The sequence below is a fragment of the Winogradskya consettensis genome (genome assembly GCF_018332715.1).
GTDB lineage: Bacteria > Actinomycetota > Actinomycetes > Mycobacteriales > Micromonosporaceae > Actinoplanes > Actinoplanes consettensis.
This window is the reverse complement of sequence record NZ_BOQP01000002.1, coordinates 1-56,416: the sequence shown is the minus strand read 5'-3', so window position 1 is coordinate 56,416 and position 56,416 is coordinate 1. Positions and strand designations below refer to the sequence as shown.

The window sequence follows — 56,416 nt, the reverse complement described above, 5'->3', positions numbered from 1 at the left end:
TTTCATCGCGGCTTCCACATGGGGGTTCTCCCCGAGCGCCCGGGGATCGATGGCGAGGTCGCTGTCCTTGGTCGCCTCCGCAAGCGCGACCTGGGCACGACCGGTTCGCAGATAAACAGCCTGCGCACCGATTACGACGACCGCGTTCCGATGATCAGCCAGGGCTTCGAGCGCATCGAGCATCGCCGCTCGGGATCGGACCAGGAGATCGCTGGGCGGCGGCTGGGGGTCAGGAACGCCAGGCCTGCTCATTGGCCACCATCCAGTGGAGGAGCTCTTCTGCCTCCTGCGGGCTTCGCCCCGGACCGGTCATGAGGTCCACGAACACCTGGGTGGGGGCCGCGATCCTGACGCCATCGGCATTCGTGGAGGTGCGCACGAACGGGACATCGATCGCGGGCTCGGCCAGCATGACGTTCGCACCGGCGTCCGCTGGACGCAGATCCCATTGTGCGGCGGCTGTCCCGGCGTCGGCCGTGTAGATCATTGCCGAGCGGGCCGGCGCGTGCGGAGCCCATTGTGCTGCCGCAAGGGTCCCGGTCAGCGCGTATTCCAGGGCTTCGGTGCGGGGAAGGCGTTTCACCAGGTCTTCGAGGCCTCGCGGCGCTATCCACCGAGTTACCCGGCCGTTTTCGACGAAGCTGTAGTCGTCGCTCCAGCGCAGAAGCACTTTGTCCCAACGTGGCACCGTTACCGCGCCACGAGCCCCTCGCTCGGCGAGCCCTTCCCGCTCAAGGAAATCGATCACCCGGTAGGCCGCCCCCGTGGATGCCCCGGAGGTTGTGACCAGTTCGCGAATGGTCCAGTCACGAGCGAAGTCGGCGATCGCGCGCACGATTCTCGCTGCTGGGACGCCCTTGAGGGTGCCGCGTGGCCGGCCGGGACCACGCCAGGGGTCTCCGTCAGCGCCCCGGTCCGCGATGAACAGCCCGGGAGATGTGACCTCGAGACGAATGTTGCCCGTCGTATCCACGAAGGAAAGACCGCGCTCGGCCAGCTGTTCACGCACCTGGGGGGACAGGTAGCGAGCAGCTAGGATGCCTTGACCATTGACCACTTGCTCAGCGTAAGCCATCAGCTGGTCGCCCACGGCCCCGACATCGCGCCCGTCGAGCATCGTTTTAGCCTCAACCACAAGAGAGGCCGATCGACCGTCGGGCGCGGTCAGCTGGTACAGGGCATCGATCCGGCCATCGGTCAGCGCGGCAACTTCCACAGGCTGGATCGACCACCCCCGGGGCAGGCGTGATGCCAGGTTGGCAGCGGCGCGGCGCACCACTTCAACCTCGCTCACAGGAGGCTCGGTAGCAATCTCCATCAGCAGCCCGTTCGGGTAATTGGCATGTTCCGCTGTCAGCGGAACACAAGCATAACCCGAACAAGGATGGCCGCCACCTGCGTTTTTACACTACAACGATGCACGCGCATCTTGATGTTCGGGAAATTGCCGTGTTCCGCTGTCAGCGGAACACGGCAATTTCCCGAACGGAGACCGGGCTGGTTACTTGTACGTGCGGCGGCGGCTTACCTCGGCCAGGGTGACCGCGGCGGCGACGCTGGCGTTGAGGGACTCCACTTCGGAGGCCATGGGGATGCTGACCAGCATGTCGCAGGTTTCGCCGACGAGGCGGGAGATGCCCCGGCCTTCCGAGCCCACCACCACGAGGAGGGGCCCGGAGGCTGCCTCGAGCTGGTAGAGGTCGACTTCGCCGTCGGCGTCGAGGCCGATGGCGGTGAAGCCGGCCTGCTGGGCTGCCTTGATGGCGCGGGTCAGGTTGACGACCTGGGAGACCGGGACGCGGGCTGCCGCGCCCGCGCTGGTGCGCCAGGCGGTGGGGGTGATGCCTGCGGCGCGGCGTTCGGTGATGAAGACGCCGTGGGCTCCGAAGGCGGCGACGGAGCGGATGACCGCGCCGAGGTTGCGGGGGTCCGTGACGCCGTCGAGGGCGACCAGGAGCGGGGCCGTCTGTTCGAGGGCGGCTGCTACCAGGTCGTTGAAGTCCTCGTAGGCGAACGGGGGCACCTGCAGGCCGACGCCCTGGTGCATGACGCCACCGGTCATCCGGTCGAGCTCGAGCCGGCTGATCTCGAGGATCGGGATGCCGCGGTCGCCCGCCGTGCGGACGATCTCGGTGATGCGGTCGTCGATGTCGATGCCCTGCGCCATGTAGAGCGCGGTGGACGGGATGTTGGCGCGCAGCGCCTCGACCACCGGGTTGCGGCCGAGCAGGAGCTCGGGGCCTTCCTTGGTGGGGTTGGAGCGGCGTCCGGGGGCGATGCGCGGGCCGCCCCGGGTCTGGGCCCGGTTGCCGCGCTGCTGGGTGGGGCGTCCGGAGGTTCCGCGGCCGCCGCCACGACCCCAGGTGGTGTCCTTCGAGCCGGGCAGGCCGATCTTGGGGACGCGCCCCTCGGCGGCTGCCGCTTTGCGCTCTTTGTCCTGCTTACGGGCGGTCTTGTTGGGGAGCTTCTCCGTGCCGGAGTAGCCCTTGTGCCACGGCCGTTCGTCGGCGGGCAGCGTCTTGCCACGGGGCTTGAGGCTGCCCGTGCGGTTCTTACCGCCGGAGCCGGCCGCCGCGCCCTTCTTGTTGGTCGCCCGCTTGCTCGCGTTGCTTGAATTGCCCGGCATCAGTGCTGTTCTCCTACCGTCCATCGCGGCCCGGCCGGAGTGTCCTCCACCTGAATACCCGCGTTCTTGAGCTGGTCGCGGACCGAGTCGGCCGCGCCCCAGTCCTTGCGTGCCCGGGCCTGCGTGCGCTGTTCCAGCGCGAGCGCCACCAGCGAATCGACCACCGGTTTGAGGTCACTACCGGTGTCGCCGCCGCCCCAGGCCTCGTCGAGAGGGTCGAGGCCGAGCACTCCGAGCATGGCACGCACCTCGGTGAGCGCTGCCCGGACCCCGGTCTCGTCCGATTCCGCGAGGGCCGTGTTGCCCACGCGGATCGTGTCGTGCACGACGGCGAGCGCCGCCGAGGTGTTGAGATCGTCGTTCATCGCGGCGGCGAACGCCGGCGGCACTGCCTTGGGCCGGCCGGGGCCGACCACCTCGACGGCGCGCTGCACGAAGCCTTCGATCCGCCTGTAGGCCGTGGCGCCCTCACGCAGGGCGTCGTCGGAGTAGTCGATGCGCGATCGGTAGTGCGGCGCGCCCAGGTAGTAGCGCAGCTCCACCGGGCGGATGCCCATCTCGCGGACCGCTTCGACATCGATGACGTTGCCCAGGGACTTGCTCATCTTGGCGTCGCCGAGGTTGAGCAGCGCGTTGTGCACCCAGTAGCGGGCGAACGGCAGCCCGGCCGCGTGGGACTGGGCGATCTCGTTCTCGTGGTGCGGGAACGTGAGGTCGAGGCCGCCGCCGTGGATGTCGAACTCGGCGCCGAGGTAGCGCCGGGCCATCGCGGAGCACTCGATGTGCCAGCCGGGGCGGCCACGGCCCCACGGCGAGGGCCACGAGGCGTCGGTCGGCTCGTCGGCCTTCACGCCTTTCCAGAGAGCGAAGTCCTCGGCGTTGCGTTTGCCGCGCTCGGGGGCCTCGCCGGCGGAGAGCATGTCCTCCGGCTTCTGTCCGGAGAGCGAGCCGTATTCCGGATAGGTGTGCACGTCGAAGTAGACGTCGCCGGTGCCTTCGGCGGAGACATACGCGTGGCCGCCCGCGATCAGCTCGCCGATCAGCTCGTGGATCTCGGGGATGTGCCCGGTCGCGAGCGGCTCGTAGGTCGGCGGCTGCACGTTGAGCGCGCGGTAGTCGGCGTCGAGGACGAGCTTGTTCGCGTAGGCGATCGCCCAGAACGGCTGACCGCCCTGCAGCGACTTGACCAGGAGCTTGTCGTCGATGTCGGTGACGTTGCGGATGAACGTGACCTCGTTGCCGGTGTGGGTCAGCCAGCGCCGCAGCATGTCGTAGTTGACACCGCTGCGCAGATGGCCGATGTGCGGGACCGACTGGACGGTGAGCCCACACACGTAGATGCCGATCTGCCCCGGCGTCTTCGGAACGAAGTCGCGGACGGATCGGGTCGCGGTGTCATGCAGCCTCATCGTCACCGCATAAGGGTACCGACCGCACCAACGCGATGCCGCCCCGCCCGAAGGACGGGCGAGGCGGTCATCCACAGAGTTATCCACAGGGCCCGCAGGCGAAGATCAACGACCTCCGACGGCGGCGTACGCGTCAGCGATGCCGTGCCCGTAGAAGCTGTTGAAGGACTTCGGCCCGGCGCAGTACGCGTCGTACTCGACCGGGTAGCCCTCGTTGGCGTAGCTCCGCAGCCGGGGCTCCGGGCACGCCGTCTCCGCCGCGGTCCTGACGAGCCGCGCCTGAACCAGGTCGGGGTTCATCGTCAGCCCGCCGCGCCAGAAGTCGCGGTGGCCGTACTTGCTGATGATCAGCGCCGCGACGCCGGCCACGTGCGGCGAGGCCATCGAGGTGCCGGCTAGGTACACGTAGTAGCCGCACTTCCCGGCCTTCGTGCAGTCCTTGAACACGTTGGCGGCGATGACGTTCCCGTCGGCGTCCACCCGGCCGGTCGCCTGGAGGACGTTCAGCGGGTACGACGACAGGATGTTGTTCGCCGTCTGGTTGTACTGCGGGGTGCCGAAGAAGTCCCGGGTGAAGCCACCCGGCCCGGCGACCGTGATCTGCTCGGTGCCGTAGTTGGAGTAGTGCGACTTCGACTTCGACGGGCCGACCGCGGAGACGGCGATGACGTTCGGGCCCTCCGCGGGCAGCGTGAAGCAGGTGGAGTTGTCGAGCGGCCGGTAGTACGGGTCGGTCCCGTAGTCGGGGCTGGTCGTGTCCTCCTGCGGGTCGTTCAGGTTGTCGTACTGGTTGCCGGCGGCGCCGACCAGCGTGACGCCCCGCTTGTGGGCGTAGTTCAGCGCCCGGTTGACGCCCGCGATGATGGCCCGCTGCTCGGCCTGCGCCTCGGGGGCGTCGGCCGGGTTGGCCTTGCAGTTGTAGAGCCACGGGTCGACGTAGAACGACATGTTGACCACGTCGATGCCGACGTCACCGGCGTATGTGAGCGCGTTGACCACCGGGTCGAGGAAGAAGTAGCCCGAGTCCTGGCCGCCCTTGAGCTCGACCAGCGTCACGTTGGGCGCGACACCGGTGACGCCGGAGCCGTTGGCCGCCGCGGCGATGGTGCCGGCCACGTGCGTGCCGTGCCCGCCGTCGTCGGTGCCGGCCGGGTCGACACAGCTCGCGACCTCGCACGCGCCGTCGATCTCCGGGATGTCGGGCGCGAAGTTGCGGGACAGTTTGCTGCTGTAGTTGGGCGCGAGGTCGGGGTTGCTCGCGTCCAGGCCGGTGTCGAGGACGCCGACGGTGACACCGCGCTCGCCCTTCTCGATGGCGTGGGCCTTGTCGGCCTTGACCATCTTGAGGCCCCAGAGCTTGTCGTCGAGCGGGTCGGCCTTGGGGACCCCGGACGACGACGCGCCGCCCCGGCCCTCGGTGATCGGCTTCTCGACCGGCGACGGGTTGGGGGCGTACCCGATGGGCTTGCGGGCGGCGGCACCGATCAGCGCGCCCGACTTCGCGGCCTTGGCCTTGAAGTCGGCGGCGGCCGACGAGACCCGGTAGGTCCCGACGGCCGCGTTGCTGCTCACGACCGTGCCACCGGCGGCGGTGATCGCGGCGATGGCATCGGCGGCGGAAACCCCGTCACCGGCGACCACCGTGTATTCGCTGGTGCCCGTGGAAGCGGTGGAGGGTGCGGCGGTCGCCGACGAGATCGGCAGACCGGCGAGGAGGGCAAGACCCGTCGCGGTGGCGACGACTCCTGCCGTCAGGCGTCTTCTCATCACCGCATTCCATCGAAGAACACGATGATCCACAAGGGTCGTCACCCCCCGCCCGCGCGCCGTTGATCAGGGACGGGTCATTCGCAGTACATCAAGCGCCGAATCCAGCTGATCCTCGGTCAAAGTGCCGTTGGCGACATGTCCACGTTCGAGGACTACCGCCCGGATGGTCTTGTCTTCCTTCAGGGCTTGTTTCGCGATCGCGGCGGCCTCGTCATAGCCGAGGACGCGGTTCAGCGGGGTGACGATGGACGGCGATCCCTCCGCGTAGCCACGGGTGATCTCCTCGTTGACCTCCAGCCCGGCGACGCAGCGGTCGGCGAGCATCCGGGCGGCCGCGGCGATCAGCTTGATCGACTCGAGCAGGTTGCGGGCCATCACCGGGAGCATCACGTTGAGCTCGAAGTCGCCCTGGCTGCCGGCGAACGCGACGGCCGCGTCGTTGCCGATGACCTGGGCGGCGACCTGGCGCACCGACTCGGGCACCACCGGGTTCACCTTGCCCGGCATGATCGACGAACCGGGCTGCAGGTCGGGCAGGCGCAGCTCGCGCAGCCCCGCGCGCGGGCCGGAACCCATCCAGCGGATGTCGTTGACGATCTTGTAGAGGCCGACGGCGATGACACGCAGCTGCCCCGACGCCTCGACCAGCGCGTCCCGGGCGCCCTGTGCCTCGAAGTGGTTGCGGGCCTCGCTCAACGGCAGCCCGGTCAGCTCACGCAGCCGCTCGATCACGGCCGGGGCGAACCCGGGCGGCGTGTTCACCCCGGTGCCGACGGCGGTGCCACCGAGCGGGAGCTCACCGAGCCTCGGCAGGGTGGCGCCGAGCCTTTCGACGCCGTAGCGCACCTGAGCTGCGTACCCGGAGAATTCCTGACCCAGGGTGACCGGAGTCGCGTCCATGAGGTGTGTGCGGCCTGATTTCACGACCTCCGCCCAGGCCGCGGCCTTGTCGCTCAGCGCGCGCTCGAGATGCTCCAGGGCCGGGATCAGGTCGCTGGTCACCGCCTCCGTCGCGGCCAGGTGGATCGAGGAGGGGAAGACGTCGTTGCTGGACTGCGACGCGTTGACGTGGTCGTTGGGGTGCACCGGGCGGCCCAGCTCGCGGGAGGCGAGCGTCGCGATGACCTCGTTGGTGTTCATGTTGGACGACGTGCCGGAGCCGGTCTGGAAGACGTCGATCGGGAACTGGTCGTCATAACCGCCCTCGGCGACCCGCGTCGCGGCGGTCACGATCGCCTTGGCCAGGTCGTCCTCCAGCACGCCGAGGCCCGCGTTCACCTGCGCGGCCGCGCCCTTGATCCGGGCCAGCGCCCGGATGTGCGAGGACTCCAGCCCCCGCCCGGAGATGGGGAAATTCTCCACCGCCCGCTGCGTCTGCGCGCGCCAGAGGGCATCGGCTGGGACCCGGACCTCGCCCATCGTGTCGCGCTCGATCCGGAATCCGCTCTCGTCAGTCGTCGTCACGCCTCCATCCTCCCTCCGCGAAGGGCGGGACGCAGTTGATCCGTGCCACTCTTCAGGCGTCCAGCTCCCCGAGCCGGCGGTCGGCCTCGTCCCGCCGCGGGGAGCCGATCCGATCGAAGATCCCCCGCGCGTGCCACCAGTGGCGACGCGCCGCGCCCGGGTCGCCCCGGGCGGCCGCGCAGGCGCCGAGACCCTCGAACGCACGCCCTTCCTGCAGCTGCGCGCCCGTGTGCTGGGCACTGCTCAGGGCGTGTTCGTGCTGCTCCCCGGCCCGCTCGTAGTCACCCGTCACGAGCAGGGCCACCCCGAGGTCGTTGGCGACGAGCGGCACCGCGACCCGCCAGCCGAGCTCTCGGGCAAGGTCGAGTGCCGCACCGTACGCCACAGCGCCGCGCACAGCCCGCCCCCGCCGGACTTCGAGCAGGCCACGCAGTCGCAGCACCTCGATCCGTTCCACCAGAAAGCCGGACCTGCGCAGCACCCCGTCGGCAGCGTCCAGCAGCCGCCCGGCGGGTTCCAGGTCACCGAGCTCGATCCGGGCGCGGGCGACATCCGACAGGCAGACACCGACCGGCCCGGTGAGCTTGCGTTCCACGGCGTCCTGCAGCCCGGCCCGGGCGTACCCGAGGGCCTCCCTGTGACGGCCGAGCTCGTTCAGCACGCGGGCCAGGCCGGATGTCCGAGCTGCCGCGCCGGGGCTCGCCCCCTGCTGCCGGAGGTCCTGGAAAACGCGATCGGCCTCGGCGTGAGCCTCCTGCTGCCGACCGAGTTCCAGCAGGATCGCGGCCCGGCCGGTGTCCAGCCGGTCGAGGGCCTCGGCGAGCCGACCGGCCCCGGCCAGCGCGGCGGCCAGGCAGTCACCGATCAGCGTCACCGCTCGCCGGTCACCGGTGCGCTGCGCAGCGGCCAGGCCCTCGGTCTGCACGGTGATGAGTTCCTCCGGATGACCGAGGTGGTAGAGGTAGCTCCCACTGACCTGGGCCAGCTGCCAGGCGGCGCGGGGTTCACCGGCGCGGATCAGGGGCGCCAGGCTCGTTCGCTGCTCCGCCAGCCAATCGGGCTCGGCGACGGCCCGCGCGACCAGATCGGGACGAGCGGCGGGCGGCAGGTCGATCCCGGCCCGGGTCAGCTCCGCGGTCGCGTGCAGGTGCAGGTCGAGGAGCTGCGACAGGGCCTGGCCGTCGGACTCCGCCAGGCTCGCCGCGTACTGCCGGACAAGCTCGTGCAGCCGGTAGCGGTGCGGGTCCGGTTCCTCGATCAGATGTACGTCCACCAGGTCATCGATCAGGTCCTGCGCCTCGGGCAACGGCAGCCCACCGAGCGCCGCGACCGACACCACACCGAAGCGCTCGGCAGGATGCAGGCCCAGCAGCCGGAACAAGCGCTGCGCCGGCTCCGGCAGCCGGCGGTACGACAACGCGATCGCACCGGCCACCGTCCGGTCCTCGGCCGCGAGCTCGGCGAGCGCCGACGCGCTCAACCGGGCGGCGAGGTCACCGACCGCCCATCGGGGACGGTGCGCGAGCCGGGCACCCGCGAGCCGGATGGCCAGGGGCAGGAGACCGCAGCGCCGGACGACCTCCAGGGCAGCCTCGGGCTCGGCGGCCACCCGTACGCCGGCGATCCTGCCGAGCAGGGCGACGGCCTCCGGCTCGTCGAGCATCGGCAACGACTCGGGGTGGCCGCCGTCGAGACCCAGCAACCGGTGCCGGCTGGTCACCACGACGAGGCCCGCCGACGAGGACGGCAGCAGGCGGGCAACGTGGGCGCTGGACTCCGCGTTGTCGAGGATCACCAGGGCCCGGCGCCCCGCCAGCTCCGATCGCCACAGCTCGGCCCGGCCGTCGAGGTCCGGCGGGATCCGGTCGGCGGCGACGCCCAGTTGCCGCAACAGATCCAGCAGGGCCGCGGCCGGGGCGAGCGGTTCACCCTCGCTGAATCCCCGCAGGTCGATGAAGAGCTGAGCATCCGGGTACGCGCCCCTGAGCAGCTCCGCCGCCTGCAACGCCACGGCTGTCTTGCCGCTGCCCGCCATGCCGTCCACGGTCAGCACCGTCGTCACGGCGGCGGCCCGCACCAGCCGCTCCACCGTCGCATCGCGCCCGGTGAAGTCGCCGACGGTACGGGGCAGGTTCCGGACCGGCGCGAACCGGGGTCGGACGGCCGGCGCGGGCGCCACCTCCCCGGCCACGATGCGATCGTGCAGATCCCGCAGCGCGGGGCCCGGCTCGATGCCCAGCTCCTCGCGGAGCAGCTCGACGGTTCTGGCGTACTCCGCGAGAGCGTCGGCCCGTCGCCCGAGCCGGTGCAGGACGAGCATCAGCTGGGCGCGCAGCCGCTCGCGCAACGGGAAACTGTCGACCAGCCCGGTGAGCTCGGCGACAAGGTCCCGCTCGTGGCCGGCCGCCAGCTGCACGTCGATCCAGTCCTCAACCGCCGCCGCGCGCTGTTCGTCGAGCACCGCGGCGAGTCGGCGGACACCTCGCGCGTCGAGACCGACCAGGGCGGGCCCGCGCCACAGCGCCAGCGCTTCGCGGAACAGCTTCGCCGCCTCGTCCGGGGTGTTCCCCTCGGCGCGGGCCCGCTCGGTCAGCCGGGTGAACCGCGCCGCGTCCAGGTCCTCCGGAGCCGTCACGACGGCGTACCCCGCCGGGTCGGTACGGATGATCCCGGCGGGCAGCACCCGGCGCAGCCGCGACACACAGGTCTGCAGTTGCGCCCGGGCAGTGGCGGGCGGGCCGTCCTCCCACACCGCGCTGATCAGCTCCTCGACGCCGACGATCCGCCCCGCGCGCAGGATCAGCATGGCGAGAACGGTGCGGTCCCGCCCCGCGGTGATCGCCAGCTCGAGACCGCCGTAGGTCACCACGAGCGGTCCCAGGATGCCCAGGCGTACCTCGGTCACCGGTCGAGCCCGGCCAGCACGCGTTCGACCTCGCCCCTTCCCGGCACGCCCATCCGATCGAAGATCGCGAGCGCGCGCCACAGGTAACGGCGCGCGGCCTCCGGGTCGCTCGCCGCCGTGCAGGCGCCCAGCCACTGCAGGGCCCGGCCCTCCTCGAGCTCGGCACGGATCCGGCGGCTCGTCGTCAGCGCCTGCCCGAGCCGCTGCACGGCGACCTCGGTGTCACCCTGTGCCCAGGCCGCCCGGCCGAGCCCGATCTCCGCGTGGGCCACGGTCAGCCAGTCGCCGGATCCCCGCGCGTCGTCCAGCGCGGCGAGGAACCATTCGGTGGCTGCCTGCGGACGGTCCCGCTGCAGCTCGACGAGGCCGAGCAGATGCAACGCCTCGGGCCGGGCGGAGGCGAACCCGATCGTCCGGGAGAACCACAGCACGGACATCAGCACGCGTTCGACCTGCGCCGTCTGGCCGAGCCCCAACCGGGCCTCGGAGATCGCGACCAGCGAGGACGCGGCCAGCGCCCGGTCCCCGGTCTCGACAGCGGCCTGCAGCGTGTGGCGGGCGGAGCGCAGGGCTTCCGGCCACCGGCCGAGCAGGAGCCGGGTCGCCGCCAGCCCGGAATTGCAGCGGGCGAGGCCGAACAGATCCTGGCGGGCGCGCATCAGGTCGTACGCGCGCTGGATCTCCGCCAGCGCCTCGTGCGGCCGGCCCATCCGCTGCAGCACCCCGCCGAGGTTGTAACGCGCCCTCGCCTCACCGGTCGCGTTACCCAGCCGGACCTCGTGGGTGAGCGTCTCCGTCAACCGCTCCACGGCCTGGGCGTACTGACCGGCGCGGTAGTAGCCCGAGGCCAGGGAGTTGTTCAGGGTCGCGATCCCGCGCTCGTCCCCGTCCTCGCGCGCCATCGCCAGGCCCAGCTCCTGCACCGCGATCATGTCGTCGTGGTAGTTGCGCTCGTACAGGAAGCGCCACGTGACCCGGGCCAGCATCCACCCGTCGGTGATCGCCCCGATCTGCGCCGCCGCCCGGATCAACGCCAGCAGGGCAGGGCGCTGATCCTCCATCCAGCCGGGATCGTCGACGGCTCGCGCCACCAGCTCGGGGCGGTCCCTCGGCTGCGGGCCGCCGGTGAAGCCGACGCCCAGCTCGATGCGCCGGTTGAGCTCGGTGCTGGCCTCCAGGTGCAGGCCGATCAGCTGGGCCAGCGCTGCCGTACGCCGCTCGGGCGCGATCGTCTCGGCGAGCTGGACGGCGTACTGGCGGACCAGGTCGTGCAGCCGGTAGACGTTCGGGGCCGGCTCCTCGATCAGGTTCACGTCGACCAGGTCGTCCAGGACCTCCTGCGCCCGGGTCAGGGACAGGCCGGCGAGCGCGGCCACCGACACGGCACCGAACCGGTCGGCGGGATGCAGGCCGAGCAGCCGGAACAACTGCTGATCGGGCTCCGGCAGCTGACCGTACGACAGGGCGAACGCGTTCACGACGCTGCGGTCCTCGGCCGCCAGCTCCGGAAGCGCCGACTCCCACAGCCGCCCGACGAGATCGTGCACCGCCCATCGTGGCCGGTGGGCGAGCCGGGACCCGGCGAGCCGGATCGCGAGCGGCAGGCAACCGCAGCGCCGGACGAGGTCCAGGGCGGCCTCCGGCTCGGCGGCGACCCGCTCACCGACGATCCGGCCGAGCAACGCGACGGCTTCCGCCTCCTCGAGGACCGGCAGTGACTCGGGGTGCCCGCCGTCGAGGCCGAGCAGTCTGCGCCGGCTGGTCACCACGACGAGGTTCGACGGCGAGGCCGGCAGCAGCGGGAGCACCTGGGCGCTGGACGCGGCGTTGTCCAGGATCACCAGCGCCCGGCGGCGGGCCAGCTCGGAGCGCCACAGACCGGCCTGCGCGTCCAGCCCGGGCGGCACCCTGTCCATCTCGACGCCCAGCTGGCGCAGCAGGGCGAGCACCGCCGCGGCCGGGTCGAGCGGCCGGCCCTCGCTGTGCCCCTGCAGATCGAGAAAGAGCTGGGCATCCGGGTACGCGTCCGCGAGCAGCTCCGCGACCCGCAACGCCAGCGTCGTCTTGCCGCTCCCGGCCATCCCGTCGACCGTCAGCAGCGTGGTCTGCGCCGCGGCACCCACTAGCCGGTCCACTGTCTCGTCCCGGCCGGTGAAGTCGCCGACGGTCCGGGGCAGGCTACGGACCGTCTTGCCACCGGCCTGGCCCGGGGCCGGTTCGTCGGCCCCGGTCAGCACGCGGCGATGCAGATCCTGCAGCTCCGGGCCCGGCTGGATGCCCAGCCGCTCCTGGAGGATCTGACGAGCCCGGCGGTATTCCGCGAGCGCCTCGGCGCGCCGGCCAAGTCGATGCAGGGCGAGCATCAACTGCGCGCGCAGCCGCTCCCGCAGCGGATATGCCTCGACCAGGCCGGTCAGCTCGGCGACGAGCTCCCGCTCCCGCCCCGCTGTCAGCTCGAGATCGATCCACTCCTCGACCGCGTTACCGCGCTGCTCGTCGAGGACGGCGGCGAGCCGGCGCACGGCACGGGCCTCGATCCCGGCGAGCGCAGGGCCGCGCCACAGAGCCAGGGCCTGCCGATATCGCTCCGGATCGGTGCCGGCCCGCGTGGTGAGCCGGGTGAACAGGCCGGCGTCCAGGTCGTCCGGCGACACCGCGATGCCGTATCCCGCCGGGTCGGTGCGGATCACGTCCCACGGCAGCGCCCGTCGCAGCCGCGACACACAGGTCTGCAACTGACCGCGGGCGGTCACGGGCGGGTCGTCGCCCCACACCGCGTCGATCAGCTCCTCGACACCGACGATCCGGCCGGGCTGCAGCAGCAGCAACGCCAGAACCGTGCGGTCCCGCCCCGCGGTGATCGCGACCTCGCGGGCGTCGTCGGTCACCACGAGCGGCCCCAGAATGCCGAACCGCACCGCGCCACCTCCGAGCCTCATCGATTTCCGACCTTAGCCGGTGAGAGCGCAACGACAGTGGAACGAGAGAGCCACAAGACACTCTGTGGGAGCAACGGCCGCTCCGCTCCTGCACCCGACACCCCCTACGGGGCGGGGCGGTCGTAACGGGGGTGTTCAGCTCGTCCACCGGATGGTGGGCGAGCTGTTCATCGTGGGGCCGTCGCTGTGCGAAGTTGGACGGCGACTAGCTGCGGAAGTATCGTCGGCGGGGTTTTTGGACTTCCCCGACGAACAGGATCTTTATGCGACGCGCCCTCATCGCCGTGACGTTCGGTGGACTGCTTCTCAGCGGAGCGGCCTGCAGCAGCGACGGCGACACGGACTCCGCGACCGAGGCCCCGACGATCGTCACACCCTCGTCGGCGCCGGCGTCGACGACCCCGCCGCCGGACTACTCGGCGAACACCAGGGCGGTCTGCGCCAAGGTCACGAAGATCTACAACACCGAGCTCGAGGACTTCGGTACGGAGATCGGCAAGATGATCGCGTACAAGGAGAAGAAGCAGACCAAGGAAGCCGACGCCGCCGAGAAGGCAGCGGGCAAGCAGCTCAAGGATGCCGGCGCCCAGCTGAAGAAGGAGACCGCCGCGGCCCAGGATCCGAAGATCCAGGACGCCGGTGCCGCCTCGGCTGCCAAGCTCACCGCCAGCGCCACGGACACCAAGTTCTTCGACAAGATCAAGACCGAGAAGGACTTCGAGAAGACCATCGAGGCCCAGATCACGGAGTGGATGACCCCGGTGACCGGCTTCTGCGCGACCTGATCGGCCTCAGCGGCTCAGCGGCTCAGCGGCGGCCGATGCTCAGGACCGGCTTGGTGACCTCGGAGAAGAAGTCGTTGCCCTTGTCGTCCATCACGATGAAGGCCGGGAAGTCCTCCACCTCGATGCGCCACACGGCCTCCATGCCGAGCTCGGGGTATTCCAGCACCTCGACGTGGCGGATGCAGTCCTGGGCCAGCCGGGCCGCCGGGCCGCCGATCGAGCCCAGGTAGAAGCCGCCGTACGACTGACAGGCCCGGGTCACCTGGCCCGACCGGTTGCCCTTCGCCAGCATGACCAGGGAACCACCCGCTGCCTGGAACTTCTCGACGTACGCGTCCATGCGGCCGGCAGTGGTCGGTCCGAAGGAGCCGGAGGCGTACCCCTCGGGGGTCTTGGCCGGTCCTGCGTAGTAGACCGCGTGATCGCGTAGGTACTGCGGCATCGGCTCGCCCGCGTCCAGCCGCTCGGCGATCTTGGCGTGGGCGATGTCGCGGGCCACGACCAGCGGGCCGGTCAGCGACAGCCGGGTCTTCACGGGGTATTTCGACAGCTCCGCGCGGATCTCGTCCATCGGGCGGCGCAGGTCGACCCGGACCACCTCGTCGGTCTCGAGTCCGTCGTCGGTGACGTCGGGCATGAACCGGGCCGGGTCGGGCTCGAGCCGCTCCAGCCAGACACCCGAAGGGGTGATCTTGGCGAGCGCCTGGCGGTCGGCGGAGCAGGAGACGGCGATGGCCACCGGGCAGGACGCGCCGTGCCGGGGCAACCGGATCACCCGCACGTCGTGGCAGAAGTAGCGACCGCCGAACTGGGCGCCGATGCCGAAGTCGCGGGTCAGCTCGAGGACCGCCGCCTCCAGCTCCACGTCGCGAAAGCCGTGACCGGTCATCGAGCCCGAGCGGGGCAGGTTGTCGAGGTACTTCGCGCTCGCGAGCTTCGCCGTCTTGAGGGCGTGCTCGCCGCTGGTGCCACCGATGACGACGGCGAGATGGTACGGCGGGCAGGCGGACGTGCCGATCAGCCGCAGCTTCTCGTCGAGGAACTCCATCATCCGCGCCGGGTTCAGCAGCGCCTTGGTCTCCTGATAGAGGTACGACTTGTTCGCCGAGCCGCCGCCCTTGGCCATGAACAGGAATTTGTACGCGTCGGGCTGGCCGCCGGGATCCTCCGCGTACAGCTCGATCTGCGCCGGAAGGTTGCTCCCGGTGTTCTTCTCGTCCCACATGGTCAGCGGAGCGAGCTGCGAATACCGCAGGTTGAGCCGGGTGTACGCCTCGTAGACCCCGCGCGCGATGGCTTCCTCGTCGGAGCCGTCGGTCAGCACGTGCCGGCCGCGCTTGCCCATGACGATCGCCGTGCCGGTGTCCTGGCACATCGGCAGCACGCCACCGGCCGCGATGTTCGCGTTGCGCAGCAGGTCGAGCGCGACGAACCGGTCGTTCGGCGAGGCCTTCGGGTCGTCGATGATGGACCGCAGCTGGGCGAGGTGCGCGGGGCGCAGGAAATGCGCGATGTCGTGCATGGCCTCGGCGGTGAGCAGCGTCAGCAGCTCGGGCTCCACGGTGAGGAACCGCCGGCCACCGGGGCCCTCGACGACGTCGACGCCCTCGTCCGCGAGCAGGCGGTATTCGGTCGTGTCGTCACCGATGGGGAGCAACGGCGAGTACGAGAAAGCGGCGGCTCTGCTCATGACCGGAAAGCCTAGGCCAGCGCCCGCCGAGGGTGCCAACCAGCTGGGTCACTTCGCGGGTGTTGCCCGGTATGGGAGGTATGCCATGTCCCGGCCGGAGACCAGGATCAGGCCTGCCGGACCGGCCGCGAAGACCTTGGCATCGGTACGCGCCTCGATCAGCACGTCCCCGTTACGCGGACTCACCGCCACCAGCCGCCCGGCCTTGGGATCGGAGATGATCGCGGCATACGTGGTGATCCCCGCCGACGATTCCGCGGTGACGGGTCGCCGCCACGCCACCGAACCCCGGCCGAACGACCGCGCGGTCAGGGTCTTGCTGTCGGCGCTGCGGATGAGCGCGTACGAGTTGTTGACGGCGAGCACGTTCTGCCCGTCCTCACCGCGCCACAGGTTGCGCCCGTCGTGCGCGGCGATCAGCTCCTGCCGCCCGTACGGGTCGACGCCGAGCACCACATCGGAGCCGCCGGCCGGGTCCCGTTCCTGCTTGCAGTCCGAGCCGTTGTCCGCCGTACGCAGATTGAGCCCGTCGCGCTGCCACACCGTCCGCCCGTTCGGTGGGTCATGGGCGGTCACGTCGTAGTAGCAAGTGCCGTCACGCGCCTCCCCCGTGACCGTGAGCACCCGGCTGCCGACGACCGCGACGCGCTGGTCGCGGGCGGGCGTGCGGGTCTGCGACACCCGTCCCCGCGCGGTGTCGATGACCTGGATCCTGCCGTCGCCGGGGAGCCCGATCAGGTCGGGCAGCGCCTGCGGGCCGGCGGCGTGGGAGTCGATCTGCGCGGCGCTGATCGGCTGGGTGTCGGGCAGATCCGGGTTCGACGCGTTGAGCACGAAGCCGATACCGGGCGTCGACACCGTCCACTCCGGTTTGCTGCCGTGCGGCTCCCACGCGCTCAGCTCGCACGCCCCGGCCTTCAGGCAGCGCATGTCGAGGATCATGTCCGAATACGTCCAGACCGCCGTCGCGTCGGTGTCGCGGCGCCGGACCGCTCCCGTGGCGGGGTCGAGCACCTCGTAACCCTTGGTGAGCAGGCGGCCGACCACGACCACGGCGTCACCGCCGCTTCCGGCGACCCCGGCCCAGTCGGCGTCGGACTTCCAGAGCTTCACGCCGGCGGTCAGGCCGTACGCCTCGACGGAAGTGCGGTATTCGACGATCACCGAGCCGCCGGTGATCGTGATGCTGTGCGGGGAGCCACCGATCGGGGCCTGCCAGCTCGCGACCCCCTCGGCGATCGGGTCGCTCTGGGTCACCCACGACCAGACGTTCGGCCAGGGGTTCCACACTCCGGTGGTGGCCAGCACGACGACAGCCACGACGCCGATGAGAGCCGCGCCCTTCGCGCCGGTAGATGCCACGTCCGACACGGTACTGAGATCCACAGCGCGGGGGAATCAGCCCGATAAGCCCGTGTCGGAGCCTTATGCCCCGCTGGCGGCTCTGACCAGGGGCATCGTCCGGTACGGAATCTGCTCGGCGAGCGCGACGATCGTGGAGGCGCGGACGATGCCCGCGTACCCGACGATCTGATCGATCACCCGTTGGAGGTCGGCGTTGGACCGGGCCACGATCCGGCACATCAGGTCGCCGCTGCCCGTGATCGTGTGCGCCTCCAGCACCTCCGGGATCTCCGCCAGGTGGGCGGTGACCGCGGCGTGCCCGTAGCGCTGGGAGATCTCCAGGGTCACGAAGCTCATCACCCCGAACCCGATGGCGGCCGGTGACACCTCCGGGCCGAAGCCGCGTATCGCTCCGCGGGCGAGCAACTTGTCCAGCCTGGCCTGTGCCGTGCCGCGGGCGACGCCGAGGCGTCGCGAGATCTCGAGCACGCCGATGCGCGGCTCCTCGGTGAGCAGTCCCAGGAGTTGACCATCGAGCGCGTCGAGGTGGACATCTTGTACAGCCATAGTGACTTCAGACCCTACCGAATGTGCAGACTGACCAACGGAAATTCCCACTGTTGCCCAGCGCTGTGACCTGCGTCAACGTCACCTCATGACGCAGACGCTGGAGAACGCCACATCGACCGAGGACGTCTTTCCCGTCAAGGGCGTCGACCACCTCCAGTTCCTCGTGGGCAACGCGAAGCAGGCGGCCCACTACTACTCGACCGCGTTCGGGATGACCTGCGTGGCGTACCGCGGGCCCGAGCAGGGTTACCGCGACCACGCCGAGTACGTCCTGGTCAGCGGAAACGCCCGGTTCCTGATCACGGGCGCCGTCCACGCCGGAGCCCCGGGCAGCGATCACGTCGCCAAGCACAGCGATGGCATCCGGGACATCGCCCTGGCCGTCCCGGACGTCGACAAGGCGTACGCCCACGCCGTCGCGGCCGGCGCCCGCGGGGTCACCGAGCCGCACGACGTCAAGGATGAGCACGGCACGATCCGGGTCGCGGCGATCTCGACGTACGGCGACACCCTGCACACCCTGATCGACCGGTCCGGTTACGAGGGCCCGTTCCTGCCCGGCTTCGTGGCCCGCGGCCCGATCGTCGACCGGCAGCCCGCCATCGACGCCGGCCTGCAGCCCAAGCGCTTCTTCCAGGCGGTCGACCACGTCGTCGGCAACGTCGAGCTCGGCAAGATGGACGAGTGGGTGGAGTTCTACCGCCGCGTGATGGGCTTCACCAACATGGCCGAGTTCATCGGCGACGACATCGCCACGGACTACTCGGCCCTGATGAGCAAGGTCGTCGCGGACGGCACCCGCAAGGTGAAGTTCCCGCTCAACGAGCCCGCCGTCTCCCAGCGCAAGTCGCAGATCGACGAGTACCTCGAGTTCTACGGCGGCCCGGGCGCCCAGCACGTCGCCGTCGCGACCAACGACATCATCGCCAGCGTCGACGCGATGCGGGCCGCCGGATGTGAGTTCCTGGACACCCCCGACTCGTACTACGACGACCCGGAACTGCGGGCGCGCATCGGCGAGGTGCGGGCCCCGATCGAGGAGCTGAAGAAGCGCTCGATCCTGGTCGACCGGGACGAGGACGGTTACCTGCTGCAGATCTTCACGCGGCCGGTCCAGGACCGGCCGACGGTCTTCTTCGAGCTGATCGAGCGACATGGGTCACTCGGCTTCGGCAAGGGCAACTTCAAGGCGCTCTTCGAGGCCATCGAGCGGGAACAAGAGCTTCGCGGAAACCTGTAACACTGTCAGCGTGACCGCAGCACAAGACGACGCCCCGGACGCGGGCCGGCCCGGCACCGGGCCGGTCGGCGCCCCGGCGCCGCCCGGCGCCCTCCCCCCACCCCAGCCGGGCTACGGCCCGCCCCAGCCGACCGGCCACGTGCCACCCCAGCCCGGCGGTTATGGCCCGCCCCAGCCCGGATACGGGCCGCCAGCCGGGTACGGCCCGCCGCCGTCCGGGTACGGCCCGCCCCCGCCCGGCGGTTACTGGCCGCCGCCTCCCGGATCGGGGCCGCACGGCTATCGGCCGATGCCGGTGCCGCTGAGCCCCGACGGACGGCCGCTGGCCGACTTCGGGACGCGCCTGCTGGCGTACATGATCGACAGCGCTCTCCTGTCGGCCGTGGCGACCGTGCTGTTCCTGCCGATCTACATCTGGCTGATCACCAGCACGTTCGACAACATGGCGACGACCTACAGCGACCCGTACGCAACGCCGGACCCGAGCGCCTTCATCGACGATCTCTTCGTCCCGTTCCTGCTGCTGGAGCTGGGTCTCGTCCTGTTCGTCCTCATCGCGTACTACGTCTACTACGTCGAGATGATGTACCGCGGCGGCCAGACGTTCGGCAAGAAGTGGCTCAAGCTCCAGGTGGTCCCGCTCGAACCCGGCGCCAAGCTCACCCGGGGCCGCGCCGCCAAGCGCTACCTGGTGGAATTCGTCGGTGGCCTCGTCCCGTTCTTCAGCTTCGTGGACGGCCTCTGGCAACTGTCGGACAAGCCCTACCAGCAGACCCTGCACGACAAGGCCGCAGGGACAGTCGTGATAAAGGTTGCGCCATGAGTTCGCTTTCCGCCGGTTGGTACAAGGACCCGGCCGACCCCGAGACCCAGCGCTGGTGGGACGGCGAGGGCTGGCTCGGCAAGGCGATCCCGGCGGACCAGACCCCGCCCGACGGCCCCCCGCCCGCCGAGGAGCCCCCGACCCCCGACCCCGATCCTGCGCCCGCCTCCCAGGCCGTACAAATCGGGCAGCCCACACCTGCGCCCAGCCCGCAGTATCCGGCCGCAGGCAGCACGCCGCCGCAGGGCTGGGCACCCCCGCAGGGCTGGACCCCACCCCCCGGCTGGACCCCGCCCCCGGGCTGGGCACCCCCCGGCTGGCAGCCCCCACCGACCCACCCCGGCGCGACCAACCCTGACTCAACCCAGCCAGGCACGACCAACCCAGGCGCTGGTCATCCAGGCGCGACCAACCCAGGCGCTGGTCAGCCAGGCGCGGCCCAGCCAGGCGCGGGCTACCCCGGTGCCCCTTATCCCGGCCCGGGAAACCCAGGAGCGGTTCAGCCAGGGCAGGCCCCGCCCGGATGGCAGCCCCAGCCCGGATGGCAGCCCCAGCCCGGGTGGCAGCCCCAACCGGGATGGCAGCCGCCGCCCGGATGGACGCCCCCGGCAGGCTGGACGCCGCCGCCCGGCTTCCCGATGCAGGCGTACCCGTTCCCCTACCAGGTCCAGGCCCGCCCGCACGGCCTCCCGCTGGCCGGGCTCGGTCGTCGCCTCGTAGCGCGCCTGATCGACATCGTCGCGGTGCTCGTGCTGAACGTGCTGGTGAACGGCTGGCTGGCGTACCAGTGGTGGCAGGAAGTGGAACCGATCTTCCGCGCGACGATGGAGGACCCCCTGGCGACGCCCGAAGCCGCCTCGGCCCGGTCGAGCTACATCATGCTGACCATCCTGGTGGTGACCACGGCGCTCTGGTTCGCCTACGAAGTCCCCGCGCTGGCCAACAGCGGGCAGACGCTGGGCAAACGGCTGCTCGGGGTCAAGGTGGTCAAGGTGGAGGACACCTCCGCGCTCGGCTTCGGGCGGGCGTTCCGGCGCTGGGGCCGGCTCGGGATGTGGACGCCGCTGTGGAGTTGCTACGGCGTCGGGTTCCTGGCCCAGTTGATCGACTCCGGGTCGGTGCTCTTCGACCAGAAGCTGCACCAGGCCCTGCATGACAAGTCGGCCGGCACCGTGGTGGTCATGGCCCCGCCCGGGCACGCCCAGCCGCCGGCGCAGCTCAAGCCCGAGAACGAGAACGACCCGACCGGAGGACGACGATGACCAGGTTGACGCGCGCGGACCTGGACGCGCTGCCCGCGTACGTGGCCGGCCGGAACGTCGCGGATGTGGCCCGCGAGCTCGGCCTCGCCGAGGCGATCAAGCTGGCCAGCAACGAGGTGCCGTTCGGGCCGCTGCCCGGCGTGGCCGAGGCGATCGCGGAGGCGGTCACCCAGTCGCACCGCTACCCGGACGCCGGTTCGGTGGCGCTGCGCGACAAGCTCGCCGGCTGGCTGGACGTCGACGCTGACCGCATCGTCACCGGTGGCGGCTCGGTGGCGCTCGCCGAGCACCTGGTCAAGGCGACGTGCCTGCCGGGTGACGAGGTCGTGTACTCGTGGCGCTCGTTCGAGGCGTACCCGATCATCGCCGCCGGGGTGGGTGCCACCAGCGTCCGCGTGCCGAACACCGCGGCGCACGGGCACGACCTCCCCGCGATGGCCGGCGCGATCACCGACCGGACCAGGCTCGTGATCGTCTGCAACCCCAACAACCCGACCGGCACCAGCTCCCGCAAGGACGAGCTCGACCGGTTCCTCGACGCCGTCCCCGACGACACGCTCGTGGTGCTCGACGAGGCATACCGCGAATTCGTCACCGATGCGGACGTGCCTGACGGGCTCCGCGCGTACGGTGATCGACCGAATGTTGTTGTTCTCCGGACCTTGAGCAAGGCCTGGGGTCTGGCGGGCCTGCGGGTCGGTTATCTGGTGGCGCAGCCCGAGGTGGCCGGTGCCATCCGCAAGGTGCTCACGCCGTTCTCGACCAGCATGGTCGCCCAGGCCGCCGCACTCGCGGCCCTCGACCAGGAGGCCGAGGTCAGGCGGCGCTGCGCCATCGTCGTCGACGAGCGGGCCCGGGTCACCGAGGCGATCCGCAAGATCTTCCCCGACGTCCCGTCGAGCCAGTCCAACTTCGTCTGGCTCCCGCTGGGCGACCGGGCCGCTGCTTTCGGTGCGGCCTGCGAGCAGCGCGGAGTGATCGTCCGGCCCTTCCAAGGCGACGGCGTCCGCGTCACGATCGGCACCCCCGAAGAAAACGACACGTTCCTCGCAGTGGCCGAGAAAGCCGCGATCTAAAAAGATCAAGATGTCGTAGCTCGGTGGGTAGTGCTGACCGCAACTCCCGTCGAGGCCGGGCCCGAGGATCCAGGAGCTGGCGCTCCGAGAACGGATCCCCGGGCCCTTCGTTCTGCGTGCGTGGCCCCTCTTTTCAAGATCAAATTCAGCCTCTTCAGCGAGGCCATGGAGGCAGCTTCACCGGTGAGCCGCGGACTAAAGGCTTCAGGATCACAATCAGGCGTGCACCAGAACGTGGTCGTCGGCTTCGTCGTGGTGCGGGGCGTGTGACGGGAACGTCTGGCGGGCGAGCAGCACGACCACTCCGGCGCTCAGGGCGAGCAGAGCAGCCAGCACGGGGAGCCACGCCAGCAGGCCGTTGCTGACCATCCGCTCGCCGAGGAACGCGCCGCCGCCGATGCCGACCTGGAACGCGACCACGTACACCGCCGACGCCGACTCCCGTGCCTTCGGCGCCACCCGCATGATCGTCGTCTGGAGCACCACCGGAAGCGCCGTGAACGCCCCGCCCCAGACCAGGATCGCCGCGATCGTCGGCACCGGCCCGAGCACCGGCACCAGCAGCGCCAGCGAGACCACGATCGCCGAGATCAGCGTGGTGAGCAGCGGGCGCGGGCGCCGGTCCACCCAGCGGCCGACGAGCCAGTTGCCGAGCAGGCCCGCGGCGCCGTACCCGAGCAGCACGAGGCTCAGCCCACCGCCCTCGAGCCCGGCATCGCGGCGCACGAGCGGCGCGACGTACGTGTAAGCAGCGAAGTGCCCGACCACGATCGCCAGGGTGAGCAGGCAGACCACCGCGACCGACCCGGAGCGGGCGATCCGCACCGAGTTACGCAGCTGCGCGCCGGCGCGGGTGGCGAGGTCGTGCGGCAGCGGCGGAAGCTTGGGCAGCACCAGCAGCAACGCCGCCACACAGGCGACCCCGATCCCCGCCAGCACGAGCAGCGCGACCCGCCAGCCCAGCCACTGCCCGAGCGCCGTCCCGAGCGGCACACCGAGCACCAGGGCCAGCGAATTGCCGAGGAAGACCATGGCGGTCGCCTTGCCCGCCTGCCCGGCCGGGGCCAGCCTGGCGGCCACCGGCGCGACTGTCGACCAGAACACGCCGTGCGCCACCGCACAGATCAGCCGGGACAGGGCGAGGATGAGGAAGGTGGGGGCGAAAGCTGCCACCAACTGCGCTGTCGCGAAGATTCCCAGGGTGACGGCGAGCAGCACGTGCCGCGGGACCCGCATGGTCAACGCGGTCAGCGGGATGGTGGTCAGACCGGCGACGAGTGCGTAGCTCGTCAGCAGCAGGCCGACGTCCGCCTCGCTGACCCGCAGACCGGACGCGATCTCCGGTAGCAGCCCCACAGGGATGGTTTCCGCCGTGACATAGGCAAAGCAGGCAGCGCCGAGGGCGACGATTGCACCGCGGTGGTTCATCTTCACCGTACGAGAATATGCTCTACATCCGAGCTTAAGAAGGGGGAACGGTGTGACGACACGCGCAACAGAGCTGCTGCGAGTGATCCATGCCCGTCCCGGCGTCACCCGGGCAGACGCGGCCCGGCTGATCGGCGTCGGCACCGGCGCGACCACGGAACTCGTCGGCCGGCTGGGCCACGCCGAGCTCCTGGCCGAGACGCCGGCGGCACCGAGCGGTTCCCGGGGCCGCCCGACCACGGCACTCATCCCGCACCCACGCGGCCCCCTCATCGCCGCCACCTCCATCACCCACGAACAGTGGCGGGTCGACGTGGTCGAACTCGGCGGCGCCGCCCTGGCCACCGTCCGCGAAGACCTCGGCGACCGCACCGGCGACGAAGTGGTCGCGGCAGTCGGCGCCGCGGTGTCCCGCCTCCGCACGGAATACGGCGACCGCATCCGCGGCATCGGCATCGCGGTCCCCGGCACCGTCTCCCGCGACCTCATGCTCGACGCCAGCAACCTGAACTGGCGAAACGTCGACCTGGCCGCGATCTGGCCCAAAGCCGGGATCTTCGTGGCAGGCAACGACGCCACCCTGGCCGCCAGCGCGGAATCCCACCGGGGCGCAGCGGTGGGCGCCTCGGTAGCCCTCCACCTGCGAGTCGAGGCCGGCCTGGGCGGCGCCGTAGTCGACGGCGGCCGCGTCCTGGTCGGAGCCCTCGGCGCGGCCGGCGAATTCGGCCACATGCCCTTCGGCGACCCCACGGTCGAATGCCCCTGCGGCGCCTACGGCTGCTGGGGCACCGCCGTCGACGGCTCAGCCCTCGCCCGCCTCCTCGGCCACCACCAGCCCCGGGACCCCATCTCCTACGCCCGCCGCATCATCGCCTCCACCGACCCGGCCCCGGCAGCAGCAACCGCAACCGCCGCCACCGCCCTCGGCCGAGGCATCGCAGGCCTGGTCAACGGTCTCGACCCGGACCTGGTCACCCTCGGAGGCCTGGGCACGGACCTCCTCGCCGCCGCCCCGGCCCACATCGACCAGGCATACCGAGCAGGCCTGATGGGCTTCCGCCGGGAAAACCCACCCCCCATCCTCCCCTCCACCCTCGGCGACGACGGCCCCCTCGCCGGCGCCGCCGAAGAAGCCTGGACCGCCCTGCTCACCACCCTGGTCTGAGCTCAGAGGTCGACGGCGACGAGCCGGCCTGAGGGGGAATCGCTGGGGTAGTGGGCGATGACCGCGTAGAGGGTGTTGCCTGCGAGGGCGCAGTCGAAGGCGCCACGGTCGAAGGGGATGCGGCGGATGACTTCGCCGCCCTCGCGGACCAGGGCGCATTCCTTGTTGGGGACGTCGGCGTACCAGATGGCGCCGGACGGGTCCGGGAAGATGCCGTCGGGAGCGGAGTCCTCGACGGTGGCCCAGATGCGACGGCGACTCAGGGTGCCGTCCACGGCGATCTCGAAGGCCGAAAGACGCGAAGCGTGGGACTCGGCGACAATCAGCGTGTCGCCGAGAACCGCCATCCCGTTGGGAAACTCCAGGCCTGCCGCGACCTCCCGGCTCGCGCCGTCCGGGGTGACAACGGTGATCGTGCCGGGCGCCGGCTCACCCAACCCGAAGGCGTACCCGATGTTGTTCACGAAGGCGTTGCCGTGCCGGTCCACCGCGATGTCGTTCCACGGATAAGGCGACTCCAGCGCGGCAAACGGCGTTCCGTCGCGCAGCAGCACACCCCGGCCGGTGATGGTCAGCATCCGTCCGTCCGGCAGCCAGTCGACGCAGAACGGAAAATCATCCACCCGGGCAACCACCTCGGATTTGCCGTCGACGACCCGGACAACCTGCCCGGCACCCCAGTCGCAGAACCACACCCGCCCCGCATGCCACCGCACCGACTCGCCGAACACCAACCCGTCCAGCACCACCCGAGCATCGCCCATCAAGCCAGGCTAAGCGTCACCAGCGCCGCCGCCGCTCGTTTGGGGTTGCGGCTCACCCCGATCCCCGGGTGGGCCGGACCGAAGGGAGCGCCTGTGGCAACCGGCGACGAGCTGGACAAGTTGGTGGACGAGGAAAAGCACCTCGTGCTGCGAGCAAAGGTGACCCTGATGAAGCGGATCCTCGCCGGGGCGGAGGCGAACCTGAGCGCCACCCAGCTGCTCAACCTCGCAGAAACCTATGCCGTCATCCACCAGAAGAAGGCCTCCGGCCGCATCAACGCACCGGTCACCGACTGACCGACCGCGAAAGCGGAGCGACGACACCACGTCGTTGCTCCGCGACGCGCGTTCCGCCTCGCGGGCGCCGCCGACGGCGAACTCTTTCTGATCCTAAATAGACCCTGTGACAGTTTTCAGAGCGCGGCGATGATGACCGGGTCGATCGTGTAGAAGTGGTTCGGCTCCGACGGGTCGGTTCCCGCACCCGGGCGCAGGCGTTCGAGGGCCAGCCAGGTGCCGGTCAGTTGCCAGCGGTACGGCTTCCACGGCTCGACGCGCTCGTCGGAGACGTAGAGCGGGAAGCGCGACAGTTGAGCGCCGGTTCGGGCGTCCAGCACGACGAGGTCGACGCCGGCGAGCAGGATGACGTGCTCCCCGCGTACCCCCAGGATCGTGGCTCGGGAAGGCCAGCGCCAGACGGCCGTGCCCGATGCGGTGACCGCGCCCCCGTCCGTGGTGAGGTGCAGTCCGCCGGTGGTGGGCTCGGCCGTGGTGACGTCCCATTCCTGGCCGGCCGCGTCGCGCAGGCCGGGGCAGGCGGAGCTGGCCACCTCGCAGCCCACCGGGGTTGACGGGCCGACCGGCCAGGAGCGCAGCGGTTTTCCGGTGGCGATGTCCCAGGCGCCCTCGCCGCACGCGAAGCTGCCGCCGACGGTGGTGAAGCCGGCGCTGCAGCCCGCCGGGAGAGGGGTGCTCCAGCGCTGGGTGCCGTCCGAAACGGACCATGCCGTCAGTTGTTTGCGGTCGAGGGTCAGGACGCTGCTGTCCGAGGTGAACAGGCCGGGGGGTGCGTAGACCGCGTCGGAACCCGTGCGGCCGGTGAAGGCTGCCGCCGCCGGGCCGTTCGCTTTCCAGAGCACCTTCCCCGTACGCCCATCGAGCGCGACCAGCAACCCGTCGTCCCACCGGCTCACGACCGTGGCGCCGATCGCGACCAGCCCGCTGAGCTTCGCGGGCCAGCGCCGGTAGGACCAGCGCGGGGTGATCATCAGCCGCGCTCCGACGGGGGCGTCCGCCTTGATCGAGCGCTCGCCCGCATACACCCGGAGGCGTCCGTCAACGATCAGCGGGGCCAGCGTGGTCTTGCCGGTCACGCCCGCGGGCAGGATCTGGGCCACCGGGTAGGGGTCCTTCGCCGCCTCCACGACCTCCGCCGGGCGCAGCACCCGCCAGCCGATCAGGACGGCGACGGCGAGCAAGACGATCGCAGTCAGCACGCCGAGCGGTTTCCGGGTCACCCCCGGACCCTATTTCAGGCGGCCGCGGCCAGGTCGTCCAGGTCACGGCGGAGGGCACCCTCGACCGTACGCGCGGCAAGCCCCCCGAACACCAACGCCAGCAACCGTCCGGCGGGAGCGGTGGGGCTGCCGTCCTGGACCACGGTGACCATCGTGCCGCCGCGGTGCCGGCCCTCGATCACCGGCGTGAACGAGTACGTCATGCGATAGTCGGCGCCGAGGCCCGGGGAGGCGACCACGAAGCGTTCCGGGATGGCGCATTCGCGTACCCGGAATTCCTCGGTGACCTCGCCGCCGTCGGCCATGGTCCGCGTTTCGCGCCAGACCGTGCCGCGCCCGAAGGGTCCCTGGGTGAGCATGTCGACCCTGGTGACCGTGGACAGCCATTCGCGGCGGCGGGGCAGGTCGGTGAAGACACGCCAGACCGTGACGACGGGTGCCTCGATCAGGCGGGTCACCGCGACCGTGGACATGGGGTAACCGTACGGGGAGTCGCCGACTAGGGACAGACAGTTCCGGTTACCTCACCGAGGCCGATTCTTGCACCACCCGCACCGGCTGCCGTGGCGCTGATCGTGACGGTGTCGCCGTCCAGCAGGAAGGAACGCTCGGCGCCGTCGGCGAGCTTGACCGGCTGCTCACCGTTGCTGGTCAGCTCCAGGAACGAGCCCGCCTGCTCCCGGGCCGGGCCGGAAACCGTGCCCGAGGCGTAGAGGTCGCCGGTGCGCACCGAGGCGCCGTTGACGGTGAGGTGGGCGAGTTGTTGCGCGGCCGTCCAGTACATCTGGGCGTACGGCGGGTTGCTGACCTCGGTGTCGTTCCATTCCACCCGCAGGTCAACATCAAGTGCGGGACCGGGCGGCAGCAGGTACGGCTGGGGCCGCGGATCCTGCGCCGGGGCGGCCAGCGACGCGAACGCGTCCAGCGGCACCACCCACGGGGACACCGACGTGGCGAACGACTTGGACAGGAACGGACCGAGCGGCTGGTTCTCGAACGCCTGGATGTCCCGGGCCGACCAGTCGTTGACCAGCACCACGCCGAAGACGTGCTCGGCGAAGTCCCCCGTGGCGATGCGCCGGCCCGGTGTGCCCACGACAAAGCCCACCTCGGCCTCGATGTCGAGCCGCTCGGAGGGCCCGAAGACGTCCACGCCCAGCTGCCCGTGCGGGCGCTCGACGGGCGTGCCGGAGACCACGACCGTCGCGGACCTGCCGTGATAGCCGATCGGGAGCCGCTTCCACGCCGGTGGCAGACCCGGGTTGTTCGGGCGCAGGATCCGGCTGACGTTCGTGGCGTGGTGCTCGGAGGAGTAGAAGTCGGTGTAGTCGGCGACGTCGAACGGCAGGTGGAGGCTCACCGTGTCGAGCGGGATCCTGGGCAGGTCCGGCGCCTGCTCAGTGATCTGGGCGCGCAGTTCGGCCCAGCGTGGATGGCCGAGGGACATCAGCGGGTTGAGCGTGGGCTGCTGGAAGACCCCGCCCAGGTGGGTCAGGTCCAGCACGGCGTCGCCGAACCGGACACCGATCCTCCTGACGCCCGATTTAACAGAAAAAACGCCGTAAGGAAGGTTGTCGAGCCCGAAAAGTGTCATTCGTAGCCCCCGTTGACCAGGCCGAGGCGGACCAGCTCGGTCAGCGGCTCCAGCACGTTGACGGTGCCGAACCCGACGCAGAGCGGCCGCTGCTGGGCGCGCCGGGCCCGGGCGGGCTCGACGAGCGGCACCGGATGGGTGGCCGCGAGCACCTCCGCGACATCGGCCACCTCCCCGCCGTCCACCGCCAGCGCGGCGGCGACCAGCACGTTGAGGAAGCCGTGATGGGTGAAGCCGGTCTCCGGGTCGGTGTGCCGCAGAGCGTGCCGCATCCCGGCGGCGAGTTTGAACCGCAGGTCCCGGTCGCGGCAGGCGCAGATGACGGCGGCCAGCTCGACCGGGGTGGGGAAGAGCTCCGCGGCCAGCCCGCCGATGCGGAACTTGGGACGGATGGCCGGACCCGGTTGCGCCGAGGCGAGGGTGTCGAGGGCGGCGAGCAGGCCCCAGCTCAGCGGGATCTCGGCGTACACATCGAGGTCGTTCTCGCCGGCAGCGAACTCCCGCAGCGCGACCAGGCCGGGTTGGGGGTCCTCACCGCGCCGCGCGACCAGCGCTTCGACCTGGCCGACCACCGCGCCGCTCGCCCGTAACTTCGCGACGGCCGGCGGGAGGGCGCCGATCGGGCCGTCGTTCACCACGGCGACGGAGAGACCGCGGGGTGACACCTCGAAGGCCGCTTGCGACGCGGGCACGAGCAGCGCACCGATCATCGGCGCATACCAGGCGGCCAGGTGCTTGCGGTGGGCGTCGACGGCGTCAGCCACCGTGACGACGCCCGGCGGAAGCACGGAAGCGTCGTCCACGAGCCCTGCGAAGAGCGGCGGCACCAGCGTTGACACGAAACTGAACCTAATGGACGCTGCGAGAGCCGGACAACACCGTCCGTAATGTCAGTTTCCTAAGGGTGGTGGCAACGATGCCCTACTACCGCACTGCCGGGGAGATCCCCCGCAAGCGGCACACCCAGTTCCGCCGGCCGGACGGCGGACTCTATGCCGAGGAGCTCATGGGTCAGGAGGGCTTCTCCTCCGACTCGTCGCTGCTCTATCACCGCTATCCGCCGACGGCGATCACGGCGGCCGAGGTCTACGAGCACCCGGGCGGCGGACAGACCCCGAATCTGCCGCTCAAGCCCCGGCACCTGCGCACGCACAAGCTCGGCGCCGGCCCGGCCGACGCCGTGCTGGGCCGGATTCCACTGCTCGCCAACGGCGATGTACGGATCGGCTACGCGATCGCGGACCGCCCGTCACCGCTCTATCGCAACGCGGTCGGCGACGAGTGCCTCTACATCGAGGAGGGCTCGGCGACGATCGAGACGACCTTCGGCGCGCTCTCCGTCGGAGCCGGCGACTATGTCGTCATTCCGACCTCGGTCGTGCACCGAATCGTGCCCGAAGGACTTGTCCGGATTCTCACCATCGAGGCGACCGGGCACATCGGACCCCCCAAGCGTTATCTCTCCGTACGCGGGCAATTCCTCGAACACGCCCCCTACTGCGAACGTGATCAGCGCGCGCCCGTTGCGCCTCTGCAGGTCGATGGCGAGGACGTCGAGGTGTACGTGCGGCACCGTGCGGGCTGGACCCGCCACGTGTACGCCCACCACCCCTTCGACGTCGTCGGCTGGGACGGCTGCCTCTACCCGTGGGCGTTCTCGATCCACGACTTCGAACCGATCACCGGCCGCGTGCACCAGCCCCCGCCCGTGCACCAGACGTTCGAGGGCCCCAACTTCGTGGTCTGCTCGTTCGTGCCCCGCAAGGTCGACTATCACCCGCTGGCGATCCCGGTGCCGTACAACCATCACAACGTCGACTCCGACGAGATGATGTTCTACACCGGCGGCAACTACGAGGCCCGCCGCGGCTCGGGCATCGAACAGGGCTCGATCTCGCTCCACCCGTCCGGCTTCACCCACGGGCCCCAGCCGGGCGCGGTCGAGCGGGCGATCGGCGCCGAGGCCTTCGACGAACTGGCCGTCATGGTCGACACCTTCCGCCCGCTCGATCTGTGCGACGCCGGCCTCTCGGTCGAGGACAGCGGCTATGCCTGGACCTGGAACCGAACCTAGGTGGTCAGGAGAGCCGAGCGCAGCACGCCGGCGGTCGAGGAACTCGGCACGGAAGCGCTCACCAACTGGACGGCAACGACGCGACGGCCGTGACCAGCCTCGCCGCCGACCTCGCACCCATCGATTCCCTGATCGTGACGCTGTCCGGCGTGCCCGAACAGGACCGCGTCGCATGCCGTGAAGCTCGCCTCCCGAACGGAGGCGAGCTTCACCAGTGATCAGTTGATGTGAAAGGACTCGCCGTAGACGGCGAAGTCGAGCGGGGTGTTCAGGTCGAAGTTGCTGTTCCGGAGGAAGACGCGCTGTCCGGTGTCCACTCGGCTGGTGTCCGAGTGGGCATCTTCCTTCTTCATCTCGATGACGCGCTCGTCGAGGAAGGCGTTGAGCCAGGTGGTCTCGTTGCCGCCCTGCGCCGGGGGCTTGGCCTTGGCGAGCGCGCGGGTGCGGATCTGCCGCATGCCCTCGTAGCCGTGCATGACCGAGGCGTCGTAGTAGATGAACTGGCCGAGGGCGCGGACGCCGTCGCTCTTGCCGTCGCGGACCGAGGGGTTGAAGTAGACGCGGTCACGCTCCGACTCCTGGGCCGCCTGGAAGACGGTGTCGGCGGCGGCCGTACGCCAGTCGGCGGGGAAGTTGGGGTCGAGCCCGGCGTGCGAGTCGGTGCCGTCGACGTTGCGCAGGGCCGGGAGGTACTTGGCGAGCACGTTGCTGGGCTTGGTGGCCGTGTACGCCTCGACAAGTTCGAGCATGTCACCCGTACCCGAACAGAAGCCGATGATCCCGGCGGTGTAGCCGCGACCGTCACCGATGTCCTCGATGTACTTGAACTGGGCACGCCAGTCCAGCGACGAGTTCTCGGCGGCGGAGACGATCTGCATCGCCACGTCCTTCTTCGCCGCGTTGTCCAGGCCGACGCCCGTGGCAGGCGGCGTAGTCGTGGGCGAAGTGGTCGGTGTGCTGCCGCCACCGGGCAGCGTCCACTTCTGGTTGGCGGTCGTGCCGCAGGTCCAGATCTGCAGGCGGGTGCCGTTGGCCGAGCTCTGATCGGTGGCGTCGAGGCACTTGCCGGAGCCGGTGTTGATCAGCGTGCCGGTGCTGCCCGCGGTCCACTTCTGGGCCGCGGTGCCGTTGCAGTCGTAGAGCTGGACCTTGGCGCCGTTGGCCGTGGACGCGCTGGTGACGTCCATGCACTTGCCGAGCACCTTGAGGGAATTGTCGGTGTTGCCGGTCGTCCAGATCTGGCCGGAGCCGCTCGTGCACGTGTTGATCTGGATCGCGGCGCCATTGGTGGTGCTGGCGGACGCGACCTCGACGCACTTGCCGCCGATGCCGGTGATCGATCCGGCGGTCGCCGCACTGGCCGGGAGCAGGCCGTATGCGACTGCGGCGGCGGGCACGATTACCGCGCCCAGGGCATAGGCCAGCGTTCTCTTGCGGGTCATGGCGCTCCTCGTGGGGGATGGAGTGGGATGCCATCGATGGGGATGAGCGCCGACCCTAGAATAGTAAAACTGATTAAGCAATAGACCTCCGTGGAGGCCCGCCCCTTGACGTACGGGCTGACCAGGCCCTACGTTTCCGTTAATTGTTAGATCATTTGCCAATGCCGAGGGGGCCCTGGTGACACGGCTGGCGGGTTCGTCCAAGCTGCTTCGCGCCATGAACGCGAGCGCGGCACTCGCCCACCTGCTGGAGCCGGGCGGGCTGACCCGCGCGGATCTGCGCAAGCTCACCGAGCTCTCGACCCCGACGATCTCCGAGGTGCTGCGCCGGCTCACCGAGGCCGGGCTGGTCACGGTCGTCGGCCACAACAGCGGACGCCCGGGACCCAACGCGGAGATCTATGCGGCCAACCCCGACGCAGCGTACGCCGTGGCGGTGTCGGTCCGGGACATAGGCGCGAGCCGAGCCCCCTCCGTCGTCGCCGCGCTCTGCGACCTCACCGGAACGGTCCGCGCCAGGATCGAGCGCAACGTCGACTTCCTGCACACGGACCCGAAGGACGCCCTGGTCGAGGTCGTGGCGGCACTGCGCGACGAGGCCGGCATCCCGGAGGACGGCATCCACCACGTGCAGCTCGGCGTGGCCGGCTCGTACGACTCCCGCGCGGAGACCATCCGCCACGTCGACGTCCACGGCTTCGCCCGCCCCGGCCTGATCCCCGAGATCGCCGCGGCCCTGGGCACCCGGATCGGCGTCGACAACGACGTCAACCTCGCTGCCATCGCCGAGCGCCGTCGTGGCGTGGGGCGCGACGCGGACGGCTTCGCCCTGCTCTGGCTCGGCCAGGAGGGTCTCGGCCTCGCGATCGACCTCGGCGGCACCCTGATGCGCGGCGCCCGCGGCGGCGCCGGCGAGATCGGCTACATGCCGCTGTACGCCCCCGACTCCACCCATCGCAAGATCGACCTGCAGGACCTGGTGGGCGGCGCGGCTGTCCTCGCCCTCGGCCAGGAACACGGCATCACCGGCACCACCCCGCTCGAAGTCGTCACCTCCGCCGCGGCCGATCCGGGCGCGGCAGGGGAGTTCTTCGGCCAGCTCGCGGACCGGATCTCGGTCGGACTGGCCGCCGTGATCGCCGTGCTCGACCCCTCGCTCGTCGTCCTCGCGGGTCCGGTCGCGCACGCCGGGGGCGAAACCCTGCTGACCGCGGTCACCGCCGCGGTCCGCCGGGCCGCCCCGCTGGAGAGCACCATCGCCGTCACCTCCATCGACGACGACGCGGTGCTGCTCGGCACCCTCGACGCCGGCCTCAGCGCCGTCCGAGAGGCATTGATCGCCGAAATTCGCGACAACTAACGCTTTTCCGAGAGGACCCCTGGTGAACAAGCGGATACCTCCTGCCCAAAAATCGGTCATCGCCGCCGCCACGGCGGTCCTTCTGCTCACCGCCTGCACGCCCGGAACCAAGGAACAGAAGATCGCCGATCCGGGTACGGAGGTGTCCGGCACGGTCGAGCTGTGGCACTTCTTCTCCGAGCGGGAGGCCGACGCGGTCGACGCCGTGATCAAGGACTTCGAGAGCAGCCACCCGAAGATCAAGGTGACGGTGAAGTCCGGTCAGGACGACTCGAAGGTCACGCAGGCCATCGGCGCGGGCAACGGCCCCGACATCGGCTTGTCCTACTCCACGGACATCGTCGGCAAGTTCTGCTCGTCGGGGGCCTGGGTGGACCTGTCCGCGTACATCAAGCGGGACAATGTGGATCTCGACACGCTCAACGCCACGACCCGGCAGTACACGGAGTTCGGTGGGAAGCGGTGCGCGATGCCGTTCCTCGCGGACGCGTACGGCATCTATTACAACAAGGACCTCTTCGCCAAGGCCGGGATCGCCGGTCCGCCGAAGACTCTGGACGAGCTCACCGAGGATGCCAAGAAGCTGACCGTACGCAATCCGGACGGTTCCCTGAAAACGGTCGGCTACCTGCCGCTGTTCGATTTCTACGAGAACGTCCCGTCGCACCTCGCCCCCGCCGTGGGCGCGAAGTGGCTGACCGACGACGGCAAGTCCGCGGTCGCCGCCGATCCCGCCTGGAAGACGTTGCTGGCCTGGCAGAAGAACCTCGTCGACTGGTACGGCTACGACAACCTGCAGAAGTTCCGCGCCGGGCTGGGTGACGAGTTCAGCGCCGACAACGCGTTCCAGAAGGGCCAGGTCGCGATCAACGTCGACGCCGAATACCGGCTCGCGTTCCTCAAGGACCAGTCGCCGAACCTGAAGTACGGCGTCGCGCCGCTGCCCACGAGCGACCCGGCGAAATACGGCGGCGGTTACGTCACCGGCAACATCATGGGCATCTCGAAGAACGCCAAGAACCCCGAGGCGGCCTGGGAGCTCATCAAATACCTGACCACGAACGACGCGACGATCACCAAGCTCGCGAACTCGCTCAGGAACCTGCCCACGACCACGGGCACGATGGGCGACCCGACGCTGGCCGCGGATCCTGACTTCAAGACTTTCATGGACATCTTCGCCAGCCCGAACTCGTCGACCACGCCGCCGAGCGCGTCCGGGCCCGCGTACCAGGAGACGTTCCAGGCCTTCACCGTGAAGTGGCAGTCGGACAAGGTCAAGGATCTCGACGCCGGGATCGCGGACGCGGACAAGCAGATGAACAGCGTCATGTCCCTGGGCGGCTGAGGATGCGGTTGCGCCGGAATCTCACCACGCTCTCGTTCGTAGCCCCGCTGCTGATCGGCATCGCGGTCTTCTTCCTCTATCCGCTGGTCAGCGCCGTCTACTTCTCGTTCACGAAGTTCGACCTGCTCACCGTGCCGCAGTGGGTCGGGCTCGAGAACTACAAGCGGATGGCCGACGACCCGTTCCTGCTGCAGTCGGTGCGCAACACGCTGTGGATGGTCGCGGTCTTCGTCCCGGTGCGCATCATCAGCGCGATCGGGCTGTCGATGCTGCTCAGCCAGCTCAAGCGTGGTGCCGGCGTCTTCCGCACGATCTTCTACCTGCCGGCCCTGGCACCGCCGGTGGCCGCCACGATCGCGTTCGTCTACCTGCTCAAACCCGGCACCGGACCGGTCAACACGCTGCTGTCCCACCTCGGGATCAACGGTCCGCTCTGGTTCAACTCGCCGGACTGGTCCAAGCCGTCGCTCGTGCTGCTCGGGCTCTGGGGCATCGGCGACATCATGATCATTTTCCTGGCGGCGGTGCTGGGCGTCCCGGTCAGCCTCTACGAGGCGGCCGCGCTGGACGGCGCGAACGCCTGGCACCGCTTCCGCTACGTCACCCTGCCGACGATCCGCCCGGTGATCCTGTTCGCCACGATCACCGGCGTCATCTACACGCTGCAGTACTTCGACCAGGCCGCCGTGGCCGGCTCGATCGCCAGCGGGCAGGCGGTCACCGGCGGCGGCATCTCGACGGCGTTCGGCTTCCCCGAGGGCTCCACGTTCACCTACCCGCTGTGGCTCTACACCGTCGGCTTCCGCTACAACGCCCTCGGTTACGCCAACGCCATGGCCGTCGTCCTCTTCGTGGTCGCCCTCGCGGTGACCGTCATCCTCCTGCGCCGCTCGAAAGCCTTCTCCGGGGAGGAACAGTGACGACCGTCCTGCAAAGACCGCAGATCAAGATCCCGGCACCAGATCGACGGGTACGCCGTGAGCGCCGCCTGACCTGGATCGCCCGGCACAGCATCGCGATCGTGCTGGCGATCATGTTCCTCACGCCCGTGGTCTACCTCGTGCTGCTCTCGGTGATGACCAGCCAGCAGGCTCTGACCAGCGACTACTGGCCCAACAGCTGGCACTTCGAGAACTACGTACGCGTCTTCCAGGTCACCCCGCTGCCCCGCTACCTGCTCAACACCGTCATCTACGCGGTCGCGGCGACCGGGTTCATGCTGCTGTCCAGCGTGCCGGCGGCGTACGCGCTGGCAAAGCTGAAGTTCCGCGGCCGCAACGCCCTGTTCCTGACCGTGATCTGCATGATGATGCTGCCGCCACAGGTGGTGACCGTTCCGCTCTACCTGATGTGGGCCGGCTACGGGCTGACCGGCTCCCTCACCCCGCTGATCGTGCCGATGCTGTTCGGCGACGCGTTCTGCATCTTCCTGATGCGTCAGTTCCTGCTCACCATCCCGTCGGACTATCTCGACGCGGCCCGGGTCGACGGCTGCGGCGAGTGGCGCACCCTGATCCGCGTCGTGCTCCCGATGGCCCGCCCGGGAATCGCGGCCGCCGGGCTGTTCCAATTCTTCTACGCCTGGAACGACTACTACGGCCCGCTGCTCTACACAAGCGAGAACGAGAGCTCCTGGACCCTGTCCCTGGGCCTCGCCTCGTTCCACGGTGTCCATCACGTCGACTGGAACCTGGTCACCGCCGCCACGGTGCTGGCCATGATCCCGATCGTCGTCGTGTTCTTCTTCGCCCAGAAGGCATTCGTCCAGGGCGTCACACTCACGGGGGTCAAAGGGTGAAGATCGCTGTCGTCGGCGGCGGTTCGACGTACACGCCGGAGCTCGTCGACGGGTTCGCCCGGCTCGGCTCGATGGTGTCCGAGCTGGTCCTGATCGATCCCGCGGCGGACCGGCTGGAGATCGTGGGCGCGTTCTCGGCCCGGATCTTCCAGCACTACGGCCACCCCGGGAAGGTCACCTGGACCACCGACCTGGACGCCGGCGTGACCGACGCCGACGTCGCGGTGATCCAGCTGCGGGTCGGCGGGCAGGCCGCCCGGATCGAGGACGAGACGTTCCCCCTGGACTGCGGCTGCGTGGGTCAGGAGACCACCGGGGCGGGCGGGCTGGCGAAGGCTCTGCGTACGGTGCCCGTGGTGCTCGACGTCGCCGCGCGCATCCGCGAACGAGCCAGGCCCGGCGCCTGGATCATCGACTTCACGAACCCGGTCGGCATCGTCACGCGCGCCCTGCTCGACGCCGGGCACAAGGCCGTCGGGCTCTGCAACGTCGCGATCGGGTTCCAGCGCCGCTTCGCCGCGATGCTCGGGGTCCCGCCCGCCTCGGTCGTGCTGGACCACGTCGGGCTCAACCACCTGACCTGGGAGCGTGCAGCCTATGTGGACGGCGTGGACCGGCTGCCCGGGCTGCTCTCGACACACCTCGAGTCACTCGCTGCCGATGTCGACCTTGCGCCGTCCGTGCTGACCACGCTCGGTAATGTGCCGTCGTACTACTTGAGTTACTTCTACGCGCATGACCGCCACGTTGCGGAGTCACGCGGCGCGCAGACCCGGGGGCAGCGGGTCGCGGAGATCGAGGCGACGCTGCTCGACCTCTACCGTGATCCTCTGCTCGCTGAAAAGCCGGCGTTGCTCGGGGAGCGTGGGGGTGCCTACTACTCCGAGGCTGCGGTGGGGCTGATCGCTTCGCTGCACGGTTCCGACCCGTCGGCTGTACATTCGGTCAATATCCGAAACAACGGTCTGCTGCCGTTCTTGCCGGACAATTCTGTCGTCGAGGTGTCGGCGCGGGCCGCCACTGACGGGCCCGTCGCGCTGCCGGTCAGCCCGTTGGCGCCTGAGCTTTCGGGGCTGGTCGCGCACATTTCGGCGTACGAGGAAATCGCTCTGGAAGCCGCCCTGCTCGGCGGGCGGCAGCGGGTCTATCGCGCGCTGCTCGCCCATCCCCTGATCGGCCAGCACGACCGGGCGGACGCCCTCACCGACAAGCTGATCGCCTCGGGTGCCCAGCACCTGGCCTGGGCCCGATGAGAGCGCTCTATCTCGCCGTCGACGGCGGCAATTCCAAGACCGACATCATCCTGGGTACGCCCAAAGGTGACGTCCTGGGTTTCGTCCGCGGCCCCACGACCTCGCCCCACAACATCGGCCTCCCCGCGGCAATAACCGTGCTCGGCGAACTGATCACCGCCGTACGCACGACCGCCGGGCTGCCCGCCGACGTCCCGATCGACGTGGCCGCCTACTACCTCGCCGGCGCGGACCTGCCCATCGAGGTGGCCCAGCTCCACGCGGCGATCACCGCCCGGGACTGGAGCCGCCACACCATCGTCGACAACGACTGCTTCGCCATGCTGCGCGCGGGCACCTCCCTGCCGGACGCCGTCGCCGTCGTCTGCGGCGCGGGCACCAACTGCGTCGGCCGGGCCGCGGACGGGCGTACGTCCAGGTTCGTCGCCCTCGGCCCGATCTCCGGTGACTGGGGCGGCGGTCACGACCTCGCCGACTACACACTGCGACTGGCCGCGCGTGGCGAGGACGGGCGAGGCGCACCCACCGAGTTGTCCCGCCTCGTCGCCGCACACTTCGGCCTGGCCACTGTGGAGGCGGTCAGCATCGCCCTGCACTTCCAGGAGATCAACCCCCTGCGCGTCCAGGAACTGACCCCCCTGCTGTTCGCCGCGGCCACGGCAGGCGACGAGGTGGCGCTGTCCCTGGTACGCCGCCAAGCCGACGAGATCCTCGCCCAGCACCGGGTCGCGGCGGGACGGCTCGGGCTGCTCGCGTCGCCACACGCGCTGGTGCTGGGGGGCGGGGTGCTGCACGCCCGGCACGATGTCCTGCACGACCTGGTGGTGGCGGGCGCGGTCGCTCAGGCCCCGGCGGTCACGATCAGCGTGCTGGACGTCCCGCCCGCCGTCGGCGCGGCCCTGCTCGCCATGGACGCCCTGGGCCCCGCTTCCACATCCGCTGAGGCTCGGCTTCGGGGTGCCCTTCACGGGACCGCGCCGGTTACTTCGACGTCAGGATGATCAACTCTCCGGCGGCGGCGACCACCATGGCCGCGATCAGGGCGGGCAGGCCACCGACCACCGCATGCAGGACCAGCAGAAACGGAGCGAGCGCACTCGTGGCCGCGGCCAGCGCGAGCCTGCCGTCAGCGCGCCGGATGCGGGCGAACACCGCACCGACGGTCTCCGGGCGCAGCTGACGGGCCAGCCACGCGGCAACCGCGATCAGGATCGTCACACCGATCACCCCGGCCCACATGCGAGCCACGCCAGGGCTGGCGAGCGTCATCACCGCACTCAGCACCGCGGTGATCATTACGCCGTTGCTGGTGTAGAGCACGCCCTGGCGTACGGCTGCGAAAGCCGCACCAGACCGGTCCAGCACCGGCCGCGCCGGGCGGTTGACCTCGAACTTCGGCTCTGCCACCGGCGTGGCCACCGGCTGCGCCGCACTCTCCGGCGTGAGGGCCGCCTGGTCTGCCAGCGTCTCCAGGGCCAGCGCCCACCGCCGGCGCTCGAGCCGGACAATTCCCACGTCACGCTGCGCGTCGGCGATCGCGGGCTCCAACTCGAGCGCCTCCGCATACGCCCGCTGCGCCAGATCGAACAACCGCAGCCGCGCGGAGACCACCGCGAGGACAAGGTGGGCCTCGGCCTCGCGCGGCATCAACCGCACACCGTTCCAAGCAGCGTTGAGCGCTTCCTGCCCGTTGCGTGACTCGCCCAGCAAGGCAGCCCCGGTCCGCTGCGCAACCGCATCCTGCGGCCACCGCGCCAGAATCTCGGCGGCGACCTGCGCGGCCTCGCCGTACCGCCGATCATCGGTGAGCGCCATCGCCCGCACCACCATCGGCTCCACAGTCCCCGGAGCCGCAGCCGTGGCACTCTCGGCCGCCACCAACGCATCAACAGGCTGAGCAGCAGCGATATGCACCCGAGCAAGAGTGGTCAGCAACCCGGCATCGGTCGGCGCCGCCGCCAGCCCGGCGGCCAACTCCCCCGCCGCCTCGTCGTAACGTCCTAGATCCGCGAGCAACAGGGCTCGCTGGCGGTATTCCTCGGGGGTGGTCTCGGGCTCGGACTGAGAAGTGGGCTCGCTCGACACCCTCCGAGCCTAGGCGGTCCTGCCAAGAACCACCGTTCCCCATGGTCGCCGCCTCGCCCGAACCCCGATAAGCCAGACCAATCGGACCAGTCTCGCGGATTACTCGTTGTGGACGGGGTGGGACCGTGGCCAGGGCTACGCCCGTGGGGCGTCAGGGGCGATGGATCAGGGCGGTGGCGATCGCCGCCAGGCCTTCGCCGCGGCCGGTCAGGCCCAGGCCGTCGGTGGTCGTGCCGGAGACCGTGACGGGGGCGCCGACCGCTTCGGAGAGGACCTTCTGGGCTTCCTCGCGGCGTTTGCCGATTTTGGGTTTGTTGCCGATGACCTGGACGGCGATGTTGTTGATCGCCCAGCCCTCCGCGTGCAGGCGCCGGGCTGTCTCGGCGAGCAGGGTGATTCCGGGGGCGCCGGCCCATTGCGGCTCTGACGTGCCGAAGTTGCTGCCGAGGTCACCTAGGCCGGCGGCGCTGAACATGGCGTCGCAGGCGGCGTGCGCGGCGACGTCCGCGTCGGAGTGGCCGGCGAGGCCCGATTCGCCGGGCCACATCAGGCCGGCGACCCAGCACACCCGGTCGGGGTCGAAGGCGTGCACGTCCGTGCCGATACCGATGCGCTGATCCACCGCGTCAGGGTACGTGGAGGAGGGCCTCGGCGATGATCAGGTCCAGCGGCCGGGTGATCTTCAACGCCAGCTCCGAACCCGGCACGCAGACGACCGGCGTGCCGGACTTCTCGACCATCCCCGCGTCATCGGTGTGCGCATCGAGCCCGGCCCGGTGAGCGGCGGCCAGCACGTCGTGACGGAACCCCTGCGGCGTCTGCACACTCCGCAGCACGGACCGATCGACCGTCCCCAGCACAGTCTCGCCCGCGTCGACCTCCTTGATCGTGTCGACCACCGGCAACGCCGGAATCACCGCAGGATGCCCGCCCCGGACAGCAGCGGCAACCGACTCCACCAGCCCAGGCGGCGTCAACGCCCGCGCGGCATCATGCACGAGCACAATCGCAACATCAGCAGGAACCACAGCCAGCGCCGCCGCCACGGAATCCTGCCGCTCCGCACCACCGGCAACCACGATCACGGGCGCCACATCGGCAAGCAACCCGCGCACGGCCTCAACCTCGGCAGCCGGCGCAGCAACGACGATCACCCGCACCGAGGGCGCGGCAGCCACCCGACGCACGGCATGAACCAGCAAGGGCTCCCCGGCCAGCAGGCGCAGAGCCTTGGGCGCCCCCGGCCCCAGCCGCACCCCGGAACCCGCAGCCGGCACCAGAACCGCGACATCCCCGAACTCATTGAGCTGCGCCATCATTCCCCACTCACATTGATCTCCGTCCTCATCCTCGCGCTCCTCAACCCGGCCGGCTGCACCAAAATGATCCACTGACTGCGAAAAAGCCGCCCGTTCACTCCGCGCCCACGGAAAACGAGGCCCTTGGAAGTCGAGGCCCTTGGAAGTCGAGGCCCTTGGAAGTCGAGGCCTGTGGGAATCGAGTCCTGCAAGAGACGAGACCCGTGAGAGACGCGGTCTCGGTAATCGATGCCTGCGGGAGACGTGGCCTACGGAAGGCACAGACCACGGAGGTTCGACTTTGTGCCGTTGTCCGATCGTGAGCTCGACGGTCACCGCGCACACCGCGGAAGGCCTGCGGAAGATGAGGCTCGCACGGACACAACACTCTGTGGGAGGCGCGGCCCGCGGAGGGGTGGCCGGCTGGGTGCACAAAAGCTCGCGACGTCACCGCACGGTTGGGGCTGTGCGGAGGCGGCGCGAGCTTTGTGGTGGGGCGTGCCCGGGGGTCCGGGGCCTGGTAGCGAGGCGTCCGGGCCGGGCTTGCCGGAACAAGGACCGCGACGTCACCGCGAGTGTTGGGCATCGCGGTCACGTCGTGGTCCTTGGCCAGCGTGGTGCAGGAGAGGTGGTGGAACGTCAGGCCTCGGTGAGCACCTTGTCGAGGAGGACTTCCGCCTCGTCCTTGGTGCTCTTCTCGGCGAGGGCCACCTCGCCGACGAGGATGTCACGGGCCTTGGCGAGCATGCGCTTCTCCCCGGCCGAGAGACCGCGCTCACGCTCGCGGCGCCAGAGGTCGCGGACAACCTCAGCGACCTTGAGCGGGTTGCCGGAGGCAAGCTTCTCGAGGTTGGCCTTGTAACGCCGCGACCAGTTGGTCGGCTCCTCGGTGTGCGGAGCGCGGAGGACGTCGAAGACCTTGCCCAGGCCTTCCTCGCCGACCACTTCGCGCACGCCGACGATTTCGGCGTTCTCAGCGGGCACTCGGACCGTCAGGTCGCCTTGGGCGACCCGAAGGACGAGGTACTGCTTCTCCACGCCCTTGATAGTTCTAGTCTCGATTGCCTCGATGAGTGCGGCCCCGTGGTGGGGGTAAACAACGGTCTCGCCGACACTGAAAACCATAGGTTCGAAACCCCTTTCGCTGTGTCTAGGGTAACACGCCCAGGCAGCGATGTCCCACCCTGGCGGTGACTGTTAGTGCAGCTCAGGGGGCATGTGAGGCGTCTTTCTACCGCTTGACATGCGGGCCGGAAACTGCCTCAGTAACCGAGAGTGATGAACCAGTAACTGTTCAGCCCAGCGAGTCGGATATTCCGGACCCGATGTATTTGTGAGGTCAAGCTTATCGCTAGTGACCGGAACCGCCCACCACTGGCGGTCGGAGGGCCGATTGGGGGAGGCTGGACCCAAGGTCCCCGCAGCACGTGAGACTCTGCGGCAGAGGGGAGGGTGAGTCATGGGCAGCCTGGGCGACAACGGCGACAACGGCGGCAGCTGGCCGGGCGATGGCGGCTCCCCCGAAGGCCTGCCCGATCTTCCCGCCGAGTGGGGCGTCATCGTCATCCCGGACGACCTCTCGGAGCTGTCCGACGAGGTCACGGTGGTCCGCGCCGAGCTGCGCCGCGAGCGCACCCGCAGCCGCTGGCAGCGCTTCACCGACCGTCCGGGCCTGCGCGTCCTGCGCCGGGTGGGTTCCGCGAGCCTGCGTGCCCCGGTGCTCATCATCTCCATGGCGGTCCTCGTCACGATCGCCAGCCTGTTCGCGTCCGCCTGGCCGGGGCCGGCCCGCTCCCCGGCCACCCAGCGCACCGCCAGCACCACCGACGAAGGCTCCGGCAAGCTCCCGGCCCTCGATCTGGTCGACACCGACCACCGCACGGTGTCCCTCCGCGCCCAGCTACCGGCCGTCGTGCTGCTCACCGACGGTTGCGACTGCGACGCGCTGATCGAGGCGACCACGGCGGCCGTGCGCCCCGAGATCGCCGTGGTCATCGTGGTGTCGGGAAAGGCGAGCGTGCCGGCTCCGAACCCGCCGACGGCGCAAACTCCGCCGACGAGCAATACACCCCAGGCGCAGGGCAAAACGGTCCGATCCCTGCGCGACCCCACCAGCGAGCTGAGGTCGACCCTCGAGCTGCCCGCCAAGAACGACGGCACGGCGGCGGTCCTGCTGGTCAGCCGCACCGGCGAGATCGTCCGCAAGATCCCCCGGACGGCCTCCCTGGGCGACTACGAGCCCGACCTCGCGCGCCTCTGAAAAAGACGCGGCCTCCAAGAACGGCGCACCTCAGGAAGGCCGCACCTCCAAAGGGTCAGTAAGAAGCAGCAGAGACAGTGAGAAGCGGCGCAGCGAGTCAGTAAGAAGCAGCGGGCGTCGCGCGCCAGCGGAAGACAGCCTCGCCCTGCGACTCGGACGTGATCGACAGGAAGAGCATGGCGGCCACGCTGACGTTCAGTTCGACCGGCGTCGGGGTCGGTGCGCACGGGACAGCCTTGCCGGAGTCGGCCGTTGTGATGCTCACCCGGACCCGGATCTGTCCTGAGCCCACGCACGCCATCGTCACCGTGTAGACGCCGTTGCCGACCGCCGCGCTGCGTTCCTCGCTGCTGCCGGCGCCCAGGACCATGGTTTCCGCCTGTGCCTGGTCCGGGGTGTCCGGGACGAGTCGCTCGACCGTCCGACGGCCGACGGCCAGGGCGGGATCCTCGCCGAGGGCAGGGGCCGCGGCGAAGAACCAGGTGCCGCCCGCGACCAGCAGTGCGGTGGCGAGGGCATACAAGGTTGCGCCCTGGGCACGGTCCGGCGTCACCGGACCAAGGTTAGAGCCTTTCCAGCAGGACTCCATAGAGCGTCAGGCCGGGCCCGAAGGCCAGCAGGACGATGCGTTGCGGGGGCGCTGCCCGCTTGCGCAGTTCGTCGAGGACGAGCAGGACAGTGGGGGACGAGCAGTTTCCGTACGCGGAGAGCACGCCCCGGGACGCCGCCATGTCCTCGTCGGTGAGCTCGAGCCGCTCCTGCACCACGTCGAGGATCCGGGGCCCGCCGGGGTGGATCGCCCAGCCGTCCACGTCAGCGGTCGTCAGGCCGTGCGGGCCGAGCAGCCCCGCCATTAGTTCGCGGACGTGCAGCGAGAGCACGTCGGGCACCTGCGGGGAGAGCCCCATCCGGAAGCCGAGGTCGGTGACGTCCCACGTCATGTGGCCCGCCGTGGTGGTGTCGGTGAGCGCGGCGACGTTGCTCACGGCGTACCCGTCGGATGGTTGTGGGGTGACCACGACGGCAGCCGCGGCGTCGGAGAAGAGCGCGTGGGAAACGATCTGCTGGATGTCGGTCCTGGTGTCGGGGGGCTGCAGGTGCAGGCTGGTGAGCTCGGCGCAGAGCAGGAGCGCCGGCAGCCCGCGTGACGTGACGAAGTCCGCCACCGTGCCGAGACCGGGCAGCGCCGCGTAGCACCCCATGTGGCCCACGAAGAGGCGTTGCAGCGACGGGGACATGCCCATGTCCCGGGCGAGGTGGATGTCGAGGCCGGGGGTCGCGTAGCCGGTGCAGGAGCAGACCGCGAGCAGGCCGAGCTCGTCAGCGGCGATTCCGGCGTCGGTGAGGGCGCGGCCGACCGCTTCCTTGCCCAGTGGGATGGCTTCGACCTGGTAACGGCGCATGCGGCGTTCCGTGGACCAGTCGGAGACGTCTTCGAGCAGGGGGCTGACCGCGGCCTGCCGCGTGCGTACCCCGGAATTCTGGAAGATCCGTTTGGCGAGGCCGCGCTTGCCGCCGCTGGCGTAGTGCCGTGAGAAATAGCCTTCCCAGAGGTCTTCCTGCACCGTTGCCGGCGGCAGTGCCACCCCTAGTCCGGCGATCACCGCGCGACCTTTTCCCTGCATTGTGCCTCCCCAGGCGTTGTGAGATCACCAGCGCGGTGCGGTGCCCTCCGAGTCGGGGTCGCCGCCGAGCGCTTCCACGCCGAGCCAGTCCGCGCAGACGTCGGAGGTCGCCGGTTGCAGCGAGCCCGCGCGGGCGTCGCGGTAGAGGCGTTCCAACGGGTGCCCGCGGCGCATGGCCGAGGTCCCCGCCGCCTCCAGCATCGAGGCGGCGACGTCCGCCGCCGTGGTGCCGGCGAGCAGCTTCGCCCGCCACACCCAGCGGTTGGTCTCGGCGTCGCCCGGTTGGTCATCTACCCGCCGGGCGGCCTCCATAACAGCGAGATGCGCCGCGGAGACCGCTGCGTCGGCCCGGCCGATCCTGGACCGTACGGCGGGCAGGTGCCCGAGCTTGCGAGCGTTCACGTGCTCGACGGCCGCATCGACAGCCGCCCGGGCGACGCCCACGTAGACGGCCGCGTAGCTCGCGACCATCCAATGCGGAGCGAGCTGGGCGATCACGAGGGCCAGCCCCTCGACGCCACCGAGCAGCGCCCCCTCGGGGACCGTGACGTCCACGTGCACGTCGTTGGAGCCGGTGGCACGCATCCCGAGCGAGTCCCAGGTCTGCTCGACCGTCAGGCCCTCGCCGGGCGGGACCAGGAACTGCGAGACCTGGGTGGGGTCGGCCGAGCTCCGGGCCGCCACCAGGTACGCGTCCGCGTGGCCGGCCCCCGAGCAGAACGCCTTGGCACCCTTGATGTGGTAGCCGTCTTCGGTCTTCTCGTACATCGTCGTCATCTGGGACAGGCGGGATCCGGCGCCACGCTCGCTCATCGCCACCGCGTACCAGCTGCCCTCCGCCGCGGCCCGCAGGTATCGATCGCGGGCGGCCAGCGCCTCCGGAGGCAGGCCCAGCGCGTCGGCGAGCTCGTCGGTGACGCTGCTCAGGGCGCCGGTGACCGAGGCGTGCATGTTGAAGATCAGCGCGGTGGCGCCGTTGCCGCGGGCCAGCTCGCAGGCCACGGCTGCGTACTGCGCGAAGCCCGCGCCCGCTCCCCCGAGCCGCGTCGGCACCATCAGCCCGAACAGCCCCGAGCGGCGCAGATCGTCGAAGTCGTCGGCGGGGAACACGCCGGCCCGGTCGTGCTCGGCGGCGCGGGCGGCGAACCGGGGTGCCAGCCTCCTGGCCTCGTCAACGCTCACTGCGTGTCCTCCTTGCGACCGATTCCCTGGTAGAGCACCTGCGTCGAACGGGTCGGGATCATGGCGCCGCGGGCTGCTACCGGCAGAAACAGCCAGCGGATCAGGCCGGGCACGCTCGGGCGAACGCCGCGCACCTTGAGGTGTACGCCATGCTTGGCGCACTGGGTGGTCAGGTCCCCGGGATCGACGAACAGCTCCGGATCATGAATGCCCACCGGCGCGGCTCCGAACCGTTCGGCCAGTGTGATCGACACGAAGCGGCCCAGCCACGTGGCGTTGATCGTGTCGAGGACCAGCAGACCGCCGGGTCGCAGCACGCGGCAGAGCTCGGCCACCGTGGCCGGCAGGTCGGTGACGTGCTCGAGGATCTCGCCGGCAACCACGACGTCCGCGATCCCGTCGGCCAGCGGCAACGCCGTGACATCGCCGCCAAGCACGGTCATCCCACGCTGTTTCGACAGCTCCAGACCCGAACGCCCGAGGTCGACGCCGATGTGGCGATAACCAAGACCGGCCACGTGCGGTGCGAGCAGGCCACCTCCGCAACCGGCATCGATCAGGATCGCGTCGGTACGCCCGGAGCGCGGCACCAACGCCCCCCGCGCGGCGGCCAGCCAGTGCAGCAACTCGAACTCGCCGCCGGGACGCCACCACTGGTCGGCGAGCTCGTCGTACAAACGCGGATCGTTGCGCTTCAGTGGCCGCATGTGATCGAGCGTGGCATGCGGGCGTCCCAACCACCACACTGATCACATGTCCGATCCGGTCGCGCTCCTCAAGGCCTCGCACATCGAACCGGGTGCCGCCGTGACGTTCGCCATGACGCTGCTCGCCATAGGGGCGGGGCACAGCGCCTGGGGCGTGGCCGGTGTGGCAGCCGCGATCGGGGCTACGCAGCTCTCCGTCGGCTGGGTCAACGACTGGCTGGACGCCGATCGGGACCGGGCTGCGGGGCGCGGGGACAAACCTGTGGCGTCGGGGGCGGTGTCACGGCGTACCGTCGGAATCTCGGGGCTGATCGCGTCCTTGGCCGTTCCCGTGCTGGGGCTGCCCTTCGGGCCCGCGGCGACCGTCTGCATCACGCTCGTCGGGATCTTCGCGCTGAGCTACGACTGGCCGCTGAAGTCGACGGCGCTGTCGCTGCTGCCCTACCTGGTCGCGTTCGGGCTGATGCCGGCGTTCGTGGTGATCGCCCTGCCCGGACACCCGTGGCCGCCCGCGTGGCTGGTCGCGGCCGGTGCGCTGCTCGGCGGGGGTGCCCACTTCGCCAACGTGCTGCCGGACCTCGCCGACGACGCCGCGACGGGGGTGCGTGGCCTCCCGCACCGGCTCGGCGCCGCCTGGTCGCAGCTGGCCGCGGGAGCGTTCCTGCTGGCCGCGACGCTCACCCTGGTCCTGGGACCGGCCGGACCGCCGTCGTGGGCGGGCCTGGCGGGCGCCGCGGCCGCCGTCGTGGTCCTGCCTCTCGGCTGGTACGCGGGGAGAAGAGCCATCGCCCGGGGTACCCGTCAGGTGGCCATGTTCCGATCGGTGATCATGGTCGCGTTGATCGACGTCGTGCTGCTCGTGCTCAGCGGGCCGGTGGTGTGAATGGACGGGTCGGCGTACGCGCCCGATCTAGGACCACTAGTCTGATCGGCGGAGGTTTCTCGACTGTCTTGGAGGACTGTGATGCGCTCGCTGGGAACCCGCCGCGCGGTGCTGGCCACTGGGGTCGCAGCGGTGGCCGCGATCGCGCTCGCCGGCTGCAGCGCCGGCCAGGTCGCCGAGACTTCGCTCAAGAAGCCGTCGAACCCGGGCGTGAACGCGGACAACGCCAATCGCTCCGTCTTCGTGCGAAATCTGTCGGTGGAATATCACGGCACCGAGGGCTACGCGGCCGGCGACAACGCCACGCTCGAGGTCGGCCTCTACAACCAGACCGATGCGGCGATCACGGTGCTGATCAGCAGCCAGCCGGTCGCCACCGGCTCGGTCGTGGGCACCGATGTGATCTCGGCCAAGCAGGTCGGCCTCGTGGGCGGGGCTCTGCCGTCAGCTTCGGATTCGCCTTCTGAGGACCCCAGCCCGTCTTCGTCGCCCGCTCCCTCTTCGTCGAAGCGGCCCAAGGCATCGGCGGCGCCGTCCGAGTCGGCTTCGGAAGCCCCCGCCGGCCCCGCGGTCGCCGCGGCGCGGATCGTGCTGCCCCCGCTGGGTGGCGCCACGTTCCTGCCGGATGCCGCGCAGAAGCTGCAGCTCATCGAGCTCAGCGACAAGCTGGTGCCGGGCGGCGCGGTCAACCTCGTCTTCGAGTTCAGCAACAACGCCGACCCGCTGGTCGTGCAGGCTCCGGTCAGCACCCCGCTCATCCCCGCGTCGCGGGTTCCGGGCGACACCGCAGAGGGCCACGAGGAGTAGAGACCCGTTTGTCACACCCGCGGGCTAGCGTTGGGCGGGTGACGACATCCCGGACTCGCAGCGAACCGCGTCCCGCCTATCAATGTGATGCGTGCGGACACCAGCCCCCGAAATGGCTGGGTCGCTGTCCGGAGTGCAACGAGTGGGGTTCGATCATCGAGGCCAAGCCCGGCCCGATGATCTCCGGGCGGGTGGTCAGCTCCCGGCTCCCTTCCGAGCCGGCCCGTCCGATCAAGACGATCAGCGCGGCCCCGGCCAAGGCGGTGCCCAGCGGTGTCAGCGAGCTCGACCGGGTGCTCGGCGGCGGGCTGGTCCCCGGCGCGGTGATCCTGCTGGCCGGCGAGCCTGGTGTGGGCAAGTCCACCCTGCTGCTCGACGTGGCCCAGCAGTGGGCCCTCAACGCCGGCACGCCCTCGCTGGTGGTCAGCGGCGAGGAGTCGGTGAGCCAGGTGCGGCTGCGCGCCGAGCGACTCAACGCCCTGCACGACAATCTCTATCTCGCCTCCGAGAGCGATCTCGGCGCGGTGATCGCCCACCTCGACGCGGTCAAGCCCGGTCTGCTCATCATCGACTCGGTGCAGACCATCTCCGCCCCGGGCACCGAGGGTGTCCCCGGCGGTGTCACCCAGGTCCGCGCGGTCACCGCGGCACTGGTCAGCGTCGCCAAGGAGCGCGGCGTGGCGACCGTCCTCGTGGGTCATGTCACCAAGGACGGCTCGGTGGCCGGCCCGCGCGTGCTCGAGCACCTGGTCGACGTGGTCCTGCACTTCGAGGGCGACAAACATTCCTCGCTGCGGCTCGTGCGCGGCGTCAAGAACCGCTACGGCCCGGCCGACGAGGTGGGCTGTTTCGAGATGCACGAGAGCGGCATCGTCAGCCTCGCCGACCCGTCCGGTCTCTTCCTCACCCGCTACAACGAGCCCGTGCCGGGCACCTGCGTGACGGTTGCGATGGAGGGTCGCCGGGCGATGGTGACCGAGGTGCAGGCCCTGATCGGGGCTCAGGTGCAGGGGTCGCCCCGGCGGACGGTCTCCGGCCTCGACAGCGCCCGGCTCGCGATGGTGCTGGCCGTGCTCCAGCGCCGGATGGAAAAGATCAAGCTGCACGACCGCGAGGTCTTCGCCGCGACGGTCGGCGGCATCCGCGTCACCGAGCCCTCGGCCGACCTGGCCATGGCGCTGGCGGTGGCTTCCGGCGCGCTCAACCTCGCGATGGCACCGCACCTGGTGGCGATCGGGGAGGTCGGGCTGACCGGCGAGGTGCGCCGGGTCGGTGCGGTCGGCCGGCGGCTCGCCGAGGCGTCCCGGCTGGGGTTCCGCTTCGCGCTGGTGCCGCCGGGCTGCGGTCCCGCGGAGGGCGACACCCCACCCAAGGGGATGCGCGTCGTCGAGGTCGGCGATCTGCAGAGCGCGGTGCAGTGGGCAGCGCGGGCCTCAGCGGAATGAACGCGCTAAGATCACTCTCAGTTATTGATCATCACGCTGCGGAGCCCTTGGCGGACCGCGGCTCGTTGAGTGGGATGACAGTCCGTAGAATGTGCAGGTGCCGCTCGACCGCGATGCTTCGACCAACCGCCACACCAACGGGGCAGCCCCGGGTGTCAACGGATCGGCAGCCGGTCCGATGACGCCCACCTCGCCCGGCCTGACCGGTGGCGGAGCCACCGGCGACCCACTGCGCGCCAACCTGGCTCTGATGGCCCCCGGCACCGCCCTGCGCGACGGTCTCGAGCGGATCCTGCGCGGCCGCACCGGCGCCCTCATCGTGCTCGGCCACGACGAGGTCGTCGAGCAGATCTGCACCGGCGGCTTCCCGCTCGACGTGGAGTTCTCCGCCACCCGCCTGCGTGAGCTGTGCAAGATGGACGGCGCGGTGGTCATGTCCAGCGACGGCACCCGCATCGTGCGCGCCAACGTGCACCTCATGCCCGACCCCGGCATCCCCTCCGAGGAGTCCGGCACCCGCCACCGCACCGCCGAGCGGGTCGCCAAGCAGTCCGGCTTCCCGGTCATCTCGGTCAGCCAGTCGATGCACATCATCGGCCTCTACGTGAACGGCCAGCGCCACGTCCTCGACGACTCCGCGGCCATCCTCTCCCGCGCCAACCAGGCCCTCGCCACCCTCGAGCGCTACAAACTGCGCCTCGACGAGGTCTCCGGCACCCTCTCCGCCCTGGAGATCGAGGACCTGGTCACCGTCCGGGACGCCGTCGCCGTGGTCCAGCGCACCGAGATGGTCCGCCGCATCGCCGACGAGATCTCCGGCTACGTCGTCGAGCTCGGCACCGACGGCCGCCTGCTCGCGCTCCAGCTCGACGAGCTGATGGCCGGCGTCGACTCCGACCGCACCCTGGTCATCCGGGACTACCTCCCCACCGGCCGTAAGGCCCGCACCCTCGACGAGGCGCTGGTCGAGCTCGACCTGCTCTCCGCCACCGAGATGATCGACCTGGTCGCGGTCGCCAAGGCCATGGGCTACCCGGGAGCCTCCGACGCCCTCGACGCAGCGGTCAGCCCCCGCGGCTTCCGCCTGCTCGCCAAGGTCCCCCGCCTGCCAACCCCCATCCTCGAACGCCTCGTCGACCACTTCGGCAGCCTCCAACGCCTCCTCGGAGCCACGGTCGAAGACCTCCAAGCCGTCGAAGGCGTCGGCGACGCCCGCGCCCGCGGCGTCCGCGAAGGCCTCTCCCGCCTGGCAGAGGCCTCCATCCTCGAACGTTACGTCTGACCGTTGCGACAACCGCTGGTTCGTTACTTTCATCGAGCCGGCGGGTATGCCGTTCGGCTTCTGGACCCGAACCCACCGTTCCACTGAGGTGCCGGCCCGCATGTTCATCGAGGTCATCGGCAGGCGTCCGCTGCCCGGCGACGTTGACCGGGACGACGTCGAGGACTTACTTGCCGAGGTCCTGGGAGCAGACGGCGAGGTGACAGGCGCCGGCACCGGGTCGACGGGATGGCATCTCGACGTGGAGCTCGAGCCGAGCACGGCACCGCCGCAGGAGATGCTGCGAAGGCTCGCTGTTGCGCTGGTCGGTCAGCAGCTCGGCTGGGTGATACTTCGCCTGGAGCACGAGACCGCAGGCCGAGCCGCCGCCGAGTTCAGCTGAGCGGGGCGTCCTGGGCGGGACCGAGGAGGCGGTGGATGAGGCGGGGTTCGCCGGGCCAGGCGGCCAGGATGAGATCGCGGGGGACCTGTCTGGCCGCGTAGCGCAGGGCGAGGGCTACGACGACGATGTCGTCGAGGGGACCGATCACCGGGATGAACTCGGGGATGAGGTCGATGGGGCTGGCGACCCAGAGCCCGGCGATGACGATGGCGACTTTGGCGCGGCGGGGGACGCGGGGGTCCCGGCGGAGCCTGCGGACTGTGGTGACGCAGTCGGGGATGAAGGCCGCGAGGTCGCGCAGGATTCCCGGTGGCAGGCGGCGGGCCAGCACCAGGAGCACGAGCCAGCTCGCGACGAGGCTGCCGACCGCGAGCGCCGGAACGACCAGCCAGTCACGCACGAGGAAAGCTGGGCCCGGCCGGGCTCAGTCGGTGATGGTGAGGGTGACCGGGTCGCTGAGGACCTCGCCGAGGCGGCCGCGGATCTGGTACTGGCCGGCGGCGGGGGCTGGGCCGGTCGCGAGCTCGCCGGTGCACTTGTTGGACTGGTGGCCGTTCCAGGTGACGTTGTATTCGCGTTCGCCGTTCGGCGGGAACGCGCGGACGTCGGTGCCCCGGATGGTGCTGCAGGTGTCGGAGGACCAGAGCTTCTGGGCGCCGGACTGGATGTAGAGCTCCTGCAGGTCGGCGCCGACGTCTCGGTTACAGGTGCGGGTGGAGACGTTCTTGATTTTGAGGCGGATCTCGACCTGGGCGCCGCGCTTGAGCGTGGTGACCGCCGGGATCGGGGTCACCGAGACCTCTTTGGTGGTGCAGTCCCCGCTGGCCGGGACGTTCACGTTGGTGTCGGAGCCGCCGGTTGTCGTCCCGGTGCCCGTGGCCGCGCCACTCGGGATCGCGCCACCCGTGGGGGTCGCGGCCGCGGCGCCGGATTCGAGGTCTTCCGGGTCGGGGAGCGACGGATTGCCCGCTCCCGGGGGCACGTCCACGAACGACGGCTCGTCGTCGGGCGTGGAGGATGCCGGGGCGGGGGTCGGGAACTGCGAACCCGCGCTGGATCCCGGCTTCTTCTTGTCGTCGTCGCCACCGCCACTGCAGGAGACGAACAGCACGATGATGCCGAGCAGGACTGCGCCCAGCACAACAGCACGGCGCCGCCAGTACACGGCGGAGGGGAGGGGACCAACCGTCGAACGCATGATGTGTTGCACGCTATCCCCGCGACACCCCGGAACCACGCACGACGCGCCGACGGTGCGACACCCCTTCCGGGGGTTGCTCGTTAGAGATAGACCTTGCGCTGGTAGACGGCGTGTGCACCGGCGACCCGGTCGAGGAAAAGTTTGCCGGCGCAGTGATCGATCTCGTGTTGCAGGGCCCGCGCCTCGAAGGCGTCGGTGACCAGGTGCACCGCAGTGCCCGTACCCGGAAGAACGGCCTCGACCACGATGCGGCCGGCGCGTTTCACGTCGCCGGTCAGGTCCGGGACGGACATGCAGCCCTCGCGGCCCGGCCGCCATCGGTTGGCTTCCACGACGCGGGCGTTGCACAACACGAACGCGCCGTGCAGGGTGGCGGTCTTCGGGTGTTCGGTGACGTCGACGGCGAACACCTGGACGCCGACCCCGACCTGCGGCGCCGCGAGGCCGACGCAGCCCGGCGAGGTGCGCATCGTGGCCACCAGATCGGCGGCCAGCTGGACGATCGACGGGTCCGTCGGGTCCACCTCGGTGCCCGGGCGGCTCAGCACCTCGGCGGGGGCGGTCACCACCGGGAGCACCCTGCCGTCGACGCCGAGCAGCTCGGGCTTCCAGTCCGCGAGGTCGTTCACAGGACGTCCGACTCGGCGCGGCGCAGGGTCACCTCGACACCGAGCTCCTGGGCGGTGCGCTCCAGCCGTACCGAAAGGTCATCGGACGCACCCGGCGGCAGGTCGACCTCCGCGACCAGCACGTAGAGCGGCCCGGTGAGCCGGGTGGTGAGGTCTGTGATGTTGCCGCCGGCAGCGGCGACGACCCGGGTGACGGCGGCGACGATCCCCAGCCGGTCCGCACCGTGCACGCTGACGAGGTAGGGCTCGCCCTGCTCGCCGGAGCCCGACGGTTCGACCGCGCGGACGGCGGTGATGACGCCGCTGAGTGGCGCGAGCGCCTTCTCGACGTCCCCGGCTGCGGCACCTGTGCAGATCAGGGTCATCGTGAAGTGACCGCCCAGCCGGGTCATCGTCGAGTCGGAGAGGTTCGCGCCGGCACCCGCCAGCGCCCCGGTGACCTCCGCGACGATGCCGGTGCGGTCGGGGCCTATGACGGTGATGGCTAACTCGTTCACCGGGACAGCTTAGGCTTGCGGGCCTATGACTCTCGCCGACTCAGCCATCCGGTGGTACGAGGAAAATGCCCGCGACCTGCCCTGGCGGCAGCCCGACACCAGCGCCTGGGCGGTGCTGGTCAGCGAGGTGATGCTGCAACAGACCCCGGTCGTACGCGTGGAGCCCGCCTGGCGCGCCTGGATGAACCGCTGGCCCACCCCCGCTGACCTGGCCGTCGACCCCCCGTCCGAGGCGATCCGGATGTGGGGGCGGCTCGGCTACCCGCGCCGGGCGATGCGGCTGCACGCCTGCGCGGTGGCCATCGTGGAACGCCATGGTGGCCGGGTGCCCGACGATCTTGATCAGTTGCTCGCACTGCCCGGCGTGGGCACCTACACCGGGCGAGCCGTGGCGACGTTCGCCTACGGGCAGCGTCACCCGGTCGTGGACACCAACGTGCGCCGGGTGGTCTGCCGCGCGGTCGAGGGCAAGCCCGACGCCGGCCCGAACACCACCACCGCCGACCTCGTGGCGATGGAGGCGTTGCTGCCCGAGGAACCCGCCGTGGCGGCGAAGGCGAGCATCGCGTTCATGGAGCTGGGGGCGATCGTCTGTGTCGCCCGCGCGCCCCGCTGCGTCGACTGCCCGTTCGAGCAGGTCTGCGCCTTCCGCCAGTCCGGCGAGGCCATCCCGGCCGGCCCGAGCCGCAAGCCCCAGCGGTACGCGGGCACCGACCGTCAGGTCCGTGGCCTGCTCCTCGAGGTGCTGCGCAACGCGACCGCCCCGGTCCCCCGCCAGCGTCTCGACACGGTGTGGGTGGATGACGTGCAACGGGCCCGGGCCCTGGCCGGGCTGGTGGAGGACGGCCTGGTGGAGCCGCTGGACTCGGACGCCGACCGGTTCGTGCTGGCCGGCGATCACCCGCCGCGCTTTCCGACGCTGCTGTAAGCCTCAGGCCTGTTCTCAGGTCGTCGAGATGTGCAGGGCTGCCGCGAGCGCCGCGGGCAGGGGGTAGGGGCGCTCGTCCGGCAGCATCGCCTCGGCGCGGTACTCGTCGCCCTTGCGCACCAGCGCTCCGATCTGGCGAGCCTTGTGCGTCACGTCGGTGATGCCGACGGTCCATTCCTGGACGTACTTGTCGATCACGTCCACGCCGAGCCCCACCTGCAGGGTCCGGTACGGCAGCTGTTTGAGCTCCAGGGAACGCTCCGGCTCCCACTGGACGCGGACCGGACTCTCCTTCAAGGCGTGGGTCCAGGCTTCGCGCTCGGCGTGGAAGGTGTGGTCGTACTGGGCCAGGCAGGCGTGGGCCAGCGCCCACTCGAAGCCTTCCCGGGTGATCTCGACCGCCAGCACCCGTTCCTGCCCCTCGGCGGTGGTCCACTGGCAGCGATGCATCATCCACAGGTAGGAGAGCTGGATCCAGCTCATCCGGTCCCGTTTGAAGGGCGGGACGAACCGTCCGGCCTTGGCCGCGGCCATCGCGATCTGCACCGGGTACGCCTGATAGACGGTGACCGTCTCCGGCGTGTAGACGGCGCGCACCTGCCGGACCGGAACTGCTGTCTGCTGCACAGCTCGATGATGCGACTGCCCGGGCGGTCCGCGCTGGGTTTTCAGCAGTACGGGCGCTCCGCGGGCAGCAGAGCGGGGTCGCGGGTGCGGGCGATCTCCCTGGCCAGCGCGGTGACATCGGTGATGGAGACGGTCCATTCCTCGGCATACTGCCGGGCAGCCTCACCGGCCAGGCCGAGCTGCAGCGATCGGTACGCCAGCGGCGCGAGCTGCAGCGACCGCTCGGGATCCCACTGCACCCGCACGGGGCTCTGCTTGAGCCGCCGGGACCATTCCTGCCTGGTCTCCTCGCTCGACCGGTCGTAACTGCTCGGGCACGCCCGGGCCAGCGCCGCGTCGAACCCCTCCCGGGTGAGCTCAACGGCGAGGACGTGCTCCTGGCCGGGCTTGGTGGCCCAGCCGGAGCGGTACATCATCCACAGGAACGACGGCTTGATCCAGGTCATCCGGCCGATCCTGAACGGCTCGACGAACCGGCCGGCGCGCACGGCGGGAACCGCGATCTCGGGCGAGTAGGCCTGGTAGACCGTGATGGTCCGGTCGGTGTACACGGCTCTGATCTGCCGCTGGGGAACTTCCATCCCGCGATGATGCGGGTTGGTGGTCCCCGCAGGACAGCGAGTTTCCGGCCCTTCACCGACGCCGACCGCGTCACCGACGGGAACGGCCCGGCGCTGGAGAGCGCCGGGCCGTTTCCTTGGTCGTGCTGCTCAGTGTCAGGTCACTCGTCGGTCGCGGCCGCGCCGAGGTCTGCCGGGACGGCGTCGGGGACGGTGGCGCCGCGGTCGGCGCCGGTGAAGGTGAGCTTGGACTTTTCGATGTTGTCCGGGTCGCCCTCACAGTCCACGACGACGATCTGGCCGGGACGCAGCTCGTTGAACAGGATCTGCTCCGACAGGGTGTCCTCCAGGTCCCGCTGGATCGTGCGCCGC

54 protein-coding genes and 1 pseudogene (1 of these 55 cut by a window edge) are annotated in these 56,416 nt (G+C 70.2%); 21 read left to right on the top strand and 34 right to left on the bottom strand.

What is annotated here, in order from left to right; translation table 11 throughout:
• From Aco04nite_RS01560 to Aco04nite_RS01525, 8 genes are all read right to left on the bottom strand, one after another.
• Window positions 1-183: the beginning of a hypothetical protein gene (locus Aco04nite_RS01560; RefSeq protein ID WP_212995397.1), read on the bottom strand. The gene continues 606 nt to the left of window position 1, outside the view; only the first 183 of its 789 coding nucleotides appear in the window; the start codon lies at window positions 181-183; its stop codon lies beyond the left edge, outside the window.
• Between the two features lie 46 nt (window positions 184-229).
• On the bottom strand, window positions 230-1,294 hold the full coding sequence (locus tag Aco04nite_RS01555; RefSeq protein ID WP_212995396.1) for a type IV toxin-antitoxin system AbiEi family antitoxin: 1,065 nt from the start codon (window positions 1,292-1,294) through the stop codon (window positions 230-232).
• Between the two features lie 207 nt (window positions 1,295-1,501).
• Window positions 1,502-2,626 carry a 23S rRNA (guanosine(2251)-2'-O)-methyltransferase RlmB gene (rlmB, locus tag Aco04nite_RS01550; RefSeq protein ID WP_212995395.1) on the bottom strand — a complete coding sequence of 375 codons (1,125 nt, stop codon included), beginning with the start codon at window positions 2,624-2,626 and terminating at the stop codon, window positions 1,502-1,504.
• Window positions 2,626-4,041, bottom strand: coding sequence for a cysteine--tRNA ligase (cysS, locus tag Aco04nite_RS01545; protein WP_212995394.1), 1,416 nt, complete (start codon window positions 4,039-4,041; stop codon window positions 2,626-2,628). The genes rlmB and cysS overlap by 1 nt, the downstream gene beginning before the upstream one ends.
• 99 nt (window positions 4,042-4,140) lie before the next feature.
• A complete protein-coding gene (locus Aco04nite_RS01540) occupies window positions 4,141-5,802 on the bottom strand; it encodes a S8 family serine peptidase (protein ID WP_212995393.1) in 1,662 nt (553 codons plus the stop codon).
• A 66-nt stretch (window positions 5,803-5,868) separates the two neighbouring features.
• Window positions 5,869-7,224 (bottom strand): class II fumarate hydratase, encoded by a 1,356-nt coding sequence (locus tag Aco04nite_RS01535; protein ID WP_438874888.1) that lies wholly within the window; start codon window positions 7,222-7,224, stop codon window positions 5,869-5,871.
• 97 nt (window positions 7,225-7,321) lie between these two features.
• The gene (locus tag Aco04nite_RS01530; protein WP_244875666.1) at window positions 7,322-10,174 is read right to left on the bottom strand and encodes an AfsR/SARP family transcriptional regulator; all 2,853 of its coding nucleotides are present in this window, start codon (window positions 10,172-10,174) and stop codon (window positions 7,322-7,324) included.
• Entirely contained in the window at window positions 10,171-13,113 is a 2,943-nt protein-coding gene (locus Aco04nite_RS01525) for an AfsR/SARP family transcriptional regulator (protein WP_244875665.1), read from the bottom strand. The genes Aco04nite_RS01530 and Aco04nite_RS01525 overlap by 4 nt, the downstream gene beginning before the upstream one ends.
• A 263-nt stretch (window positions 13,114-13,376) precedes the next feature.
• Between Aco04nite_RS01525 and Aco04nite_RS01520 the strand changes: the two genes are divergently transcribed.
• The gene (locus Aco04nite_RS01520) at window positions 13,377-13,898 is read left to right on the top strand and encodes a hypothetical protein (RefSeq protein WP_212995391.1); all 522 of its coding nucleotides are present in this window, start codon (window positions 13,377-13,379) and stop codon (window positions 13,896-13,898) included.
• A 22-nt stretch (window positions 13,899-13,920) separates the two neighbouring features.
• On the opposite strand, the gene Aco04nite_RS01515 is transcribed toward Aco04nite_RS01520, so the two are convergent.
• The 3 genes from Aco04nite_RS01515 to Aco04nite_RS01505 all read right to left on the bottom strand — a co-directional run bounded on the left by Aco04nite_RS01515 (window position 13,921) and on the right by Aco04nite_RS01505 (window position 17,499).
• A complete protein-coding gene (locus Aco04nite_RS01515; protein WP_212995390.1) occupies window positions 13,921-15,588 on the bottom strand; it encodes a fumarate hydratase in 1,668 nt (555 codons plus the stop codon).
• A gap of 48 nt (window positions 15,589-15,636) precedes the next feature.
• The gene (locus Aco04nite_RS01510) at window positions 15,637-16,950 is read right to left on the bottom strand and encodes a PQQ-binding-like beta-propeller repeat protein (protein ID WP_244875664.1); all 1,314 of its coding nucleotides are present in this window, start codon (window positions 16,948-16,950) and stop codon (window positions 15,637-15,639) included.
• A gap of 63 nt (window positions 16,951-17,013) precedes the next feature.
• Complete coding sequence (locus Aco04nite_RS01505) at window positions 17,014-17,499, bottom strand: Lrp/AsnC family transcriptional regulator (protein WP_212995389.1); 486 nt, start codon at window positions 17,497-17,499, stop codon at window positions 17,014-17,016.
• Between the two features lie 88 nt (window positions 17,500-17,587).
• On the opposite strand from Aco04nite_RS01505, the gene hppD reads away from it, so the two are divergent.
• Genes hppD through hisC form a run of 4 tightly spaced genes read left to right on the top strand, consistent with a single transcriptional unit; the run spans window position 17,588 to window position 21,903 of the window.
• Window positions 17,588-18,742: a 4-hydroxyphenylpyruvate dioxygenase gene (gene hppD, locus Aco04nite_RS01500; RefSeq protein ID WP_212995388.1), complete on the top strand. Its 1,155-nt coding sequence runs from the start codon at window positions 17,588-17,590 to the stop codon at window positions 18,740-18,742.
• A 10-nt stretch (window positions 18,743-18,752) separates the two neighbouring features.
• A complete protein-coding gene (locus tag Aco04nite_RS01495) occupies window positions 18,753-19,565 on the top strand; it encodes an RDD family protein (RefSeq protein WP_244875663.1) in 813 nt (270 codons plus the stop codon).
• Window positions 19,562-20,827, top strand: a complete 1,266-nt coding sequence (locus Aco04nite_RS01490; protein ID WP_212995386.1) for an RDD family protein — start codon at window positions 19,562-19,564, stop codon at window positions 20,825-20,827. The genes Aco04nite_RS01495 and Aco04nite_RS01490 overlap by 4 nt, the downstream gene beginning before the upstream one ends.
• The gene (hisC, locus tag Aco04nite_RS01485) at window positions 20,824-21,903 is read left to right on the top strand and encodes a histidinol-phosphate transaminase (RefSeq protein WP_212995385.1); all 1,080 of its coding nucleotides are present in this window, start codon (window positions 20,824-20,826) and stop codon (window positions 21,901-21,903) included. Before Aco04nite_RS01490 ends, hisC begins: the two co-directional genes overlap by 4 nt.
• A gap of 216 nt (window positions 21,904-22,119) precedes the next feature.
• Here hisC and Aco04nite_RS01480 read toward each other — a convergent pair whose 3' ends face one another.
• Window positions 22,120-23,331 (bottom strand): MFS transporter, encoded by a 1,212-nt coding sequence (locus Aco04nite_RS01480; protein WP_212995437.1) that lies wholly within the window; start codon window positions 23,329-23,331, stop codon window positions 22,120-22,122.
• 52 nt (window positions 23,332-23,383) lie between these two features.
• Here Aco04nite_RS01480 and Aco04nite_RS01475 point away from each other — a divergent pair, with 52 nt between their 5' ends.
• The gene (locus Aco04nite_RS01475) at window positions 23,384-24,496 is read left to right on the top strand and encodes an ROK family protein (RefSeq protein WP_212995384.1); all 1,113 of its coding nucleotides are present in this window, start codon (window positions 23,384-23,386) and stop codon (window positions 24,494-24,496) included.
• Window positions 24,497-24,498: 2 nt separating this feature from the next.
• On the opposite strand, the gene Aco04nite_RS01470 is transcribed toward Aco04nite_RS01475, so the two are convergent.
• Entirely contained in the window at window positions 24,499-25,260 is a 762-nt protein-coding gene (locus tag Aco04nite_RS01470; RefSeq protein ID WP_212995383.1) for an SMP-30/gluconolactonase/LRE family protein, read from the bottom strand.
• Between the two features lie 93 nt (window positions 25,261-25,353).
• Between Aco04nite_RS01470 and Aco04nite_RS01465 the strand changes: the two genes are divergently transcribed.
• Complete coding sequence (locus Aco04nite_RS01465) at window positions 25,354-25,557, top strand: hypothetical protein (RefSeq protein ID WP_203843187.1); 204 nt, start codon at window positions 25,354-25,356, stop codon at window positions 25,555-25,557.
• Window positions 25,558-25,673: 116 nt separating this feature from the next.
• Here the strand turns inward: Aco04nite_RS01465 and Aco04nite_RS01460 are convergent, their stop codons facing one another.
• From Aco04nite_RS01460 to Aco04nite_RS01445, 4 genes are read right to left on the bottom strand one after another with little or no spacing between them, the layout of a single operon-like run.
• The gene (locus Aco04nite_RS01460) at window positions 25,674-26,777 is read right to left on the bottom strand and encodes an outer membrane protein assembly factor BamB family protein (RefSeq protein ID WP_212995382.1); all 1,104 of its coding nucleotides are present in this window, start codon (window positions 26,775-26,777) and stop codon (window positions 25,674-25,676) included.
• Window positions 26,778-26,791: 14 nt separating this feature from the next.
• A complete protein-coding gene (locus tag Aco04nite_RS01455) occupies window positions 26,792-27,250 on the bottom strand; it encodes an SRPBCC family protein (RefSeq protein ID WP_212995381.1) in 459 nt (152 codons plus the stop codon).
• A 26-nt stretch (window positions 27,251-27,276) separates the two neighbouring features.
• Window positions 27,277-28,371 (bottom strand): fumarylacetoacetate hydrolase family protein, encoded by a 1,095-nt coding sequence (locus tag Aco04nite_RS01450; protein WP_212995380.1) that lies wholly within the window; start codon window positions 28,369-28,371, stop codon window positions 27,277-27,279.
• Complete coding sequence (locus Aco04nite_RS01445; RefSeq protein WP_212995379.1) at window positions 28,368-29,210, bottom strand: hypothetical protein; 843 nt, start codon at window positions 29,208-29,210, stop codon at window positions 28,368-28,370. Before Aco04nite_RS01445 ends, Aco04nite_RS01450 begins: the two co-directional genes overlap by 4 nt.
• Before the next feature lie 77 nt (window positions 29,211-29,287).
• On the opposite strand from Aco04nite_RS01445, the gene Aco04nite_RS01440 reads away from it, so the two are divergent.
• A complete protein-coding gene (locus Aco04nite_RS01440) occupies window positions 29,288-30,445 on the top strand; it encodes a homogentisate 1,2-dioxygenase (RefSeq protein ID WP_212995378.1) in 1,158 nt (385 codons plus the stop codon).
• On the opposite strand, the gene Aco04nite_RS01435 is transcribed toward Aco04nite_RS01440, so the two are convergent.
• Together Aco04nite_RS01435 and Aco04nite_RS49475 are read right to left on the bottom strand one after the other, a co-directional pair.
• Window positions 30,442-30,657 carry a hypothetical protein gene (locus Aco04nite_RS01435; RefSeq protein WP_212995377.1) on the bottom strand — a complete coding sequence of 72 codons (216 nt, stop codon included), beginning with the start codon at window positions 30,655-30,657 and terminating at the stop codon, window positions 30,442-30,444. The genes Aco04nite_RS01440 and Aco04nite_RS01435 overlap by 4 nt on opposite strands.
• A gap of 6 nt (window positions 30,658-30,663) precedes the next feature.
• Window positions 30,664-31,887, bottom strand: coding sequence for a chitosanase (locus tag Aco04nite_RS49475; RefSeq protein WP_212995376.1), 1,224 nt, complete (start codon window positions 31,885-31,887; stop codon window positions 30,664-30,666).
• A 178-nt stretch (window positions 31,888-32,065) separates the two neighbouring features.
• On the opposite strand from Aco04nite_RS49475, the gene Aco04nite_RS01425 reads away from it, so the two are divergent.
• Genes Aco04nite_RS01425 through Aco04nite_RS01400 form a run of 6 tightly spaced genes read left to right on the top strand, consistent with a single transcriptional unit; the run spans window position 32,066 to window position 38,647 of the window.
• The gene (locus tag Aco04nite_RS01425) at window positions 32,066-33,247 is read left to right on the top strand and encodes an ROK family transcriptional regulator (protein WP_212995375.1); all 1,182 of its coding nucleotides are present in this window, start codon (window positions 32,066-32,068) and stop codon (window positions 33,245-33,247) included.
• Window positions 33,248-33,269: 22 nt separating this feature from the next.
• Window positions 33,270-34,595, top strand: a complete 1,326-nt coding sequence (locus tag Aco04nite_RS01420; protein WP_212995374.1) for an ABC transporter substrate-binding protein — start codon at window positions 33,270-33,272, stop codon at window positions 34,593-34,595.
• A gap of 2 nt (window positions 34,596-34,597) precedes the next feature.
• Entirely contained in the window at window positions 34,598-35,515 is a 918-nt protein-coding gene (locus Aco04nite_RS01415; protein ID WP_212995373.1) for a carbohydrate ABC transporter permease, read from the top strand.
• The gene (locus tag Aco04nite_RS01410) at window positions 35,512-36,393 is read left to right on the top strand and encodes a carbohydrate ABC transporter permease (RefSeq protein ID WP_212995372.1); all 882 of its coding nucleotides are present in this window, start codon (window positions 35,512-35,514) and stop codon (window positions 36,391-36,393) included. The genes Aco04nite_RS01415 and Aco04nite_RS01410 overlap by 4 nt, the downstream gene beginning before the upstream one ends.
• A complete protein-coding gene (locus Aco04nite_RS01405; protein ID WP_212995371.1) occupies window positions 36,390-37,646 on the top strand; it encodes a family 4 glycosyl hydrolase in 1,257 nt (418 codons plus the stop codon). The genes Aco04nite_RS01410 and Aco04nite_RS01405 overlap by 4 nt, the downstream gene beginning before the upstream one ends.
• Window positions 37,643-38,647, top strand: a complete 1,005-nt coding sequence (locus tag Aco04nite_RS01400; protein WP_212995370.1) for an N-acetylglucosamine kinase — start codon at window positions 37,643-37,645, stop codon at window positions 38,645-38,647. Before Aco04nite_RS01405 ends, Aco04nite_RS01400 begins: the two co-directional genes overlap by 4 nt.
• On the opposite strand, the gene Aco04nite_RS01395 is transcribed toward Aco04nite_RS01400, so the two are convergent.
• The 4 genes from Aco04nite_RS01395 to Aco04nite_RS01380 form a co-directional block, all read right to left on the bottom strand.
• Window positions 38,628-39,731, bottom strand: a complete 1,104-nt coding sequence (locus Aco04nite_RS01395; RefSeq protein ID WP_212995369.1) for a tetratricopeptide repeat protein — start codon at window positions 39,729-39,731, stop codon at window positions 38,628-38,630. The two genes, Aco04nite_RS01400 and Aco04nite_RS01395, sit on opposite strands and share 20 nt — an antisense overlap.
• A 151-nt stretch (window positions 39,732-39,882) precedes the next feature.
• Window positions 39,883-40,353: a 2-C-methyl-D-erythritol 2,4-cyclodiphosphate synthase gene (ispF, locus tag Aco04nite_RS01390; RefSeq protein ID WP_212995368.1), complete on the bottom strand. Its 471-nt coding sequence runs from the start codon at window positions 40,351-40,353 to the stop codon at window positions 39,883-39,885.
• A 4-nt stretch (window positions 40,354-40,357) separates the two neighbouring features.
• Entirely contained in the window at window positions 40,358-41,050 is a 693-nt protein-coding gene (ispD, locus tag Aco04nite_RS01385; protein WP_212995367.1) for a 2-C-methyl-D-erythritol 4-phosphate cytidylyltransferase, read from the bottom strand.
• A gap of 618 nt (window positions 41,051-41,668) precedes the next feature.
• Entirely contained in the window at window positions 41,669-42,154 is a 486-nt protein-coding gene (locus Aco04nite_RS01380; RefSeq protein ID WP_041832964.1) for a CarD family transcriptional regulator, read from the bottom strand.
• 334 nt (window positions 42,155-42,488) lie between these two features.
• On the opposite strand from Aco04nite_RS01380, the gene Aco04nite_RS01375 reads away from it, so the two are divergent.
• Complete coding sequence (locus Aco04nite_RS01375; RefSeq protein WP_244875662.1) at window positions 42,489-43,289, top strand: hypothetical protein; 801 nt, start codon at window positions 42,489-42,491, stop codon at window positions 43,287-43,289.
• A 97-nt stretch (window positions 43,290-43,386) separates the two neighbouring features.
• On the opposite strand, the gene Aco04nite_RS01370 is transcribed toward Aco04nite_RS01375, so the two are convergent.
• From Aco04nite_RS01370 to Aco04nite_RS01355, 4 genes are read right to left on the bottom strand one after another with little or no spacing between them, the layout of a single operon-like run.
• Window positions 43,387-43,842 carry a DUF6023 family protein gene (locus Aco04nite_RS01370; protein WP_212995366.1) on the bottom strand — a complete coding sequence of 152 codons (456 nt, stop codon included), beginning with the start codon at window positions 43,840-43,842 and terminating at the stop codon, window positions 43,387-43,389.
• Window positions 43,843-43,852: 10 nt separating this feature from the next.
• The gene (locus tag Aco04nite_RS01365) at window positions 43,853-44,914 is read right to left on the bottom strand and encodes a type III polyketide synthase (RefSeq protein ID WP_212995365.1); all 1,062 of its coding nucleotides are present in this window, start codon (window positions 44,912-44,914) and stop codon (window positions 43,853-43,855) included.
• 24 nt (window positions 44,915-44,938) lie between these two features.
• A complete protein-coding gene (locus Aco04nite_RS01360) occupies window positions 44,939-46,096 on the bottom strand; it encodes an acyl-CoA dehydrogenase family protein (protein WP_212995364.1) in 1,158 nt (385 codons plus the stop codon).
• A complete protein-coding gene (locus Aco04nite_RS01355; RefSeq protein WP_212995363.1) occupies window positions 46,093-46,803 on the bottom strand; it encodes a methyltransferase domain-containing protein in 711 nt (236 codons plus the stop codon). Before Aco04nite_RS01355 ends, Aco04nite_RS01360 begins: the two co-directional genes overlap by 4 nt.
• A gap of 46 nt (window positions 46,804-46,849) precedes the next feature.
• Between Aco04nite_RS01355 and Aco04nite_RS01350 the strand changes: the two genes are divergently transcribed.
• From Aco04nite_RS01350 to Aco04nite_RS01330, 5 genes are all read left to right on the top strand, one after another.
• Window positions 46,850-47,686, top strand: a complete 837-nt coding sequence (locus tag Aco04nite_RS01350; RefSeq protein WP_212995362.1) for a UbiA family prenyltransferase — start codon at window positions 46,850-46,852, stop codon at window positions 47,684-47,686.
• Between the two features lie 81 nt (window positions 47,687-47,767).
• On the top strand, window positions 47,768-48,493 hold the full coding sequence (locus Aco04nite_RS01345; RefSeq protein WP_212995361.1) for a hypothetical protein: 726 nt from the start codon (window positions 47,768-47,770) through the stop codon (window positions 48,491-48,493).
• Window positions 48,494-48,531: 38 nt separating this feature from the next.
• Window positions 48,532-49,938, top strand: coding sequence for a DNA repair protein RadA (radA, locus tag Aco04nite_RS01340; RefSeq protein ID WP_244875661.1), 1,407 nt, complete (start codon window positions 48,532-48,534; stop codon window positions 49,936-49,938).
• A gap of 97 nt (window positions 49,939-50,035) precedes the next feature.
• Window positions 50,036-51,220 carry a DNA integrity scanning diadenylate cyclase DisA gene (gene disA, locus Aco04nite_RS01335; protein WP_438874871.1) on the top strand — a complete coding sequence of 395 codons (1,185 nt, stop codon included), beginning with the start codon at window positions 50,036-50,038 and terminating at the stop codon, window positions 51,218-51,220.
• A gap of 100 nt (window positions 51,221-51,320) precedes the next feature.
• Window positions 51,321-51,602, top strand: coding sequence for a hypothetical protein (locus tag Aco04nite_RS01330; protein WP_212995359.1), 282 nt, complete (start codon window positions 51,321-51,323; stop codon window positions 51,600-51,602).
• Here the strand turns inward: Aco04nite_RS01330 and Aco04nite_RS01325 are convergent.
• The 4 genes from Aco04nite_RS01325 to Aco04nite_RS01310 all read right to left on the bottom strand — a co-directional run bounded on the left by Aco04nite_RS01325 (window position 51,595) and on the right by Aco04nite_RS01310 (window position 53,929).
• Window positions 51,595-52,002 (bottom strand): YkvA family protein, encoded by a 408-nt coding sequence (locus Aco04nite_RS01325; RefSeq protein ID WP_212995358.1) that lies wholly within the window; start codon window positions 52,000-52,002, stop codon window positions 51,595-51,597. The two genes, Aco04nite_RS01330 and Aco04nite_RS01325, sit on opposite strands and share 8 nt — an antisense overlap.
• A 24-nt stretch (window positions 52,003-52,026) precedes the next feature.
• Complete coding sequence (locus tag Aco04nite_RS01320; protein ID WP_212995357.1) at window positions 52,027-52,800, bottom strand: adhesin; 774 nt, start codon at window positions 52,798-52,800, stop codon at window positions 52,027-52,029.
• 83 nt (window positions 52,801-52,883) lie between these two features.
• On the bottom strand, window positions 52,884-53,432 hold the full coding sequence (locus Aco04nite_RS01315) for a peptide deformylase (protein ID WP_212995356.1): 549 nt from the start codon (window positions 53,430-53,432) through the stop codon (window positions 52,884-52,886).
• A complete protein-coding gene (locus tag Aco04nite_RS01310) occupies window positions 53,429-53,929 on the bottom strand; it encodes a glycine cleavage system transcriptional repressor (protein WP_212995355.1) in 501 nt (166 codons plus the stop codon). The genes Aco04nite_RS01315 and Aco04nite_RS01310 overlap by 4 nt, the downstream gene beginning before the upstream one ends.
• Before the next feature lie 25 nt (window positions 53,930-53,954).
• On the opposite strand from Aco04nite_RS01310, the gene Aco04nite_RS01305 reads away from it, so the two are divergent.
• Complete coding sequence (locus Aco04nite_RS01305) at window positions 53,955-54,857, top strand: HhH-GPD family protein (protein WP_212995354.1); 903 nt, start codon at window positions 53,955-53,957, stop codon at window positions 54,855-54,857.
• A gap of 15 nt (window positions 54,858-54,872) precedes the next feature.
• Here the strand turns inward: Aco04nite_RS01305 and Aco04nite_RS01300 are convergent, their stop codons facing one another.
• The 3 genes and pseudogenes from Aco04nite_RS01300 to Aco04nite_RS01290 form a co-directional block, all read right to left on the bottom strand.
• Complete coding sequence (locus tag Aco04nite_RS01300) at window positions 54,873-55,484, bottom strand: DUF4291 domain-containing protein (protein WP_244875660.1); 612 nt, start codon at window positions 55,482-55,484, stop codon at window positions 54,873-54,875.
• A 41-nt stretch (window positions 55,485-55,525) separates the two neighbouring features.
• Window positions 55,526-56,065 carry a DUF4291 domain-containing protein gene (locus tag Aco04nite_RS01295; protein ID WP_212995352.1) on the bottom strand — a complete coding sequence of 180 codons (540 nt, stop codon included), beginning with the start codon at window positions 56,063-56,065 and terminating at the stop codon, window positions 55,526-55,528.
• A 140-nt stretch (window positions 56,066-56,205) separates the two neighbouring features.
• A pseudogene (locus tag Aco04nite_RS01290) lies at window positions 56,206-56,416 on the bottom strand (AAA family ATPase); the annotation flags it as partial.

Excerpts from the sequence above, each read along its gene's own strand:
- rlmB (WP_212995395.1), bottom strand. The coding sequence starts at position 2,626 with ATGCCGGGCAATTCAAGCAACGCGAGCAAGCGGGCGACCAACAAGAAG.
- Aco04nite_RS01540 (WP_212995393.1), bottom strand. The coding sequence starts at position 5,802 with ATGAGAAGACGCCTGACGGCAGGAGTCGTCGCCACCGCGACGGGTCTT.
- Aco04nite_RS01535 (WP_438874888.1), bottom strand. The coding sequence starts at position 7,224 with ATGGGCGAGGTCCGGGTCCCAGCCGATGCCCTCTGGCGCGCGCAGACG.
- Aco04nite_RS01525 (WP_244875665.1), bottom strand. The coding sequence starts at position 13,113 with ATGAGGCTCGGAGGTGGCGCGGTGCGGTTCGGCATTCTGGGGCCGCTC.
- Aco04nite_RS01520 (WP_212995391.1), top strand. The coding sequence starts at position 13,377 with ATGCGACGCGCCCTCATCGCCGTGACGTTCGGTGGACTGCTTCTCAGC.
- Aco04nite_RS01515 (WP_212995390.1), bottom strand. The coding sequence starts at position 15,588 with ATGAGCAGAGCCGCCGCTTTCTCGTACTCGCCGTTGCTCCCCATCGGT.
- Aco04nite_RS01505 (WP_212995389.1), bottom strand. The coding sequence starts at position 17,499 with ATGGCTGTACAAGATGTCCACCTCGACGCGCTCGATGGTCAACTCCTG.
- hppD (WP_212995388.1), top strand. The coding sequence starts at position 17,588 with ATGACGCAGACGCTGGAGAACGCCACATCGACCGAGGACGTCTTTCCC.
- Aco04nite_RS01490 (WP_212995386.1), top strand. The coding sequence starts at position 19,562 with ATGAGTTCGCTTTCCGCCGGTTGGTACAAGGACCCGGCCGACCCCGAG.
- hisC (WP_212995385.1), top strand. The coding sequence starts at position 20,824 with ATGACCAGGTTGACGCGCGCGGACCTGGACGCGCTGCCCGCGTACGTG.
- Aco04nite_RS01480 (WP_212995437.1), bottom strand. The coding sequence starts at position 23,331 with ATGAACCACCGCGGTGCAATCGTCGCCCTCGGCGCTGCCTGCTTTGCC.
- Aco04nite_RS01470 (WP_212995383.1), bottom strand. The coding sequence starts at position 25,260 with ATGGGCGATGCTCGGGTGGTGCTGGACGGGTTGGTGTTCGGCGAGTCG.
- Aco04nite_RS01455 (WP_212995381.1), bottom strand. The coding sequence starts at position 27,250 with ATGTCCACGGTCGCGGTGACCCGCCTGATCGAGGCACCCGTCGTCACG.
- Aco04nite_RS01450 (WP_212995380.1), bottom strand. The coding sequence starts at position 28,371 with ATGACACTTTTCGGGCTCGACAACCTTCCTTACGGCGTTTTTTCTGTT.
- Aco04nite_RS01440 (WP_212995378.1), top strand. The coding sequence starts at position 29,288 with ATGCCCTACTACCGCACTGCCGGGGAGATCCCCCGCAAGCGGCACACC.
- Aco04nite_RS49475 (WP_212995376.1), bottom strand. The coding sequence starts at position 31,887 with ATGACCCGCAAGAGAACGCTGGCCTATGCCCTGGGCGCGGTAATCGTG.
- Aco04nite_RS01415 (WP_212995373.1), top strand. The coding sequence starts at position 34,598 with ATGCGGTTGCGCCGGAATCTCACCACGCTCTCGTTCGTAGCCCCGCTG.
- Aco04nite_RS01400 (WP_212995370.1), top strand. The coding sequence starts at position 37,643 with ATGAGAGCGCTCTATCTCGCCGTCGACGGCGGCAATTCCAAGACCGAC.
- ispD (WP_212995367.1), bottom strand. The coding sequence starts at position 41,050 with ATGATGGCGCAGCTCAATGAGTTCGGGGATGTCGCGGTTCTGGTGCCG.
- Aco04nite_RS01380 (WP_041832964.1), bottom strand. The coding sequence starts at position 42,154 with ATGGTTTTCAGTGTCGGCGAGACCGTTGTTTACCCCCACCACGGGGCC.
- Aco04nite_RS01375 (WP_244875662.1), top strand. The coding sequence starts at position 42,489 with ATGGGCAGCCTGGGCGACAACGGCGACAACGGCGGCAGCTGGCCGGGC.
- Aco04nite_RS01365 (WP_212995365.1), bottom strand. The coding sequence starts at position 44,914 with ATGCAGGGAAAAGGTCGCGCGGTGATCGCCGGACTAGGGGTGGCACTG.
- Aco04nite_RS01355 (WP_212995363.1), bottom strand. The coding sequence starts at position 46,803 with ATGCGGCCACTGAAGCGCAACGATCCGCGTTTGTACGACGAGCTCGCC.
- Aco04nite_RS01350 (WP_212995362.1), top strand. The coding sequence starts at position 46,850 with ATGTCCGATCCGGTCGCGCTCCTCAAGGCCTCGCACATCGAACCGGGT.
- Aco04nite_RS01345 (WP_212995361.1), top strand. The coding sequence starts at position 47,768 with ATGCGCTCGCTGGGAACCCGCCGCGCGGTGCTGGCCACTGGGGTCGCA.
- Aco04nite_RS01330 (WP_212995359.1), top strand. The coding sequence starts at position 51,321 with ATGTTCATCGAGGTCATCGGCAGGCGTCCGCTGCCCGGCGACGTTGAC.
- Aco04nite_RS01320 (WP_212995357.1), bottom strand. The coding sequence starts at position 52,800 with ATGCGTTCGACGGTTGGTCCCCTCCCCTCCGCCGTGTACTGGCGGCGC.
- Aco04nite_RS01305 (WP_212995354.1), top strand. The coding sequence starts at position 53,955 with ATGACTCTCGCCGACTCAGCCATCCGGTGGTACGAGGAAAATGCCCGC.
- Aco04nite_RS01295 (WP_212995352.1), bottom strand. The coding sequence starts at position 56,065 with ATGGAAGTTCCCCAGCGGCAGATCAGAGCCGTGTACACCGACCGGACC.